This is a genomic window from Nocardia sp. NPDC004123 (assembly GCF_053603795.1).
Genome location: NZ_JBSGGG010000029.1, coordinates 57,672 through 100,355, shown reverse-complemented (window position 1 = coordinate 100,355; position 42,684 = coordinate 57,672). Strand labels below are relative to the sequence as shown.

General features: G+C 69.2%; 47 protein-coding genes and 2 pseudogenes (1 of these 49 cut by a window edge). 24 read left to right on the top strand and 25 right to left on the bottom strand.

The window, feature by feature from the left end; genetic code table 11:
- Nucleotides 1-110: 110 nt before the first annotated feature.
- Together ACWEQQ_RS35455 and ACWEQQ_RS35450 are read left to right on the top strand one after the other, a co-directional pair.
- Nucleotides 111-431, top strand: coding sequence for a hypothetical protein (locus ACWEQQ_RS35455; RefSeq protein WP_452351271.1), 321 nt, complete (start codon nucleotides 111-113; stop codon nucleotides 429-431).
- 414 nt (nucleotides 432-845) lie between these two features.
- Nucleotides 846-1,022 (top strand): annotated as a pseudogene (locus ACWEQQ_RS35450) (peroxidase); the annotation flags it as partial.
- 473 nt (nucleotides 1,023-1,495) lie between these two features.
- Here the strand turns inward: ACWEQQ_RS35450 and ACWEQQ_RS35445 are convergent.
- A complete protein-coding gene (locus ACWEQQ_RS35445; protein WP_452351270.1) occupies nucleotides 1,496-1,687 on the bottom strand; it encodes a hypothetical protein in 192 nt (63 codons plus the stop codon).
- Nucleotides 1,688-1,699: 12 nt separating this feature from the next.
- Nucleotides 1,700-2,575 carry an RNA polymerase sigma factor SigJ gene (gene sigJ / locus ACWEQQ_RS35440; RefSeq protein WP_452339936.1) on the bottom strand — a complete coding sequence of 292 codons (876 nt, stop codon included), beginning with the start codon at nucleotides 2,573-2,575 and terminating at the stop codon, nucleotides 1,700-1,702.
- Nucleotides 2,576-2,590: 15 nt separating this feature from the next.
- On the opposite strand from sigJ, the gene ACWEQQ_RS35435 reads away from it, so the two are divergent.
- A complete protein-coding gene (locus ACWEQQ_RS35435) occupies nucleotides 2,591-3,529 on the top strand; it encodes an alpha/beta fold hydrolase (protein ID WP_452351269.1) in 939 nt (312 codons plus the stop codon).
- On the opposite strand, the gene ACWEQQ_RS35430 is transcribed toward ACWEQQ_RS35435, so the two are convergent.
- The 3 genes and pseudogenes from ACWEQQ_RS35430 to ACWEQQ_RS35420 all read right to left on the bottom strand — a co-directional run bounded on the left by ACWEQQ_RS35430 (nucleotide 3,520) and on the right by ACWEQQ_RS35420 (nucleotide 5,882).
- The gene (locus ACWEQQ_RS35430) at nucleotides 3,520-4,221 is read right to left on the bottom strand and encodes a hypothetical protein (RefSeq protein ID WP_452351268.1); all 702 of its coding nucleotides are present in this window, start codon (nucleotides 4,219-4,221) and stop codon (nucleotides 3,520-3,522) included. The genes ACWEQQ_RS35435 and ACWEQQ_RS35430 overlap by 10 nt on opposite strands.
- 45 nt (nucleotides 4,222-4,266) lie before the next feature.
- Nucleotides 4,267-4,527 (bottom strand): annotated as a pseudogene (locus ACWEQQ_RS35425) (Rieske 2Fe-2S domain-containing protein); the annotation flags it as partial.
- A 314-nt stretch (nucleotides 4,528-4,841) separates the two neighbouring features.
- Complete coding sequence (locus tag ACWEQQ_RS35420; protein ID WP_452351267.1) at nucleotides 4,842-5,882, bottom strand: epoxide hydrolase family protein; 1,041 nt, start codon at nucleotides 5,880-5,882, stop codon at nucleotides 4,842-4,844.
- A 43-nt stretch (nucleotides 5,883-5,925) separates the two neighbouring features.
- Here ACWEQQ_RS35420 and ACWEQQ_RS35415 point away from each other — a divergent pair, with 43 nt between their 5' ends.
- The 4 genes from ACWEQQ_RS35415 (at nucleotide 5,926) to katG (ending at nucleotide 11,125) form a co-directional block, all read left to right on the top strand.
- Complete coding sequence (locus ACWEQQ_RS35415) at nucleotides 5,926-6,480, top strand: TetR family transcriptional regulator (protein WP_452351266.1); 555 nt, start codon at nucleotides 5,926-5,928, stop codon at nucleotides 6,478-6,480.
- A gap of 1,204 nt (nucleotides 6,481-7,684) precedes the next feature.
- Nucleotides 7,685-8,218 (top strand): endonuclease VII domain-containing protein, encoded by a 534-nt coding sequence (locus ACWEQQ_RS35410; protein ID WP_452351265.1) that lies wholly within the window; start codon nucleotides 7,685-7,687, stop codon nucleotides 8,216-8,218.
- 221 nt (nucleotides 8,219-8,439) lie between these two features.
- Nucleotides 8,440-8,853: a Fur family transcriptional regulator gene (locus ACWEQQ_RS35405; RefSeq protein WP_452351304.1), complete on the top strand. Its 414-nt coding sequence runs from the start codon at nucleotides 8,440-8,442 to the stop codon at nucleotides 8,851-8,853.
- 64 nt (nucleotides 8,854-8,917) lie between these two features.
- Nucleotides 8,918-11,125: a catalase/peroxidase HPI gene (gene katG, locus ACWEQQ_RS35400; RefSeq protein ID WP_452351264.1), complete on the top strand. Its 2,208-nt coding sequence runs from the start codon at nucleotides 8,918-8,920 to the stop codon at nucleotides 11,123-11,125.
- 73 nt (nucleotides 11,126-11,198) lie between these two features.
- Here katG and ACWEQQ_RS35395 read toward each other — a convergent pair whose 3' ends face one another.
- The 7 genes from ACWEQQ_RS35395 to mmuM all read right to left on the bottom strand — a co-directional run bounded on the left by ACWEQQ_RS35395 (nucleotide 11,199) and on the right by mmuM (nucleotide 16,359).
- Nucleotides 11,199-11,723: a hypothetical protein gene (locus ACWEQQ_RS35395; RefSeq protein WP_452351263.1), complete on the bottom strand. Its 525-nt coding sequence runs from the start codon at nucleotides 11,721-11,723 to the stop codon at nucleotides 11,199-11,201.
- Between the two features lie 31 nt (nucleotides 11,724-11,754).
- Nucleotides 11,755-11,973 (bottom strand): ferredoxin, encoded by a 219-nt coding sequence (locus tag ACWEQQ_RS35390; RefSeq protein ID WP_379380697.1) that lies wholly within the window; start codon nucleotides 11,971-11,973, stop codon nucleotides 11,755-11,757.
- Nucleotides 11,970-13,202: an NADH-ubiquinone oxidoreductase-F iron-sulfur binding region domain-containing protein gene (locus ACWEQQ_RS35385; protein ID WP_452351262.1), complete on the bottom strand. Its 1,233-nt coding sequence runs from the start codon at nucleotides 13,200-13,202 to the stop codon at nucleotides 11,970-11,972. The genes ACWEQQ_RS35390 and ACWEQQ_RS35385 overlap by 4 nt, the downstream gene beginning before the upstream one ends.
- Nucleotides 13,199-13,768, bottom strand: coding sequence for a ferric reductase-like transmembrane domain-containing protein (locus ACWEQQ_RS35380; protein ID WP_452351261.1), 570 nt, complete (start codon nucleotides 13,766-13,768; stop codon nucleotides 13,199-13,201). The genes ACWEQQ_RS35385 and ACWEQQ_RS35380 overlap by 4 nt, the downstream gene beginning before the upstream one ends.
- A 58-nt stretch (nucleotides 13,769-13,826) precedes the next feature.
- Nucleotides 13,827-14,954, bottom strand: a complete 1,128-nt coding sequence (locus tag ACWEQQ_RS35375; protein ID WP_452351260.1) for an FAD:protein FMN transferase — start codon at nucleotides 14,952-14,954, stop codon at nucleotides 13,827-13,829.
- Nucleotides 14,951-15,214 carry a hypothetical protein gene (locus tag ACWEQQ_RS35370; protein WP_452351259.1) on the bottom strand — a complete coding sequence of 88 codons (264 nt, stop codon included), beginning with the start codon at nucleotides 15,212-15,214 and terminating at the stop codon, nucleotides 14,951-14,953. The genes ACWEQQ_RS35375 and ACWEQQ_RS35370 overlap by 4 nt, the downstream gene beginning before the upstream one ends.
- Nucleotides 15,215-15,459: 245 nt before the next feature.
- Entirely contained in the window at nucleotides 15,460-16,359 is a 900-nt protein-coding gene (gene mmuM / locus ACWEQQ_RS35365; protein WP_452351258.1) for a homocysteine S-methyltransferase, read from the bottom strand.
- A gap of 37 nt (nucleotides 16,360-16,396) precedes the next feature.
- Here mmuM and ACWEQQ_RS35360 point away from each other — a divergent pair, with 37 nt between their 5' ends.
- Nucleotides 16,397-17,248 (top strand): alpha/beta fold hydrolase, encoded by an 852-nt coding sequence (locus ACWEQQ_RS35360; protein ID WP_452351257.1) that lies wholly within the window; start codon nucleotides 16,397-16,399, stop codon nucleotides 17,246-17,248.
- Nucleotides 17,249-17,291: 43 nt separating this feature from the next.
- On the opposite strand, the gene ACWEQQ_RS35355 is transcribed toward ACWEQQ_RS35360, so the two are convergent.
- The gene (locus ACWEQQ_RS35355) at nucleotides 17,292-18,038 is read right to left on the bottom strand and encodes an SCO6745 family protein (protein ID WP_452351256.1); all 747 of its coding nucleotides are present in this window, start codon (nucleotides 18,036-18,038) and stop codon (nucleotides 17,292-17,294) included.
- Nucleotides 18,039-18,265: 227 nt separating this feature from the next.
- On the opposite strand from ACWEQQ_RS35355, the gene ACWEQQ_RS35350 reads away from it, so the two are divergent.
- Nucleotides 18,266-18,976, top strand: a complete 711-nt coding sequence (locus tag ACWEQQ_RS35350) for a metal-dependent hydrolase (RefSeq protein WP_452351255.1) — start codon at nucleotides 18,266-18,268, stop codon at nucleotides 18,974-18,976.
- Nucleotides 18,977-19,063: 87 nt separating this feature from the next.
- On the top strand, nucleotides 19,064-19,558 hold the full coding sequence (locus ACWEQQ_RS35345) for a phosphoribosyltransferase (protein WP_364610181.1): 495 nt from the start codon (nucleotides 19,064-19,066) through the stop codon (nucleotides 19,556-19,558).
- 81 nt (nucleotides 19,559-19,639) lie between these two features.
- Here ACWEQQ_RS35345 and ACWEQQ_RS35340 read toward each other — a convergent pair whose 3' ends face one another.
- The 4 genes from ACWEQQ_RS35340 to ACWEQQ_RS35325 form a co-directional block, all read right to left on the bottom strand.
- Complete coding sequence (locus ACWEQQ_RS35340) at nucleotides 19,640-20,131, bottom strand: peptidylprolyl isomerase (protein WP_379396555.1); 492 nt, start codon at nucleotides 20,129-20,131, stop codon at nucleotides 19,640-19,642.
- A 210-nt stretch (nucleotides 20,132-20,341) separates the two neighbouring features.
- Nucleotides 20,342-20,728, bottom strand: a complete 387-nt coding sequence (gene gloA2, locus ACWEQQ_RS35335) for an SMU1112c/YaeR family gloxylase I-like metalloprotein (RefSeq protein ID WP_452351254.1) — start codon at nucleotides 20,726-20,728, stop codon at nucleotides 20,342-20,344.
- Between the two features lie 59 nt (nucleotides 20,729-20,787).
- On the bottom strand, nucleotides 20,788-21,639 hold the full coding sequence (locus ACWEQQ_RS35330; protein WP_452351253.1) for a fructosamine kinase family protein: 852 nt from the start codon (nucleotides 21,637-21,639) through the stop codon (nucleotides 20,788-20,790).
- A gap of 63 nt (nucleotides 21,640-21,702) precedes the next feature.
- Nucleotides 21,703-22,494 (bottom strand): helix-turn-helix domain-containing protein, encoded by a 792-nt coding sequence (locus ACWEQQ_RS35325; protein ID WP_452339909.1) that lies wholly within the window; start codon nucleotides 22,492-22,494, stop codon nucleotides 21,703-21,705.
- Nucleotides 22,495-22,612: 118 nt separating this feature from the next.
- On the opposite strand from ACWEQQ_RS35325, the gene ACWEQQ_RS35320 reads away from it, so the two are divergent.
- The 3 genes from ACWEQQ_RS35320 (at nucleotide 22,613) to ACWEQQ_RS35310 (ending at nucleotide 24,786) form a co-directional block, all read left to right on the top strand.
- Nucleotides 22,613-23,398, top strand: a complete 786-nt coding sequence (locus tag ACWEQQ_RS35320; RefSeq protein WP_452351252.1) for a DeoR/GlpR family DNA-binding transcription regulator — start codon at nucleotides 22,613-22,615, stop codon at nucleotides 23,396-23,398.
- 39 nt (nucleotides 23,399-23,437) lie between these two features.
- Nucleotides 23,438-23,806: a hypothetical protein gene (locus ACWEQQ_RS35315; RefSeq protein ID WP_452339907.1), complete on the top strand. Its 369-nt coding sequence runs from the start codon at nucleotides 23,438-23,440 to the stop codon at nucleotides 23,804-23,806.
- Nucleotides 23,807-23,949: 143 nt separating this feature from the next.
- Nucleotides 23,950-24,786, top strand: a complete 837-nt coding sequence (locus ACWEQQ_RS35310; RefSeq protein WP_452351251.1) for an SDR family NAD(P)-dependent oxidoreductase — start codon at nucleotides 23,950-23,952, stop codon at nucleotides 24,784-24,786.
- Nucleotides 24,787-24,858: 72 nt separating this feature from the next.
- On the opposite strand, the gene ACWEQQ_RS35305 is transcribed toward ACWEQQ_RS35310, so the two are convergent.
- A complete protein-coding gene (locus ACWEQQ_RS35305) occupies nucleotides 24,859-25,416 on the bottom strand; it encodes a sugar O-acetyltransferase (RefSeq protein ID WP_452351250.1) in 558 nt (185 codons plus the stop codon).
- 63 nt (nucleotides 25,417-25,479) lie between these two features.
- On the opposite strand from ACWEQQ_RS35305, the gene ACWEQQ_RS35300 reads away from it, so the two are divergent.
- Nucleotides 25,480-26,379, top strand: coding sequence for a TIGR03619 family F420-dependent LLM class oxidoreductase (locus ACWEQQ_RS35300; protein ID WP_452351249.1), 900 nt, complete (start codon nucleotides 25,480-25,482; stop codon nucleotides 26,377-26,379).
- A gap of 285 nt (nucleotides 26,380-26,664) precedes the next feature.
- A complete protein-coding gene (locus ACWEQQ_RS35295) occupies nucleotides 26,665-27,873 on the top strand; it encodes a WD40/YVTN/BNR-like repeat-containing protein (protein WP_452351248.1) in 1,209 nt (402 codons plus the stop codon).
- On the opposite strand, the gene ACWEQQ_RS35290 is transcribed toward ACWEQQ_RS35295, so the two are convergent.
- From ACWEQQ_RS35290 to ACWEQQ_RS35280, 3 genes are all read right to left on the bottom strand, one after another.
- Nucleotides 27,874-29,526 (bottom strand): DUF4153 domain-containing protein, encoded by a 1,653-nt coding sequence (locus ACWEQQ_RS35290; RefSeq protein WP_452351247.1) that lies wholly within the window; start codon nucleotides 29,524-29,526, stop codon nucleotides 27,874-27,876. It lies immediately after the preceding gene.
- A 541-nt stretch (nucleotides 29,527-30,067) separates the two neighbouring features.
- Nucleotides 30,068-31,051, bottom strand: coding sequence for a HAMP domain-containing sensor histidine kinase (locus ACWEQQ_RS35285; protein WP_452339994.1), 984 nt, complete (start codon nucleotides 31,049-31,051; stop codon nucleotides 30,068-30,070).
- A gap of 79 nt (nucleotides 31,052-31,130) precedes the next feature.
- A complete protein-coding gene (locus ACWEQQ_RS35280; RefSeq protein WP_379380639.1) occupies nucleotides 31,131-31,808 on the bottom strand; it encodes a response regulator in 678 nt (225 codons plus the stop codon).
- A 119-nt stretch (nucleotides 31,809-31,927) separates the two neighbouring features.
- Between ACWEQQ_RS35280 and ACWEQQ_RS35275 the strand changes: the two genes are divergently transcribed.
- From ACWEQQ_RS35275 to ACWEQQ_RS35260, 4 genes are all read left to right on the top strand, one after another.
- Nucleotides 31,928-32,482, top strand: coding sequence for a hypothetical protein (locus tag ACWEQQ_RS35275; RefSeq protein WP_452351246.1), 555 nt, complete (start codon nucleotides 31,928-31,930; stop codon nucleotides 32,480-32,482).
- Between the two features lie 124 nt (nucleotides 32,483-32,606).
- The gene (locus ACWEQQ_RS35270; RefSeq protein WP_452351303.1) at nucleotides 32,607-33,167 is read left to right on the top strand and encodes a copper chaperone PCu(A)C; all 561 of its coding nucleotides are present in this window, start codon (nucleotides 32,607-32,609) and stop codon (nucleotides 33,165-33,167) included.
- The gene (locus ACWEQQ_RS35265) at nucleotides 33,160-34,398 is read left to right on the top strand and encodes a Dyp-type peroxidase (protein ID WP_452351245.1); all 1,239 of its coding nucleotides are present in this window, start codon (nucleotides 33,160-33,162) and stop codon (nucleotides 34,396-34,398) included. The genes ACWEQQ_RS35270 and ACWEQQ_RS35265 overlap by 8 nt, the downstream gene beginning before the upstream one ends.
- Nucleotides 34,399-34,468: 70 nt before the next feature.
- Nucleotides 34,469-34,804 (top strand): YnfA family protein, encoded by a 336-nt coding sequence (locus tag ACWEQQ_RS35260; protein ID WP_402775110.1) that lies wholly within the window; start codon nucleotides 34,469-34,471, stop codon nucleotides 34,802-34,804.
- Between the two features lie 166 nt (nucleotides 34,805-34,970).
- On the opposite strand, the gene ACWEQQ_RS35255 is transcribed toward ACWEQQ_RS35260, so the two are convergent.
- The gene (locus ACWEQQ_RS35255) at nucleotides 34,971-35,600 is read right to left on the bottom strand and encodes a TetR/AcrR family transcriptional regulator (RefSeq protein ID WP_452351244.1); all 630 of its coding nucleotides are present in this window, start codon (nucleotides 35,598-35,600) and stop codon (nucleotides 34,971-34,973) included.
- A gap of 119 nt (nucleotides 35,601-35,719) precedes the next feature.
- Here ACWEQQ_RS35255 and ACWEQQ_RS35250 point away from each other — a divergent pair, with 119 nt between their 5' ends.
- The gene (locus tag ACWEQQ_RS35250) at nucleotides 35,720-37,180 is read left to right on the top strand and encodes an MFS transporter (protein ID WP_452351243.1); all 1,461 of its coding nucleotides are present in this window, start codon (nucleotides 35,720-35,722) and stop codon (nucleotides 37,178-37,180) included.
- Nucleotides 37,177-37,863: an SGNH/GDSL hydrolase family protein gene (locus ACWEQQ_RS35245; RefSeq protein ID WP_452351242.1), complete on the top strand. Its 687-nt coding sequence runs from the start codon at nucleotides 37,177-37,179 to the stop codon at nucleotides 37,861-37,863. The genes ACWEQQ_RS35250 and ACWEQQ_RS35245 overlap by 4 nt, the downstream gene beginning before the upstream one ends.
- A gap of 114 nt (nucleotides 37,864-37,977) precedes the next feature.
- Here ACWEQQ_RS35245 and ACWEQQ_RS35240 read toward each other — a convergent pair whose 3' ends face one another.
- Nucleotides 37,978-38,328, bottom strand: coding sequence for a hypothetical protein (locus ACWEQQ_RS35240; protein ID WP_379380628.1), 351 nt, complete (start codon nucleotides 38,326-38,328; stop codon nucleotides 37,978-37,980).
- 189 nt (nucleotides 38,329-38,517) lie between these two features.
- Between ACWEQQ_RS35240 and ACWEQQ_RS35235 the strand changes: the two genes are divergently transcribed.
- The gene (locus tag ACWEQQ_RS35235; protein ID WP_452339898.1) at nucleotides 38,518-39,501 is read left to right on the top strand and encodes a glycosyltransferase family 9 protein; all 984 of its coding nucleotides are present in this window, start codon (nucleotides 38,518-38,520) and stop codon (nucleotides 39,499-39,501) included.
- Nucleotides 39,502-39,562: 61 nt separating this feature from the next.
- On the opposite strand, the gene ACWEQQ_RS35230 is transcribed toward ACWEQQ_RS35235, so the two are convergent.
- Nucleotides 39,563-40,492: an EamA family transporter gene (locus ACWEQQ_RS35230; protein WP_452351241.1), complete on the bottom strand. Its 930-nt coding sequence runs from the start codon at nucleotides 40,490-40,492 to the stop codon at nucleotides 39,563-39,565.
- A gap of 234 nt (nucleotides 40,493-40,726) precedes the next feature.
- Nucleotides 40,727-41,053: an ArsR/SmtB family transcription factor gene (locus tag ACWEQQ_RS35225; protein WP_452351240.1), complete on the bottom strand. Its 327-nt coding sequence runs from the start codon at nucleotides 41,051-41,053 to the stop codon at nucleotides 40,727-40,729.
- Nucleotides 41,054-41,236: 183 nt separating this feature from the next.
- Between ACWEQQ_RS35225 and ACWEQQ_RS35220 the strand changes: the two genes are divergently transcribed.
- Both ACWEQQ_RS35220 and ACWEQQ_RS35215 read left to right on the top strand, forming a co-directional pair.
- A complete protein-coding gene (locus tag ACWEQQ_RS35220; RefSeq protein ID WP_452351239.1) occupies nucleotides 41,237-41,920 on the top strand; it encodes a M23 family metallopeptidase in 684 nt (227 codons plus the stop codon).
- A 184-nt stretch (nucleotides 41,921-42,104) separates the two neighbouring features.
- Nucleotides 42,105-42,684, top strand: partial view of a hypothetical protein gene (locus ACWEQQ_RS35215; RefSeq protein ID WP_452351238.1) — the 5' portion only. Its footprint extends 479 nt past the window's final position; the window shows 580 of its 1,059 coding nt (coding positions 1-580); the start codon lies at nucleotides 42,105-42,107; its stop codon lies off the right edge, out of view.

Here is a 42,684-nt window from a genome sequence, read left to right as displayed (position 1 = left end):
CGAACCGACGATGGCGGGTGGCACACGCCGACCTGCGATAACAGATCCATCCGGCTCGCAGGGGTTATCTCCGATATCTCCTGTGGCCGGCCGACCGGGAACCGAACACCATGACAACCGCTCCATTGCCTCTTGCTTACGGATACGTGCGCGACGATCTACTCGATGGTCGCGAGTCGGATTCGAGTGATGACCGGCTGCGCGATACCGCCCGCTCGCTCGGATACGAGCTCGGCGCGGTATTCCACGAGCCCTCACCGCAGAGCGCCACACTGCCACCGGCGTTCGTCGAGCTCGTCCACGAATGCCGTCGAGCCGCAGCACACGCGGTGATCACCCTACGCGGGCACATGTCGCAAATGGCCGTGTGCCGGATGGTGCTGCTGGAGATCCTCGACGTGCGGACCGGCACCGCCGTTTACGAGGTCTAGAACGTACTCATCGGCCGATCCACCGACCGAATTCAGCCGATGAGCGAGGACACGACCGGACGTCACCGTAACTTGACATAATCGCTTTGCTTATTGGTGACGAAAACTGTTGCAACACAACACAATCCAGGGGAGGGGCCGGGGGAGAGACCCCAAACCGCCCTCGTGCGACGACACCGGCAATACCCTGTCCACACAAACATGAGAGCACCGAACACGGGACCGTCGATCGCCGAAAGACGACCGTGAGCCAGATCCGGAAATCCACCCGCATCCGAGAGCGCCGACTAGCCGCTCAAAAACACCACATCACGTCACGCCAGACACATACGTCACAGTGACGCATCCTTGGGTGAATGACTATGCGGGAACATGAATCAAACCCAGACCAGCATCCAAGTTTGCCTGGATTTCGCCAGCCTCGTTCGCCAGTTCGAGTTCGCCCAGAACGTGTGGATCAACGACAAAACGTTCCACGAACTCGGCAACGAACACGACCCGATCGTGGACACCCAGGACGGCACACTCGACTACTCGATCCCGGGCCGGCCCCTCCGCAAAGAACAAACTCAGCTTGCGGCTTTCACCAGCGAAAACGCGATGCAGAATCCCTGCTCGATCATTACCCGAGCAGTAATGATCGAGGCGAAGTCGAGGAATATCTCACGGATGGATGCCGGGTGGTCGGCCGCATGACCGGCGGCTCCCATGCGCAACATCACCTCGGCGGTGCCGGCCGGGCCGAAACGCACGGTGTTTTGACTGCGAACCCGTTGAACCGCAATGGTTTTGCTGTCATGGCGTCCGTGTGACCAGACGTCACTGCGCACGCCGTTCGAACAAACCTGCCGGCCTCGATCGGCGACTGTCAGGGCCTATGCCCGGAGTTCCAGGCTTTGTGGACGAACTCGAGTCGGTTGCCGTCGGTGTCGGCGACATTGGCGGCGTAATAGCCGGGGGCGCAGTAGGTTCGGTCGGCCGGCGGTCCTTCACCGGCGAGTTGAACAAGAAATAACAACACCCACAACCATTCTCATGATGCCCCGGGTCTGGCGCCTGGGGCATCACGGCGTTAGCGCCCTGGTCAGGGCTGCGCCGAGGCGGTTGGCTTCGGCGCAGGGTTCGCCCTCGCCGGTCTGGGGGCGCACATTGACGAACTCGGCGCGTACGCGATGCTGCAGGCGAGCCGCCCACAGACCCTGCTTGGCGCCGAAGCTGTCGATCAGGGAATCGACTTGGGTCGCGGCGTGGGGCACCAAGGTCTCGTTTCAGCGAGCGTTGAGGCGTGCGAGCTTGTCGGGATTGCCGATGGCCCGGATCGCGACCACGTGGTTGTCATGGGACTCCAACGCGATCACGACCATGACGGGGCCCGCGAGTGACACGACCACCCCTGGCTCGCCGTTCACCGATGCGACCCGGAAGTCGGCGCCCGCTCCGAACAGTGTTCTGGCGAGCGTGACGCCGACCAGCTCGGCGCCGACCAATGGTCCGACGGGGGCGCCGGCGACTCGCCCGCCGGAGTCGAATTCGCCGACCACGTCGTGAGCCAGTACCTCCATCAGCGCCGCCAGGTCGCCGGTGGTGCAGGCGTGTGCAAATCTCTCGGCGACCGCGCGCGCCTGTGCTGGTGAGACCTCGAACCGCGGCTCAGGGTTGTCGCGCAGCGCGGCTCGCGCACGACTGGCCAGCTTCCGGGCCGCGGCCGGTGAGCGGCCGACCACCCCGCCGATCTCCTCGAAGCTCACTCCGAAGACATCGTGGAGCACGAACGCGACGCGTTCGGCGGGGCTGAGGGCGTGCAGCGCCGCCAAAAGCGCCAGGCGCACGCTGTCATCGAGGGTGACCTGATCTGCGGGATCGAGATCGGTGCCAGCCTGCTCGACGAGCGGCTCGGGCAGCCACGGCCCGACGTAGCGGGCCCGGGTGCGGTCGGCGCGCAGCCGATCGAGGCAGACTCGGCCCGCAACGGTGACCAGCCAGCCCTCGACGTCGTCGATGCCCTCGCAGCCGCGGCGGGTGAGCCTGGCGAAGGTCTCTTGCACGGCGTCTTCGGCGTCGACGAGGGTACCGAGCATGCGGTAGGAGACGTCGAGCACCCGCCGCCGGTGTGCGTGCCAAGCCTGCTCGATGATGTCGCTCATACATACCTCCGACGAATGAGCCTGGTGAAATGTGACCGTCACATACGACCGCGCCGGCACGTCCTTAGAGATATGACCCTTACTACCAAACCCGCTCGGACTGACTGGCTCACCACGCAGGATTGGCCGCATCCGCTGTACGCGTTCGACTTCGACGGGCGCCGCGTCGTCTACACCGATACCGGCGGTGACCGTCCGGTCCTGCTCATGGTCCACGCCGGACTCTGGTCGCTGCTGTGGGCCGATCTGATCAGTCACCTCGAGGACCGGTACCGGTGCGTTACCCTCGATCTGCCCGGAACAGGACTCTCCGATCCCGGCGAGGCCACGGTGGCATCGGCCGCGCACACGATCACAGCATTCATCGACCATCTCGACCTCAACGCCGTGACACTGGTCGTACACGACCTCGGGGGCCTGGCCACACTCGCTGCTGTACACGATCGAATCGACCGCGTGGCCGCACTGGTGGCCATGAACACCTTCGGCTGGCGGCCCCGTGGCATGCTGTGGCTCGCACTGCGATTCTTCGGCTCGGAGCTGATGCGGGAGGTCGACGCATGGCTTGGGTTGGTCGCCTGGGCGAGTGCGACAAGGTTCGGTGTCGGCAGACGATGGAACCGCACCCGTAAGACTGCGTGGCGACGTGGTCTGCGCGACCGCGACCACCGCCGGTTCTTGCACCGAATGTTTCGCGACGCGACCCGCGACCGCGCCACCGCCACATGCGCAGAAAGCACGGTCACCGCGCTGGCTGGCCGGCCGATGATGACGGTATTCGGGCGACTCGGCGACTACTTCTTCTTCGTTCGGCGTTGGCGGCGACTGTTCCCGGGCCTGACCAGGGTCACCGTGCCCTGGGGGCTGCACTTTCCGATGGCCGACAACCCGCAGCTCGTGGCCGATGCCATCGACCGCTGGCACCGCAGCCACGTGGCCCGTGCTCAACCGTGAATCCAGATCCCACTGCCACCTTCCGGTCGGCTACCGACCCTCTGATTTCGCTTTGGCCCGTCACCGACGGCGAGGGTCGGCCGGTCGAGGTATGCCTTGTGCCGCCAAATCTTTAGGTCGGAGTCCACCTCTCCGCGGAACCTCACCATGACCGCTGCCCGAATGAGGTAGGCGATCGCACTCCACAGCCAGCCCGGTCGGCGGTCGGGTCGGCGGACGCTGACGGCCAGACGCAACTCGAGGGTTCCGGCGTCCGTGGGAGTCGGCATCACCAGCTGTCGCAGAGCCCATCCGGTCCCGAGGAAGCGGTCCAGGTCGGGTAGGCGGGTCTCGACGCGGCTGAAGCCCAATCCGTCTACGTAGACGTCGAAGTCGACGTTCAAATGGCCGATGACCGGCACCCGGGCCAGGCGTGCGCTGTAGGCGCTGCGCAGGTAGGGGCCATCTGTTTCCAGTGGCCGGCGGACCGTGACGGCCCCGAACTGATGCAGGGTCGACAGGGGCCCGAGATCAACAGAGTTCTCGGATACCTCTTGCGGATGTCCCCCGGTGAGTCGAATCACATAGTGCTGCAACGGTATCCAGCACTCATCTGGATCCGCGGAGACTTCCTCGACTTCCCACTGCGGGTCGCCGCGGTCGGGACCGTGCCACACCAGGATCGTGCCCAGCACCTCCCGCGCATGCAGCATCGCCAGCCGCGCCGTGCGCGGCGGCGGACCGTACGGGTGAGGTGTTGCCGCACAACGGCCGTCTGTGAGATCGAACTCGAAACCGTGGAAGGGACAACGCAGCAAGTTCCCGCCCGGGGTCACGGTGCCGCCCTGGCCGAGATGGGCACCGAGATGCGGACACGTGGACTCGGACACTGCAAGACGGCCCGATCGGAGGCGAGTCAGAACGACGTCACGGCCCGCGAGACGGCGCGTGATGACCTGCCCAGGCCGAACGTCCGCACTGCCCGCAACAGCGAACCACCCGAACGGAAAGGGGGGCAGCGGCTGCGGGTGCGCTGGTATCTGGCCGCAGTCGGTTTGCTAGTGGTCGCAGGAGTGGTCGGCACTGTGACCCACAGCGGTGCCGTAAGCGTGGTGGCAGTGGGGGTGGTCTTCGTAGTGTTGATGGGCCGGAAGTTCCGGGCAGCGCATCGCGAGGCGATAGCCCGTGATGCCGCCCGCCGCGCTGGATCACGGACTCCGCCGCCGGCGTAGGTCCTGACTGCAGTTCTGCGCGCCCCGGATCCCGCCGATCAACTTTGTCGCCCGCAGGCCGCTCTCGCCGAAGCCGAACACGCCGCGGAGCGCAGCGGTTTTCAACTGCCGACTTCGACCGCGCGGCGCAGATCGGTGCAGTAGGACCGAGGTTGTTCCCAAGCCGCGAAGTGGCCACCTGCCTGGTGTCTCACGTAGTCGCGGATATTCAGGAATTCCTCGGCGTAGGTTCGCGGCTCCGGTTTGAGGTCGTGCGGGAATACCGACAACACGGTCGGCGTCTCGATGCGGCGGGGCAGGCTGACCGGTTCGGTGTAGGTGGCGAACGAGGTGCCGATCGTGCCGGTGACCCAATAGGCCGTGACCCAGGTGAGCAGCTCGTCTGGCGTGAAAGCCGAAGTGTCGGACCAGGATTCCAGCTTCTCGATAATCCACGCCGCGAGGCCGGCGGGTGAGTCGCAGAGGGCGACGGCAAGGGTGTTCGGCCGGGTCGACTGTATGGCGATATAGCCGCCCTCGGTCCGGAACCATCGTGCCGCATGCGTGAGGTAGGCCGCCGCGTCTGGTGCGAGCGTCGCAGGATCGGCGGTGAGCGCGCGGTGCGGGGCGATGTTGGTGAGGTGCAGGGCGGCGACGCGGTCGGGGTGCTCGCCCGCGAGGACTTCCGCGACGGTGCCGCCCACGTCGCCGCCGGACAGCGTGTAACGGGAATAGCCGAGTTCGTCCAGGGCGTCAGCGATGATCCCGGCGATCCGGTTGACCGACATTCCGGGCGTGGTGAGCGGAGGAGCGAACGGGAAACCGGGTAACGCGGGCACCACCACGTGCATGTCCGCAAGCAAGGGCAGGACGCGTTCGAACCGCAGCACAGAGTCCGGCCATCCATGCAGCAGCACGACCACCGGGGCGTCCGGGTTCGCAGATCGCTGGTGGATAACTCGTAGTTCGGCACTGCCCGTCTGCACTGTCTCCCAGGGGAATTCGCCTATGCGGCGCTCGTGCACGCTCCAGTCGTAGGCGGTCGCCCAGCGTTCGAGCAGATCGTCGAGGCGGGTGCCGCCGAGGCCGCGTTTTGCGTCCTCACTCCACGGGATCACCACCCGCCGTGTCCGCCTGAGCCGTTCCCGCGTCTCGTCATTCATGTGTATCAACATACACATGATGTGTATGTTGATACACATGAATGTGCGCGATGCGGCCGCCACCCGTCAGCGGATCCTTGAACACGCGCGGCGCGAGTTCGCCCAGCGCGGATACACGGCCGTCACGGTCAAAGGCGTGGCCGACGCAGCCGGGGTCTCACCCAACCTCATCACGCGGTACTTCGGCGGCAAGGACGGACTCTTCCTAGCGGCAGCCCAGGTGGAGATCCCAGTCTCGAACTCCTTCGACGGCGACCGTTCCGAGTTGGGCACACGACTGGCCGCAAGCATCGTCCAGCGTTGGTCGGCTGCATCGGCGGAGGATCCACTGCTCGTGCTGCAACGCGCGTCCGGCGAGCGTCCGGAGGCGGCCGAGGCGCTGGCCGCCTTCCTCGACACGAACTCGTTGGAACCGCTGTATCTCTATCTGCGCGAAACCGGTCTCGACGATGCGGAAGCCCGCAGCAGAGCCGCCGCGATCGACGCCTTCGTGCTCGGCGTCTCCACCCGTCGCCGGGTCCTGCGCTCCGAACTCGGCAACCCCGCCGACCTCGAAGCCTGGCTCAGCGTCACTATCCAGCGCCTCGCCGACGGGTGACATGCAACCAGAATGCTACGTAGCCAGGGCCTACGTCTCCGCCTCGCTGCATCGATCAATCAGCAACGCGCCCCAACACCTCCCGAATGGGTAACGTCAGAGCTCGCCGTCCCGCAAGCCGCTCTCACCGAAGTCGCCCAGGCCGAACACGTCCGCGGACACCGCCAGCGCCGTTCAATCGAAGGAACCCCCCGCTCACGGAACCCGGCCAGCCTGAGCACAAATGGCACCTCGGAAGGCGAAAGCGGTTACGCCGTACGACATCTGGTCGCGATCCACTTCCAGTTCCAGATTGCGGTTTCGAGATCGGATGCCTGGATGAAGATGTCGGACTTGCCGCCGCGGCTGTACACCTCGCTCTGGGCCCCGGGACGGGGCGCGTTCCCCCATCAGCGGCGGTTCGTCACTGTGACGTAAGGGAATGGGGGAGTGGGGACACCCGAGGCTACCCCAGGGGCCCAACTGGCAGGACCAGCCCCCGACCGACGCCTTCCGTCACGCCAAACACCCATCGCCGCATCGGGCTTCGTTGACGCGCGAGCCTCGGCACACACAATGCACGCCCGGGAAATTGTTCACGTACGCATCCATCCACAAGCAAGCGCGACAGCCGGCACAAAGAGGCCGACACACGAAGCGACGCATGGGCCGCGTCGGCCGGGGCCGACACTTCGAATTGAAATAATTACTTACTATCGGCGAAAACTGTTGCAAAACAAAGGAACCCAGGGGAGCAGTCCAAACTCCGGACCATCCGGGAAAGACATGCGAGTCCCGGCGCCGGCCCACCCGACACGCACGAGCCCGCCACACACCGTCCGGAAAAGCCCTGCACGCCACGGAGAATCAAAACCCCAGGACACCGCACGGAACAGCAAAGCGGCGGCCGAAATCCGGAAAGACCTGCACGTCACGGACGAAGTCACACACGCACCAACAGTCACATACGTCACAGTGACACAACATGTCGACGCATAATTATGCAGAAGGCATTGAATAATCCGCCGCACACGCAGGTTTCCCGGATGTATCCACCCGATCCGGAGCGCACGCACCCTCGACGGACCACACGCAACTCTTTCCGGATCGGACAACAGCAGGTTAAAGAAGCAGTTTCAAGATCAACTACCATGCCGTAACCGCGCCGATAATCAACACTATGTAAAGTTGTGTAGATGTCGGTGCCCACTGACATCCTTTTGCTATGACAGCCCCTTCCCCCGACGAGCTCATCCGCTGTTCGCAGAGCAAGGGTTGTGGCGAATGGAAGCCCCGGTCGGCGATGGCACAACCGGGTCCACGCGCTCCACTGTGCGCAGCCTGTTACCAACGTGCCCGCCGGGCACACCAGGGTCCAGAAATCGCTCGCCGCCCAAATCTGTGGTCCAAGTACCGGATCCGAGTCGACGAATACGACTCCATGCGCGCGAGCCAGGATTTTCGGTGCGCAATCTGCGCCATACACGAATCCGAGATCGACATGTCACGAGTCGGCGGCCGACCACGCAAGGACGGGCGCGCGCTCGAAAAGATTCCTCTCGCAGTCGATCACGACCACCACACTGGCGCGGTGCGCGGGCTACTGTGCCCTGGCTGCAATGCAGGCCTCGGGAACTTTGCCTTTGCCGACGACCCGCATCGCCTGTCGGCGGCTATCACCCACCCAAGGGCTCGACCAACTGGCTCCAGGCAGCAGCTGGGACTGGACACACTGCTCCCCGATCTCGATCACGGCTGAGGGTCGGATGTCCGATGTATGCCAGCCCCGATTCCGGGTACGGCTCCCGCCGCCGGGGAATCGAGTGGGCGTGATCGTGGCGATCGGCGTCGCCGGTGGTGGTGTCGCGGTCTGCCGCCGGGTGATCATTTTTTTGGGCGCCGATCCGGCCCAAAGACTTGATTGATTCCAGAAAAAGGGGCAGACTTCGGGTTGTGCCCACGCCTACGGATTTCGAGCGCATGTTGCGCGGGGCCGCTTTGCGTGTGACCGCACCGCGGCTGGCGGTGCTGACCGCGGTGCACACTCACCCGCACTCGGATACGGACTCGATCCTGGGGTTCGTGCGCGAGACGCTGGGTGGAGTTTCACACCAGGCGGTGTACGACGTATTGAAGGCTCTGACCAGTGCGGGGCTGATTCGCCGCATTCAGCCGATGGGGTCCGTGGCGCTGTACGAGACGCGCGTCGGGGACAACCATCACCATGTGGTGTGCCGGTCGTGCGGCGTGATCGCCGATGTCGACTGCGCCGTGGGCGACGCGCCCTGCCTGACCGCGTCCGACGACAACGGTTTCGCGCTCGACGAGGCCGAGGTCATCTACTGGGGCCTGTGCCCCGAATGCTCGAAAATTACTGCGACACAAGACAAGTAGCGGCCACAATCGTGGCCGACAGCTAGCTGATCATTCAGATGATCACTCACTGAAAGGACACACCGTGCCTGAAGAACACCCGCCCATCGGTGAAGCCAATACCGAACCCGCCGGTGGCTGCCCCGTCGTACACGGCCGGCTCAAGGACCCGGCCGAGGGCGGTAACGCCAACCGTCAGTGGTGGCCCAACCAGCTGAACCTGAGCATCCTGCAGAAGAACCCGGCCGTCGCCAACCCCATGGACGAGGGTTACGACTACGCCGCCGAGTTCAAGACTCTGGACCTGGCCGCGGTCAAGCAGGACATCGTCGAGGTCATGCGCACCTCGCAGGACTGGTGGCCGGCCGATTTCGGCCACTACGGCCCGTTCTTCATCCGCATGTCCTGGCACGCCGCGGGCACCTACCGCATCAACGACGGCCGCGGTGGAGCCGGTGCCGGCATGCAGCGTTTCGCTCCGCTGAACTCGTGGCCCGACAACGCCTCCCTCGACAAGGCGCGGCGTCTGCTGTGGCCGGTGAAGAAGAAGTACGGCAAGAAGCTGTCGTGGGCCGACCTCATCGTCTACGCCGGCAATGTCGCCCTCGAGGACATGGGCTTCCAGACGTTCGGCTTCGGCGGCGGCCGCGTCGACCAGTGGGAGCCCGAGCAGGACGTGTACTGGGGTCCGGAGACCGAGTGGCTCGGCGACGCCCGCTACACCGGCGAGCGTGACCTCGAGAACCCGCTGGCCGCGGTCCAGATGGGTCTGATCTACGTCAACCCCGAAGGCCCCAACGGCAACCCGGATCCGCTGGCCGCGGCCGTCGACATCCGCGAGACCTTCCGCCGGATGGCCATGAACGACGTCGAAACCGCGGCGCTCATCGTGGGTGGCCACACCTTCGGTAAGACCCACGGTGCGGGCCCGGCCGACAATGTCGGCCCCGAGCCCGAGGCCGCCCCGCTCGAGGAGCAGGGCCTGGGCTGGAAGTCCACCTTCGGTACCGGTGTCGGCAAGGACGCCATCACCTCCGGCATCGAGGTCACCTGGACCCCCACCCCGACCCAGTGGGACAACTCCTTCCTGGAGACCCTCTACGGCTACGAGTGGGAGCTGTCCAAGTCGCCCGCCGGTGCGCACCAGTATGTCGCCAAGAACGCCGAGGAGATCATCCCCGACGCGTTCGACGGGTCCAAGAAGCACCTGCCGACCATGCTGACCACCGACCTGTCGCTGCGGTTCGACCCGGTCTACGAGCAGATCACCCGCCGCTGGCTCGACCACCCCGAAGAGCTGGCCGAGGAGTTCGCCAAGGCCTGGTACAAGCTGATCCACCGCGACATGGGTCCCAAGGTCCGCTACCTGGGCCCCGAGGTGCCGGCCGAGACCCTGCTGTGGCAGGACCCGATCCCGGCCGTCGAGCACGAGCTCATCGACGCCGCCGATGTCGCGGCGCTCAAGGCCAAGATCGCGGAGTCGGGTCTGACCGTGGCTCAGCTGGTGTCGACCGCGTGGGCGGCGGCCTCGTCGTTCCGCGGCTCGGACATGCGCGGCGGCGTCAACGGCGGCCGCATCCGCCTGCAGCCGCAGGCCGGGTGGGAGGTCAACCAGCCCGACGAGCTGGCGCAGGTCATCCGGGTGCTCGAGGGCATCCAGGAGTCCTTCGGCAAGCCGGTCTCCTTCGCCGACCTGGTGGTGCTGGCCGGTAACGTCGGCGTCGAGCAGGGCGCCAAGGCCGCCGGCTTCGATGTCGAGGTGCCGTTCCGTGCGGGCCGCGGCGACGCCACCCAGGAGCTGACCGACGTGGAGTCCTTCTCCGCGCTCGAGCCGGCCGCCGATGGTTTCCGCAACTACGTCGGCAAGGGCACCCGCATCCCGGCGGAGTACCTGCTGCTGGACAAGGCCAACCTGCTGACCCTGTCGGCGCCGGAGATGACCGTGCTCGTCGGTGGTCTGCGCGTGCTGGGTGCGAACTACCAGGGTTCGCAGCTGGGCGTGCTCACCGACAAGCCGGGTGCGCTCACCACGGACTTCTTCGTGAACCTGCTCGACATGTCCACCAAGTGGGGCCCGTCGTCCGCCGACGACGGCACCTACGAGGGCAAGGACCGCGCCACCGGCAAGACCGTGTGGACCGGTTCGCGCGTCGACCTGGTGTTCGGCTCCAACTCGCAGCTGCGGGCCCTGGCCGAGGTGTACGCCGAGGACGACTCCAAGCAGAAGTTCGTCAACGACTTCGTGGCCGCCTGGACCAAGGTCATGGAGCTCGACCGCTTCGACCTGGCGTGACGACAACCGTCTGAACCAGTAGGACGATGCCCCCGAACCGACCCGGTTCGGGGGCATCGTGCGTGTCGGGATGCTAGCCGGCGGACGTCTCGATGCGGACGCGGCCGAAGAAACGGCGGGCGATGTCGGTGCCGTCGTCGTAGGCGTTCATCAGCTCGGTCAGTTCCTCGACCAGCGCCCGCAGCGCTGGAGTGTCCAAGCCGTCGGAGTCGGTGGCCCACCCGGTCGGGATGTTGCCGACTGTGATGAGAATGCCTGCGTCGTAAGGGGTTTCGACGGTGTAGGTGAGCTGGTCGGGGGTGTCGCGCAGGGCGCTGCGGGCGGCGAGGTCGCCATCGCCGTCGGGCAGGGTGCGGATGCGGGCCAGGGCGATGTCCTCACCGATCATGTCGGCGATACGGGACAGGCTCGCGTGCCGGCCCGGACGATCGTGGCGCGCACCGTAGGTGCGGTCGCCGACCCGGTGCGCTCCCCCGCCGGTCTTGCTCAGCAACCGGTCCAGCATGCGCTGCGCCGCCGCCCGCTCCGCCTGCCCGGTGCGCGGATGCTCGATGAGACTGCGCAGCCGCTGAATTCGGCCCATCGCCGCCGTGGCCATGCTCTCCCCTTCCGACGCTGTCGACCCCCGATCATGCCAGCGGCAGCAACCGTAAAGCGAGGCGCGGGCACAGCCGCACCGCATCCCGCGCGGCGGGCAGATCCGCGCGCTCCAGCACCGGGTCGCGGTGATCGCGGGTCAGCGGGAATCCCCAGTCGTCGCGGGCGAAGGTGCCGGGCAGCAGTTCACTGCACACGCCCCGGCCGTCGCAACGGGTCCAATCGATGTGCAGGCGAAGCGGTTCGCTCATCGCAGTGCTCCTGTCCGGGCCGGTGCGGCCGCTACACAGTGGCCGCGCTGATGCCGAGCCACCTCGTCGGCGAACACCTCCAGCGCGGACCGCACCATTCGAGCGGTCCCGTCGGGGTGGTGACAGGCTCCCCTGCCCTCGACCAGCCGGGCCACCCGGGCGATCTCGGCGGGATCGCCGGCTCCGTCGACCAGCTGCTCGAATCGGGTTGCGAGGGTGGGCAACCCATTGCGGCACGGACCGCACTGCCCGGCACTCTGGGCGGCGAGATAGGCGGTGATCTCGGCGGTGACCCGCAACCCGCACTCACCGTGCGGCAGCACCCGCACCACCCCGGCGCCCGGGACGGCACGCAGATGCCACAAACCCTGCGCCGACAACGCGGCTCCGGGCAGGGCCAACCCGGAGATCCAGGTGCCATGCCAGCCGCCGACCAGCACCGCCCGCACCCGGGCCGGGTCGGTGCCGCCCAGACCGGCGACCACCTCCGGCAGCCCGGCACCGGACGCAACCTCGAAAACACCGGCGATTCTGGTGCCCGACAAGCTGATCAGAATCGTGCCCGGCTCATCCCGAACCCCGACCGAACGGAACCACGACGGGCCGTGCCGGGCGATCAACGCCAGCTGGGCCAGCGTCTCGACATTGTGAACCAGCGTCGGGCGACCGCCCACACCCGAGCGGGACGTGGAGACCACCTGATCGGCCGGGAGTGCCGCGCGTCCGGACAGACGATTCACGACCGCCGACTTCTCCCCCGCCAGGAAAGTCTCGGCGGCAGCGGTCAGTTCGATCGCCGGTTCGCGGTACCCGGCCATCCGCCGTTCCACCAGTGCCCGCCGCAGCGGTTCCAGTACCGCCTCCGAGGCATGGACCCGGCAGTCCCGGCTCCCGACCGCGGCCGCCGCCGCGACCAGGCCGTCCAGCACCAGATGCGGTGCGCGAGTAAGCAATACGGCATCCTTGTGACTGTCGGGCTCCCCCTCCGCACCATTGGCGACCACGATCGGGCGACGCCCACCGGCCACCGCCGCCAGCTTGCGCGCCACCGGGAATCCCGCGCCGCCACGCCCGCGCAGCCCCGCGGCCGCCACCGCATCGATCAACTCCCGCGTGACAGCGGGCAACCGGCCATGCGTGGCCTCGTGAGCGGCCAGATCAGCCGTCTGCGCGGCCAGCAGCCTGCGCACCGCCACCGCACGGCGACCCCCAGATTCGACGCCGGTCATCGGGCCACCTGCCCGGCCGTCACACCGATCTCGGTGAATCCCCGGCTGATCCGCCAGCCGACCGCGGCCACCACCGCGACCGCACAGAACAACAGCACTGCCACCAGCCACGGCCGGAACGCGTCGGTCCCCGCCCCGAGCGCATGGATCAGCGCCACCGGCCACAACACGTACGTCGCCCAGTGCACCGCACGAAACGCGTTCGGGCCGATCCGATGCCGCAGCAGACCCGACACCGTCACCGCGGCGAGCAGATCCACCGCCACCGTGCCGAACCCCACCCACACCGGCCGATACACCCCGCCGAACGGCACCACCACATCCACCAGCCGCAACTGCGCCCACGGATCGGCCAGCAGACTCGCCACGTGCACGGCCACCAATCCGACCGCGGTCAACGCCGCGCCCCGATGAAACACCGCCATCCCCGCCCGCGGCAACACGACGACCCGCCCCGACCGCGCGACCACCCCGGCCACCACCGCCACCGTCAGCACCACCAGCGCCGTGACACCCGTCCCCCGCCCGAACGCCCACAATGCCTCGTCGAACCCCGCCTGCCCCATCAGCATTCACCTCCCCGGGACGCCCGCGCCGGCCGGTTCACGATTCGGGTCAGTCGGTTCATGATTCGGTTCCGTTCTCCCGAGTTCCGGGCTCGTCGTCACCGGACACGGCCTGCGGCCATCCACACAAGGTGATGACCTCACCCTCGCGACTCACCAGCCGCGACGGAAAACCCTTGCCGCGCAAACCCGTCAGCGCGTCACGGCCACGAATGACGGCCGCCGTGGCGGCGGTGTTGGCAGCCAGGCAGGACCCGGCGGCGACCGATACCGTCCGCCACACCGGATCCGCGGCGAGGCCGGTGCGCGGGTCGACGATGTGGTGCACCAGACTGCCGCCCCGCCACCAGCGGCGGCGCAGCGTGCTCGAAGTGGCCAGTGCCGCGCCCGCGGGAAGGGTTATGCGGGAACGAGGTTCGCCGGGGCGATCCTCGACCAGCACCTGCCAGCCGCTCGCCGGGGCGGGGCCCGCGGTGGCGATGTCACCACCCAGGCTCACCAGCACACCACAGCCGAGCCGATCGGCGACCACCTGCGCGCAATGGTCGGCGGCAAGCGCTTTCGCCGTCGCGCCCAGATCGAGCAGCACCCCGGCAGGCACACTCAGCAGATCGCCATCCAGCCTGACATGCGTCCAGTCCGGGCGCACCGTGAGCGCCACGGGTACCCGCAGCCCGGCAGGCCCTTGGCCGCGGCCGCCGACTCCGACGTCACCGCGGCGATCGACTCCGGTCTCACCCTTGGTGACCCGTTCCGCGCCCTCGAGGCCACGGATCCCGGTGCGCGAGTCGGACTTCCGAGCTACCGCATCCGGGTGGTCCTCGGCCGGCCGGGCAGCCGAGCCCGGGAGCAGCAACGTGAAGTCACGGTCGTAACCCAGGGCAATGAGCGAGGTACCGATCGTGGGGTCGAGATCACCGCCGGTGTCGCGGGCGGCCGCGAGGGCGGCATACAGATGTCCGGCGAGCAGTGCACTGACGCGCACCGGTTGCCCGGCGGTCCGCGCCAGGCGGCTGATCTCGGAGTCCGCGCGGAACCGGCTGCAGGCGGCATCGACCTCGGCGAGGTGGGCGCGGATCAGGGTGCGGGCCGGGCGCAGTGCCGCCGGGTCGGTGACGACCACGCGCGCGGTGGTGCTCCACACCGGCCATTCGGTCGAGGCCGTGCGGTCGGGGGCGGCGATCACGAGCCGCTCGATCGGGCGTGGACGCGACCGGTACCCGAGCGAAGCGCCGGGGTGGGGTCGGTGGTGACGTTCGCCGGGGTGCCGTCGGAGGCCGCGGTGGCGTCGGGGGTGGCGGATTGGGTTGTGCTGCCGCCGCTCTGAAGACTGCCGTGGTTGTCGACGTAGGCCAGCGCGGTCGCGGTGAGCGTGCCCGCCGCGGTCACCGCGAGCAGGGTCGCGGTCGCGGTGCGCCCGGCCCGCAGACTCGGATGTGACGGCATGCTGATTCCTGTTCGCTCGGATCACCCGGGGGCGCGGCGCTCCCGGTATGGGCTCGAACCTCAGCATGCGAACCGGCACTGTGAGAGCGCTGTGAAGCAGGGTCCTGGATGCTGCGAATACGCCGCGAGCCGGCACCGCCCTGTCCTGGCCGCTTTTGTGTTTGTTCGCTACATCAAAAAATGTTTGTACATGCACATGTCTGCATGCGAACATTCATCATTGGGCAGACCTGGGCGTCTGTCGCCTAGCCTGCGGCGACGACCGCGGCGAGCCGCTCGATATCGGCGGGCAGCACCCGGCAGCAGCCACCGACGATGGCCGCACCCAGCCCCGCCCACTCCTCCGCCAGCCCGGCCGGGAACCGCGCCTCCCCCGTCCAGCACCGTTGCCCGGCGTCCCACTTCTCCCCGCTGTTCGGGTAGACGATCACCGGTTTCCCCGTCACTTCCCGGGCCAGGGCGATCGCCGCCGCGACATCGTCCGGCGCACAGCAGTTCACCCCCACGGCAACGATCTCCGGAACCGCGGCGGCGATCGCGAACGCCTCCCGCAGCGGCTGCCCGGCCCGGGTCAGGCCGCCGTCGATGGTGTAGCTGAGCCAGGCGGGCACGCCACTCCCGTCGAGCAGGCCGGCCAGCGCCTCCGCCTCGTCGATGTCCGGAATCGTCTCCAGCGCAAGCACATCCGCCCCGGCCTCGGCGAGCACTTCCAGCCGCGGCAGGTGCCAGCGCTTCAGCTCGGTCAGGGAAAGCCCGTGGCGGCCGCGGTATTCGGAACCGTCGGCCAGGGCCGCACCGTAGGGGCCGATCGAGGCGGCGATCCAGCGCTCACGGCCGTCGTCGATCTCGTCTCGTGCCGCACGCGCGAGCGCGACACTGCGCCGCAGCAATCGGGCGGTCTGTTCTCGATCGATTCCACGCGCCGCGAATCCCTCGAACGAGGCCTGGTAGCTGGCGGTGGTCGCGATGACCGCGCCCGCCCGGAAGAACGCGGTGTGCACGGCTCGGATCTCGTCGGGCGCGTCGACGAGCAGTCGCGCCGACCACAACGCGTCGGACAGATCGTGTCCGCGCGCTTCGAGTGCGGTCGCCACGCCTCCGTCGGCGACGGTCACCTCGCCCACCGGGATTCCGAACTCGGCCATCGGCCTCCAAACTGCAACCTGTTCTACTGTGAGTGGCGTGGATGTCACCTACGAGAACACCCGACGCGAGATCACCACCGACAAAGGCGTCCTGCGCTACCACGAGGCCGGCGACGGTCCTCCTCTGATTCTGCTGCACGGCTCCGGAATCGGCGTCAACGGCTGGCGCAACTTCCGCGGCAACCTCGGCTTCTACGCCGACCACTTCCACTGCTACGTCCTGGAATTCCCGGGCTTCGGCGTCAGCGACCCGGTCCCCGGGCACCCGGTCCTCACCGCCGTCGACTCCGTCGTCCGGTTCATGGACGCGTTGAACATCGACTCCGCCGCCATGATCGGCAACTCCATGGGCGGCGTCGTCGCGGTGAATGTCGCCATGCACCACCCGCAGCGGGCCGAGAAGATCGTCGCCATCGGCGGTGTCGGCCACAGCCTGCTCGCCGCCAACCCCAGCGAAGGCACCCGGCTGCTGTCGGAATTCGCCGACCAACCCAGTCGCGAGGGCCTGGAGCGCTGGCTGCGCTGCATGATCTACGACCCCAAGATGATCACCGACAGCCTCATCGAGGAACGCTGGACCGCGGCCACCGAACCCGCCGCGCAGGCCAGCCTCAAGGCCATGTACGGGTCCGAAGCACTTGCGCTGCAACAGCAATTCCTGGAGAACTCCCCCACCCCGCCCTACTGGTCCATGCTGCACAAGATCAAGAGCCCGGTGCTCATGACCTGGGGCGCCGACGACCGCCAATGCCCCACCGACATGGCGCTCATCCCGCTGCGGCAGATCCCCAACGCCGAACTGCACGTGTTCCCCAAGTGCGGGCACTGGGTCATGTACGAGGCCAAGGAGGCCTTCGAACGCGTCACCCTCGAATTCCTGCACCGCTGAACAGGATTCCCGGGTGGGCTCACCGGCCCACCCGGGCAGCGGGTCAGCGGTCCCCGAACACCACCAGCTGGCAGGCGTTCAGCAGCGTCACCAGCTCCTCGCCCTCCTTGTCGTCGAGGACCGCGAACGCGGGCGCGATCAGATCCTCGGTGATCGACTCCGCCTGCATCCAGCGGCCCTTCAGCTCCGCGTTGATCTCATCGAACGGCTCCGGCCAGCCGAAATTGCGGGCCTGATCCGGACCCGGCTTCAGCGGGGAGCCCGCGATCAGCACCGCCTGCAACGGGGTCAGCCCACTACCCAGCACGCCGATCAAGTGCAGGCCGCCACGCAATTCCCGCAGTACGTGGATCAGCTGCAGCACCAGGCCCGGCGCGTCCTCGGCCTGCGGCAGGGCACGCCAGCCCGCGAACAGCGGCGCGCCCACCGGATTCGCGGCCGCCACCACCCGCTGTAGCAGCTCGGCCAGGCGCCCGGAGTCCTCGAACGAGGCCAGCTTCCGGCGGCCGAAGTTCTGGCACGCCGTCAGATATCCCTGGGCGGCTGCCGCGGCCGGCATCGAGGCCGTGGCCTCCCACGCCTCCCGGATCGCCTCGGGACGGAAGAAACCGAAGGCCGCGGTCACCACATCGGCATCCACATCACCCAGGACGCCGGCGCGGCCGCGGGTGTAGCCGGGCATGAAGCCGGGGACACCGGTGCTGTCGGCGAAGGCTCGGGCTTCCCGGGAGAACATGAATCCCCCACCGATCGTCTGGATCTGATCCTTCACCGCGGACGCTACCGACATGTCCGTTCCTCTCTGAGCGGAAAGCGCAATCGATCCGAGACTATTTCAGGCCGCCGACCGGCCGCACACGGGCCACCCGAATGTGACCGGGAGCGCACTCCCCACACCAAACCGACTGTCCTGAAACATATTTGCCTCGCCCGACCGGAATCCGCTGCCCGGCAAGGTCCCTCGCCGCATCACGCAGCCGGAAAGACCTGTCGGTTACATCCGCTAACCTTCAAGCGGTGCTAGGACATTCACATGCGACCAGCGGCGCGCTCGCCTGGTCGGCGGCGGCCGCGGCGCTACCGTTCACCGTCTTGACCTATCCCGCAGTGCAATCCGGGGCCATCGGCTCCGTCGATCTCGTGATGGGCACCTTCCTCACCGCGGGCGCCGCGCTGCTGCCCGACGCCGATCACCCCTCCGGCACCATTTCCCATGTACTGGGGCCGATCTCGCACTACGCGTGCAAGTTCATCTCGTGGATCTCCGGCGGGCACCGCCACGGCACCCACTCCTTCGCCTTCGTCGCCGCCGTCACCTACGGCACCTGGGCCGGCGAACACCTGCTCGGACGCTACTTCACCCTCTCGCTGGTGTTCTTCCTGCTCGCCCTCGCCGTCAAGGCGCTCGGTCTCGCACCCACCGGCGACGGACTCAAGTCCTGGGGCACCGTCGTCATCCTCGCCGTCTGCGGCACCTTCGCCATCGACCACTGGATCAGCGACAAACCCGCCTGGCTGCCCTTCTCCGTCGGACTCGGCGCCCTCGCCCACCTCATCGGCGACTGCCTCACCGATCGCGGCTGCCGGCTGCTGTGGCCGCTCAAGATCCGCACGCGAATCCCGATCATCGACCGCACCGGCAACAAGATCGAGACCATGGTGCTGGTCCCCCTCTTCGCCCTCGGCACCCTCGCCCTGCTCTGGTACACCCTCACCCACCATCCGTGAGCCGAACGAGTCGCCGGACCGGGCAACGACCGGCAACCCGGCTCGTATGATCCGAAGACCACCGCAACGGGCAGAACGGAGTCGGGCATGAGCGATCGCGAGGAACTGAGCTGGGAACTGTTCGGGGACGCCAGCCGCGAACTATCCCAAGCCATCGCCGACGACGGCTTCGAACCCGACCTCATCCTGTCGATCGCTCGCGGCGGACTCTTCGTCGCCGGCGCCCTCGGCTACGCCCTCGACGTCAAGAACCTCCACGTCATGAACGTGGAGTTCTACACCGGCGTCGACCAGCGCCTCGACATGCCGGTCATGCTGCCGCCCGTCCCCAGCGCCGTCGATCTCACCGGCGCGACCGTCCTGGTCGCCGACGACGTCGCCGACACCGGCAAGACCCTCAAACTCGTGCGCGACTTCTGCTCCCATCACGTCGCCGAGGTGCGCTGCGCGGTCATCTACCAGAAGCCGCACTCCGAGGTCGACTGCGAATACGTGTGGAAACGCACCGACAAGTGGATCAACTTCCCCTGGTCCGTGCTCCCGCCCGTTGTCAAACGCGAGGCCCGCGTTCTCGACGCCTGACCCGAAACCCAGTACGCGCCAACGACAACGGCCCGGAACCATTCGGTTCCGGGCCGTTTGTTCAGTTGCCGCAGGGACTGATCAGACCAGTTCGACGGACAGGATGGTGATCGGCTCGACCGGCACATCCTGGTGGCCGGCCTTGTTGCCGGTGCGCACACCCTCGATGGCGTCCACGACGGCCGTGCCGTCGACGACCTTGCCGAACACCGCGTAGCCGAAGCCGTCCTGGCCCGGGTAGTTCAGGAAGGCGTTGTTGCTGGTGTTGATGAAGAACTGCGCGCTGGCCGAGTGCGGGGCCGAGGTGCGCGCCATGGCGACGGTGTACTTGTCGTTCTTGAGGCCGTTGGCGGCCTCGTTCTCGACAGTCTGCTTGGCAGCCTTCTGCTGCATGTCGGCGGTCAGGCCGCCGCCCTGGATCATGAAGTTCGGGATCACCCGGTGGAAGACGGTGTCCGCGTAGTGGCCCGCCTTGACGTAGTCGACGAAGTTGGCGACGGTCTTGGGTGCCTTGGCCTCGTCCAGTTCCAGGGTGATGTCCCCGGCGGAGGTCTTCAGGAGCACTTTGGTCATGCCGACCATCGTATGGGAGCCCCCAACCCAGCGACCGAGCGGCATCGAATCGCCGCTCCCCTCTTCGAGGTTGGTTGGTGATGGGTGTGGTCAGGCAGGTGTGCGCGGTCGTGAGTGCCGGGGTGTGCTCGAAATCGAGCAACATGCATAGATGCGCATATTTCTATTTCTTGATGTTCATTGGGAGAGCCTCCGACGGAGGCCCTGACCTCAGGCTTCGTACAGCTCCAGCGGCAGACCATCCGGATCGGCGAAGAACACGAACCGCTTCCCCGTGTACTCATCGACCCGCACCTCCTCCACTGCCACTCCCCTACCCCGCAGCTCAGCCACCGCCTCCCCCACATTCGCCACCGAGAACGCCAGATGCCGCAACCCAGCAGCCTCGGGCCTGGACGGCCGTGCCGGCGGCTCCGGAAACGAGAACAACTCCACCTGCCCGCCATCGGGCAACACGAGATCCAGCTTGTACGAACACCTTTCGGCCCGATAGTTCTCCGCAATCACCCGCAACCCGAGAACCTCGGTATAAAACGCCTTCGACTTCTCATAGTCCGACGCAATGATCGCGACATGATGAATCCGCTGCAGCTCCACTCCCCGACGCTAGCCCACGGCTACCCCCAGCAAGCAGAGTTGCAGCAGTGATCGCGCAACTAACTCGCCAGGGCTGAGGCTGCGGCGGCGAGGAGCATACCTCGGTAGGAGCCGCCGAAGAGGATTACGTGGACGAGGAGGGGGTGGAGTTGATGGAGGGGGATGCGTTGACGCCAGCCGGAACTCAGGGGGGTGGTTTCTTGGTAGGCGGCGAGGATGCGGTCGAGGTGGGGGGCGCCGAAGAGGATGAGCATGGCGAGGTCGGTTTCCCGGTGGCCGCCGTGGGCGGCGGGGTCGATGAGAAGGGCGTGGCCGGTTGACCAGAGGATGTTGCCCGACCAGAGGTCGCCGTGGATGCGGGCGGGGGGTTCGGGTGGGCCGGCGAGGTGGTCGATGCGGTCGATGACGCGGTCGAGGAGGCGGGTGCCGGCGCTGCCGAGTTCGGGGGCGGCCGCGGAAACGTAAGGGGCCAGGCGGTATTCGGCGTACCAGAGGCCCCAGTCGCCGGTGGTGGGGGTGTTGTTCAGGGGGAGGGTGGCGATGTATCCGTCCCAGGGGGCGCCGTAGGTGTGCGGGGTGGCGGTGTGGAGGGTGGCGAGGTTGTGGCCGAGGTGTTCGGCGGCGGTGGGGGTGGCGGGTTCGGGTGGCTGCCAGGGCAGGACGAGCATGTGGGGGTCGGCGGCGACGACGGGTGGGATGAGGGTGGGGTGGCCGGCGGCCAGCCAGCGGAGGCCGGCGGCTTCGGCGGTGAGGACGGCGGAGGGGGTGCCGTTCTGGACGGCTTTGACGAAGAGGGTGCGGCCGTCGGCGGTGTGGGCGCGATGGAGGGTCCAGGCGTGGCTGTGGCCGAGGTGGTCTATGCGGGTGATGGGTGTGCCGGTGAGGTGAGTGAGGTACGTGGGCACGTCCATGGGATCTCATTGTGGGGTATGGACCGGCCCGCGCGGACCGACTAGTCGGATCGGGTTGCGGGGTCAGGTTCCCGGGACGGTGAGGCGGTCGCGGAGGTGTGCGGCGGTGGCGGCGTCGGCGGGGAGGAAGGCTTCGATGGCGAGTTCGGCGACGGTGACGTTCATGGGTGTGCCGAAAACCGTGGTGACGCTGAGGAAGGCGAGCTCGTGGCCGTCGAGGCGCACTCGCAGGGGGACGACGGCCTGCTCGGGTTCGGGCAGGCCGGGTGATTCCTCGCCGCCGGGGTAGGCGCGCAATTCGCCGAGCAGCGCGCTGAGTTCGGGTGATCCGGTCACTTCGATCTGGCGTTGCAGGCGTTCGAAGAGGTGGCCGCGCCATTCGGCGAGGTTGATGATGCGGGGGGCGAAACCGTCGGGGTGCAGGGTCAGGCGCAGGGCGTTGACGGGCGGCGCCAGCAGGGCGGGGTCGATGCCGTCGAGGAACAGTCCGATGCCGGCGTTGGCGTCGACCATGGTCCAGTTCGCGTCGATGGCGAGGGCGGGGTGGGGTTCGAGGCCGGTGAGGATGCGGCGGAGGGCGTCGCGGACCGATTGCATGGCGGGGGTGTCGAGTTCGGGTTCGGCGTAGACGGGTGCGTATCCGGCGGCCAGGAGCATGCGGTTGCGTTCCCGCAGGGGGATGTCGAGTTCGTCGGACAGGTGCAGCAGCATCTGGCGGCTGGGGGTGGCGCGACCGGTTTCGATGAAGCTGAGGTGGCGGGTGGAGGTTTCGGCGCGGCCGGCGAGTTCGAGCTGGCTGAGTCGCCGGGTGGTGCGCCAGTGCCGCAGGAGGTCGCCTGCCGTGTGAGTCGCCATGTGCCGATCGTACGAATGATCAACCACCACAGGCCATTACTCGGGAGGTAAGCGCGTGGCCTCGGGCAATACGAACCTTACTCTGTTCATTCGAACACGTATCTGTTAGAAATGTGGGGTGGATGCCGGTGAACGGTTGGATGTGACGCTGCGCCTGGTGCAGGGCGCGGAGCGGGCCGCGGTGGCGGAATTGGCGCAGCGCCTGGGTGTTTCGGAGATGACCGTGCGCCGCGACCTCGATGCGCTCGAGCAGCGCGGCCTGGTGCGGCGGGTGCACGGCGGGGCGGTGGCGACCCGGGCACGGACCGAGGCGGGCGGGTTCGCCGATCGCGCGGGCTGGTCGGCCGCGACCAAGGATCGGCTGGGCGCGGCCGTCGCGGCCCTCATCGCCCCCGGGTCGCGGGTACTGCTGGACGCGGGCACCACGACCGTGCATGTGGCCCGGGCGCTGGCCGAGCGCGGTCCGTTGACGGTGACCGCGCTGAGTCTGCAGACCGCGGTGTGCCTGGCCGACCGTCCCGGGATCGAGTTGCTGGTGGCGGGTGGTCGTTCCCGGCCCGGTGAGCAATCCCTGGTCGGACCTTTGGCTTTGCGGGCGGTGGAGTCACTCGCGTTCGACGTGTTCGTGATGTCGATCGGCGGGGTGCACGCCGAGTACGGCTGGTCGGAGTTCTGTCTCGACGATGCCGCGGTCAAGCAGGCCGGGATCGCGCAGTCGGCGCGGGTGCTGGCGGTGGCGGATGCGACCAAGCTCGGGGTGCGGGCCTTCAGCCAGGTGGCCGCGCTGGGCGCGGCGCACGAGTTCGTCACCGACCGCTCCGCGTCCGATCCCGCGATTCATCCGGCCGGTCCGCGGACGCTCGATGCCCTGCGTGAGGCGGGCGTCGTCCTCCATACGGCGTGAACCGAATTGGCGTATGAACCGATGATCGAAGGAGCTACCGTGTCGAATTCTCAGATGATCCTGGTCGCAGGCCCGTACCGCTCGGGGACCGGTGACGATCCGGTCAAGCTGGCCGCGAATGTGCGCGCCATGAACGAGACGGCCCTGATCCTCTTCCGCGCCGGGCATCTCGCGGTCACCGGTGAGGCGCTGGCGCTGCCACTGCTCGAGACCGCCGGCAGTACGCGCCCGGGCGACCCGCTCTACGACGAGATCTTCCATCCCGTCGCCGAGCAGCTGCTCTCCCGCTGTGACGCGGTGCTGCGCATCGGCGGTCCGTCCGAGGGCGCCGATCGGATGGTGGCGCAGGCGCGCGCGGAGGGCAAGCGAATCTATCTGAGCCTGAGCGAGATTCCCGCGGCCGTCTGACCGGCCCGGGCCCGCGGCGGCCCGGGCCCGCGGCGGCCCGGGCTCGAAGCGCGCGAACGGCGAAGTCGGACGGCGGTTCGGCGCCGGATACGCGGTTCGGCGTACCGCGACAGTGCGCCCGGGGTGTGGCAGGCTGGCCGGGCATGAAGACCATGCTGATCACGGGGGCCACGTCGGGCATCGGGTTGGCGGCGGCGGGGCAGCTCGCGGCGGCCGGGCACCGTGTCATCCTGGTCGGCCGCAATCCCGGAAAGCTCGGTGCCGCTGTCGAATTGGTGCGTTCAACCGCGACCGCGCCGGTCGATGCGATCGAATGCGACCTCTCCTCCCTGGCCGAGGTGCGGCAGCTCGCCGCAACCGTCGCCGCTCGATACGACCGGCTCGACGTGCTGGCCAACAATGCGGGCGCATTCCACATGTCGCGCACCGAAACCGGGGACGGTCTGGAGGCCACCTTCGCGGTGAACCATCTCGCCGGATTCCTGCTCACCGAACTGCTGCTGGATCTGGTGCGCCGCACTGCCCCGGCGCGGATCCTGTTCACCTCGTCGGTCATGCACTACGGCAATGCCCTCGACTTCGAGGACCTGCAACTGCGGCACGGCTACAGCGGCGCCACCGCCTACGGCCGCGCCAAGCTCGCCAACATTCTGTACACGCGCGACCTGGCCCGGCGGCTGGACGGAACCCGGGTGACCGCCAACGCCTTCCACCCGGGGCTGGTCGCCACCGGTATCTGGGATGCCGCACCCTGGTTCGCCCGGCCCGCGCTGGCGCTCGGCAAACGCCTGTTCATGACCGACGCCGGCACCGCCGCGCGCGCCCTCACCTACCTGGCGACCGACCCTGACGTCTCCTCCGTGTCCGGCTGCTACTTCGAGCGCAACCGTGTCAAGGCGCCCTCCCCCACCGCCCAGGACGACGCGGCCGCCACCCGCCTGCACCGGTTGTGCGCCGAACTGGCGGGCCTGCCCGGCTGAGGTCGCGCCGAACCAGCTTCCGCATCCGCGGCCGAAGTCACACCGGATCCGCTTTCATGTTGCCGGTATCGGTCACAGCGGCCTGATCACCCGCGCGGGATTGCCTGCGGCGAACACCTTTTCGGGCAGCTCGCGGGTGACGACGCTGCCCGCCCCGACCACCGTGTTCGCGCCGATGCTCACGCCCGGGCAGACGATGACCCCGCCGCCGAGCCACACATTGTCGCCGATGGTGATGGGCGCGGCCGTCTCCCAGCGGTCGCGGCGCAGCGCGTGATCGTCCATCGGGTGCAGGGCGGTGAGCAGCTGGGCGCGCGGGCCGATCGAGACGTCGTCGCCGATGGTGACCGGCGCACAATCCATGACGATGGCGTCGTAGTTGAGGAAACTGTTGCGGCCCAACCGGATCAGCTGCCCGTAGTCGCATTGGAAGCGCGGCATGATCCAGGACCCCTCCCCGATCTCGCCGAGCAGCTCGTCGAGGATGCTGCGACGCTCGATGTCCTGACCGGCACAGGTGGCGTTGAACCGGTCGAGCAACCCCTGGCAGCGCAGACGTTCGGCGACCAGTTCGGGGTCGTTGTCGCGGTACGGCTCTCCGGCGAGCATGCGGTCCTTGTGTTCTCCCACCCGTCCATCCTGTCCGCGATCCCCCGGGCCTGGCGTGATCGCGTGTCTGGTATCACCGGAAGGGTGAAAATCGGCTTTGCTCTTCCTCAGCATGGTTCTCAGGCCCGCGAGGGCGCGCGGGTGGCGTATTACGCGACCGCGCTGGAGCAGGCGGGGGCCGACAGTCTCTGGGTGGGCGAGCGGCTCATCGCCGCCACCAATCCGACGGTCGGTTACGCCGGCAAGGACACCATTCCCGACGAGTTCAACTCGGTGCTCGACCCGCTGTTGCTGCTCGGGATCGCGGCCGCGGTGACCGAGCGGGTCGCCCTCGGCGCGAATGTGCTGATCGCGCCGCTGCATCGGCCCGCGCAGCTGGCCCGCGCGCTCACCACGATCGACGTGGTCAGCAACGGCCGGCTGATTCCCGGCTTCGGCATCGGGTGGTCGCCGGAGGAGTACGCGGCCGCCGAGGTTCCCTTCGCCCATCGCGGCGCCCGGCTGGACGAGACCCTCGATGCGCTGGAAGCCATCTGGACCACCGACCCCGCCGGGTATCGCGGCCGCTACGTGTCGGTGCCCGAGCATCGCAGTGAGCTCAAGCCGGTGCAGCGGCCGCGGCCGCCGATCTATCTGGGCGCGTTCAGCCCGGCCGGTCTGGCCCGCATCGGCCGCCGCGCCGACGGCTGGCTGCCCGTGGTGCCGGTGCCGGGCCCGCCCGCCTGGGGTCAGCAGCTGTTGAAGCTGCGCGGCGTGATCGACGAGGCCGCGGTCGCCGCGGGCCGCGATCCGAAGGACATCGGCACCGTGCTGCGGGTGAATGTCGCCGCGGGCACCGACCTCGAACGGGTCGCCGCCACCATCGAGAAGGTGGCCGCCGATACCGGATTCGACGACTTCTTCATCGATCTGCTCTATGTGACCGACTCCCTCGACGGCATGCTCGACGCCGCCCTGCAGCTGCTGGGCCGGCTGCGCGGCTGAACCGGCTGCGCGGTCCGGCCCGCCACCCATCCGCGCCGCCCCCGGTAGCGGCCCGCCACCATCCGCTCAGCACGGCCGGACGCGCCGGTCGCCTACCAGCTCATCGGCGATTTCGCTGCCCGCCGGCCGCCCAGCGCACCGGCGATTCGAGCCAGTTGGGCGAAACCCGAGCCGGGTGGGCAAATCGGGCACTCACCGGGCATACTCGATCTCGTTGTGCCGCAGGGCCGCCGGGTGACCGCCCGGAACAAGGCCCCGGTGATGTGCTGAAGGGAGTCCGGGCCGGTGGGGTTGCGGAATCCGGTCGTGCTGGCCGGAGTCGTCGGAGTCGGAGTACCGGTCCTGGCGGCGGGGGTGGTCGCGGCGCTCACTATCAAAACCGGTGAGAGCGGCCCGGACTCGGCGACGACCGACACGACGACGGCCCCCGCGACAGCGGCCCCGGCCACCGGGCCTGCCATGACGCCGACCGTCATCGAGGCCGCGGCGCCGGATCCGGTCGGCTTCCAACCCGATTCGATCACCTTCATCTCCGCCGACGAAGGCTGGGTGCTGGGCCGGACCTATCCGTGCGCGAGCGAGCCCTGCCTGGCACTGCAGCACACCACCGACGGCGGGCAGACGTGGCAGCAGGCCCCGCTCCCGGCCCCGCTGCGCGATCCCGGGTCCAAGGGCGACTGGCTGAAGTTCGCCGACGCCCGCAATGGCTGGATCCGGGCCGGCGACAAGCTGTTCGCCACCCACGACGGCGGAAAGACCTGGCGCGAGATCGATCTCGACATCGATCCGGTCGTCGACGCCTGGTCGTTCACGATCTCCGACGACAGCGTGTACATCGCCACCGTGCAGCCCGGCGAACGAACCGCGCTGTTCACCAGCCCCCTCACCCGTGATGCGTGGACCGGTCCCACCGAGATCCCGGTACCCGGCAGCGGCGGCCCGGACCCCTCGGCCGCTGTCACCGTTCTCGGCAGCCGGGCCTGGATGGTCGTCACCAACCGGGGTGCGGACGGTGCCCGATCGGTCGACGGCACGTGGACACCGTGGAAGCTGCCCTGCGGCGGCAACGGTCCCGCCGCTTGGCACCCCTTCTCCGAAAAGCGGCTCATCGCCCTGTGTGGCCGATCCGGCCCGTACTCCGACGGCGGCACCACCACCCAGCTCATGACGTCGACCGACGGCGGCGCCACCTTCACCGAGACCGGGCAGCTGTCGCCGACGCTGTCCGCAGCTGCCGCGCTCATCCCCGCCGACCCGACCCATCTGGTCGCCGCTCTCGACGACCACCTGCTCACCTCGACCGACGGCGGCGCAACGTGGACGACCACCTACCGTGCACCCGCCCAGGGCTGGCGCGAGAGCTCGGGCCATTTCGTCACCGAGACAACCGGTTTCGTGATCATGACTCAGCCCGGGTCCAAGCACCTGGCCACCACGATGCTCGCCACCCAGGACGCGGGCCGCACCTGGACCCCGGTCAGCTTCGGCTCCTGATCACCGGCGGGCGGTGGCGCGCGCGTAGTTCCAGCCCTGCCACGAATCACCGGACAGGCGTGCGCGAATGACGTTCGCAATGGCGGCGCGCTCGGCATCGGGGAGCCGGTCGGCCACCGGCAGCACATCCGGCGACAGGGTGCTCAGATACCCGGTGTCGAGGGACTTGCCCGCCTGCCAGCGCTCCACATTGCGTTCGCCGACGAACCGTTCCGGGTTCGCCACCGCCAGCGCCAGCAATGTCGCGAGCGCGGCGCCCACCGCGGCGCGCGGCACCCAGCCGCGCCGCAACCGCACCAGGCTCGCCAGCAGCAGCAGGTAGACGAGCGCGATCCAGGCTTCGAACACCTCCACGAGCAGCCGCATCACCGTGAACCCGTATGCCTGCTGATAGGTCCACATGCGATGCAGCGCGGACGCCACGATCACCAGCGACAACCCGATCACCACCGTGACCGCGCCCCGCAACCAGCGGCGTTCGATCACCGTGTCCTGCAGCGCGTGCCGTAGCACCATCCCGATCACCGCGAGGGTCAGCATGCTCACGATCGACAGCTGCCAGAATCCGGAGCGCGCGTACTCGGCATACGTCAGCCCGGCCGTGCGCTGCACATACCCGTCGCCGCCGAACAGCACCACCACCTGCGTGCCCACGAACGCCGCGAACACGATCGTCAACGCGCCCACCGGAATTCCCCACTCGATCGGCGAGAATCTGCGCACCCCCAGCCAACCCAGCGGATCCATCCCCCGGCCCGGGCCCGCATCGTCGGCCACCGGCGGCGGCCCCGCCAGCAGATACAGCGCCCCGGCCGTCCCCGACCCGACCACCACGAACACGAAACCCCACCGCACCACCGCAGGCACATCGATGCGCGGCAGCAGCCCGTCCACCAGCCCGGCGAACACCGCGTCCGCGCCTGCCAGCAACGGCACCACCATCACCAGCAGCGCGGCGGCCACCGCCACCGACCACCACACCCGCGGCGAACCTTTCCCGAACCGGCCACGCGCCCCCGTCATCGCCCGATACAGCCACGGCAGCGAATTCAGTCCCGCGAACGGCACCGCGGGCAGGTCGAACCACAGCCCGTACACCGACCGCCGCACCACCGCCAACGACCCGGCCATCGCTGCCCCGAGCACGCAGAGCACGAAAAGCCAAGGGGCAGCACGGAACACACCCACACCCAGCAGCGCCAGCGCCACCCCGGACCACCAGATCCGATCCCACGACACCCGGCCCGTCCACCCCGACCCGCCGGGACGCAACTGGCCCGCACTGCCGGTCCCGGCACCGTCCTCGGGCCCTCCGCGGCCGCCGACGGAGGGAGCAGCAACCGAGCCGACATCAGCGGGACGGCGGGTAGTCGTGCCGGACGTGGGAGGCGCGGCCGGCGCGGACGAGGGCTGCGCGGCAGGCACAGTCCCAGAAGCAGCGGCGGCCGCTGCATCCGCGTCACGCGCCGCCGACACAACACCGTGCTCGCTCGAAACCGTCCGCCGGGCCGACCGGTCGACCGCGTACACCGCGCCCGTGATCACCAGGCCCGCGAGCAGCCATCCGACACCAGGACGGTCGACGGGCACCAGGATCGCCCCGGCACATCCCGCCGCGGCGGTAGCGGCCAGCAACCCGTTCGGCACGGACACCCGCGCCGAGCGAGGCGGAATCGGCTGGGGTGGAACAGAATTCGTGACGCCGGCGCGCACTGTGGACGAACCGTCCGGTTGTGTCGGCGGGGCGAGCAGGGGCCACTGCTGGCCGGGAACGGTCGGAACTGCCGGCAGTGCGGGGGCGGACCACTGCCCGGGGGGCACGATCACAGGGGTCGCCCCATCAGCGCTCGCCTTGGACGGAGTCGCCACAGCAGGGCTCGCCGGATCAGGGGTCGCCACTGCAGTTGTCCACGGTTCGGGCGCTCCCCGCTCTGGCTGCGGCGCTCCAGGCCTTGCCCATTCGGACGCGCTCGGGCCGGTACTTCCCGGCCCGGGTTGGAGTTCTTCGGGTTCGCGCGGTTCCGAACCAGGTGTCGGCGGTTCGCTCGCTGTGAGTCCAGGTGCTGCGGGCGCGGGCGGCTGGTCGTCGGGAGAGGGTGCGGCGGAAGGGTTTTCGGGCATGGCGAGGCCTCCGATGGGTGTGCGGGAGTGACCCGGGAGCGCGGGGGCGCTGCGGGTTGCGGATGCGGTGAGGTCAGGAAGCGGGGAGGGTGATGCGGATGCGGGAGCCGGGGTCGGCGACGGCGATGGTGCCGCCGTGCAGGTCGACGATCCAGCGGGCGATGGCCAGGCCGAGGCCGGTGCCGCCGCCGGTGGCGCGGCCGCCGCGGGTGAAGCGTTCGAAGACGCGGGCACGGTCGGCGATCGGGATGCCGGGGCCGTCGTCGGCGACATCGATGACGGTGCCCGCGCGGTCGGCGTGGGCGTGGATGCGGACCTCACCGCTGGCGGGTCCGTGGCGGGTGGCGTTGTCGAGCAGGTTGAGCAGGACCTGGTGCAGGCGGGCACGATCGGCGTGCACGGTGAGATCGGGAGCGGCGACGATGGTGAAGCGGACGGGACGGTCGACCGCGGCCGCCATCACCTCCGCTTCGGCGACAACCTCTTTCAGCAGCGGCTCCACGGCGACGGGTTCGCGGTCCAGCGCCACCGCACCGGCCTCGACGCTCGACAGCGCCAGCAGTTCCGACACCAGCAGGCTCAGCCGCTCGGTCTGGGCGAGCGCGGTGCGCAGGGTCGCCGGATCTGGTTCGGCCACACCGTCGACCAGGTTCTCCAGCACCGCCCCCAGCGCCGTGATCGGGGTGCGCAGTTCGTGCGACACATTGGCGATGAACTCGCGCCGCTGCTGATCGGCGGCGGCCAGATCGGCGGCCATCTGATTGAACGCCGCCGCCAGCTGACCCACCTCGTCCCGGGAGGTGGCGCGCACCGGCCGCGAATAGTCCCCCTGCGCCATGCGTTTGGCGGCCGCCGTCATCTCCCGCAGCGGCAGGGTCATGCCGTGGGCGAGCACCTGCGAGAAGAGCAGCGCGAGCAGTGTGGCCGCGATGGTGGTGCGCGGCGGCAGCCATCCGATGCGTGAGGCGAAGAACCCGAACGCCACCGCCCCCGACCCGACCATGAGGATCGCCAGCTTCAGTTTGATCGACCGCACCCGGTCCAGCGGCCGCGGCATCCACCCCGCCGCCCGATTCCCGGCCGCCCGCAACCACTCTCGCACGCTCACCGCTCCCCCCTTCCGCGCCCACCGCCGTTCATCGAGCCTCCAGCGCGTACCCCACGCCGTGCACGGTGCGGATCAGGTCCGCGCCGAGTTTGCGGCGCAACGCCTTGACGTGACTGTCGACGGCGCGGGTGCCCGAGGCATCGGCCCAGCCCCACACCTCGCTGAGTAGTCGTTCCCGGGCCAGCACGGTGCGCGGCCGGCGGGCCAGGTGCACCAGCAGCTCGAATTCCAGTGGGGTGAGCTGGGTTTCGGCGTCGCCGCGCCACACCCGCCGCTGATCGGTGTCGATACGCAGATCACCGACCACGATGGCGGCGACCGGGGCGGCGGTGCGGTCCACGCGGCGCAGCAGGGCGTGCACGCGGGCGGTGAGCACGCGCATCGAGAACGGTTTCGTCAGATAGTCGTCCGCGCCGACCCCGAGGCCGACGAGCATGTCGGTTTCGTCGGTGCGGGCGGTCAGCATGAGCACCGGCACCGGCCGGCGGGCCTGGATGCGGCGGCAGACCTCGAGCCCGTCGAAGCCGGGCAGCATCACGTCCAGCACCACCAGATCCGGGTCCCCGGCCGCGTCGGCCGCCACGGCCGCGGGCCCGTCGTGGGCGATGTCGACCGCGTACCCCTCGGCGCGCAGCCGGGCGGCGAGGGATTCCGCGATGGTCGGCTCGTCCTCGACGACGAGGATCCGGCGCGCACTGGTTTCCATGCAGGTGACATTAGGCAACCGCCGTGGAGATGGTTCGCATCGATTGTGAAGATCCTGTGGAGACGCCGGTCATACCACCTGGAAGCATCGACTCCGACACGACGTCGTAGCATGGCCCGGTGCGCTCAACGACGGATCACACCGCGCGCCTGCGCGGCGCTGCCGTCGGCGCATCCTCCGGCGCGGTGGCGATTCTCGCGCACGGACTGGGCGGCGGCGCGACCCTGCTCGACGGTTCCGCGCTCGCCCTGCTGTTCGCCGCGTGCACGCTGATCGGGGTCGTGGTGGCGACCCTGCGCCCCCGCTACGGGATCGCCGGAACCATGGCCATGCTGGCGGTGGGTCAGTCCATCGGCCATGCGGCACTGTCGATGTCGCCGGGCCACCACCATCACGACTCCTCCTCGCCGTCGATGCTGCTGGCCCACCTGGTCGCAATTCCGGTGGGCGCGCTCGTGATTCGCGCCGCCGAGGCCGGCATGCGCCGGGCCATCACCAGCGTGCGGCGGTTCATCCTCGCGCTGGGTCCGATCCTGCGTCCGCCCGCGCCGCGCCTGCGCCCGTGCCGCGCCGACGATCGCGCCGAGGCGCGTCGCCTGCTCGTCAGTCCGGGGATCGGGCGTCGTGGCCCACCGCGGGCCCGCGCACCGTTCCCACACCTCGCTCCGGCATAGATCCGCGACGCCTCCTGCCGGCGCAGTGGCCGAATCAGGCCTGCGCCGAACGGGTGTCGCCGTGAACCGGTCCGGGGTGACCTCCCTTCCCCCTGACACACGGAGTCCATTTCCCATGTCCCAGATGCCCTCCTGCCACAGCTTCCGCCTGCGCACCGGCGGATTCGCGCGCCGGGTCGGCGCGGCCGCCGCCGTCGCGACCCTGGCACTGCTGCCCGTCGCCTGCTCCTCCTCGCAGACCGCCTCGGACGCCACCGGCAAGGCCGCCGACCGGATCACCCTGACCGATCAGTGGATCAAGGCCGCCGACAGCGGCATGTCCGCCGCCTTCGGCACCCTCTCCAACACCTCCGACCAGCCGATCAACCTGGTCGCGGCCACCAGCCCGGCCTCGGCCACCGTGGAGATCCACGAGGTCGTCCCCGACGCGGCCGGAGAGAAGACCATGCGGCCCAAGGCCGGTGGCATCGTCATCCCCGCCCACGGCAGCGCGACCCTCGAGCCCGGCGGCGACCACCTCATGTTCATGGGGCTGAAGGCCCCGCTGCGCACCGGCGCGGACACCCCCATCACGCTCACCTTCTCCGACGGCTCCAGCACCACCGTCACCGCGCAGGTGCGTGACTTCGCGGGCGGCAAGGAGAACTACCAGCCCTCCGGCGACAACGCCGCCCACGGTGGCTGACCGGCCGCAACCGCACCCCCGCCTGTCCCGCCGGCGACTACTCGGCGGCGGCGCCGTGGCGGGCGCCGCGGTGACAATTGCCGGCTCCGCCGGCGCCGGCTGGGGCGCGGCCACACTCACCCACCGCGACCACGATCGCGATCCCGGACTGGACACGGTCGCATTCCACGGCCCGCATCAGGCGGGCATCGCGACGGATCCGCCGCTGCACGCGGCCTTCGTCGCCTTCGACCTGGTGGCGGGTGCACAGCGCGAGGACATCATCGGGCTGTTGAAGATCTGGACCGACGACGCCTCGCGCCTGACCCAGGGCCGACCGGCGCTCGCCGACACCGAACCGGAGCTGGCCGCCCGGCCCGCCCGGCTCACCGTCACCGTCGGATTCGGGCCGCGGTTGTTCACCGTCGCCGGACTCGAGGACCAGCGGCCGCACTGGCTGAAACCATTGCCGCCCTTCACCATCGACAAGCTCGATGCCGCCTGGTGCGGGGGTGATCTGCTGCTGCAGCTCTGCGCCGACGAGGCCACCACGGTCTCGCACGCGGTCCGGGTGCTGTCCAAGCATGTGAAATCGCTGGTCACGGTGAAGTGGGTGCAGCGCGGGTTCCGCAATGCCGCCCGCGGCCGGACCATGCGCAATCTCATGGGCTCGGTGGACGGCACGGTCAACATCGCGCCCGGCACCACCGATTTCGATCGCCTCGTGTGGGAGGACGGATCGGTGCGGCCGTGGCTGGCCGGGGGCACCTCGATGGTGTTGCGGCGCATCGCCATGAACCTCGAGACCTGGGACGAACTCGACGCCGACGGGCGCGCCATCACCGTCGGCCGCACCGTCGAGCACGGGGCGCCGCTGTCGGGCACCCGGGAATTCGACGAACCCGACTTCGCAGCCGTGGACCAGTACGGCATCCCGAAGATCCCGCCGTCCTCCCACATCGCCCGCGCCCACCACGCCCACGACGGGGAGCGGTTCCTGCGCCGCGGCTACAACTACGACGACGCGCCCGCCCCCGGGCACGTCTCCAACTCGGGCCTGCTGTTCGCGTCCTTCCAGCGCGACATCGACGCCCAGTATCTGCCGGTGCAGCAGCGACTGGCCGACTTCGACGCCCTCAACCAATGGACCACGCCGGTCGGCTCGGCGGTCTTCGCCGTTCCGCCCGGCGTGCCCGGCCCGGGCGGCTACCTCGGACAGCAGCTGTTCGACCGCGCCGATGCCCAACGATGATCCGGACCGGTCGGACCGCACACGGGGCGGTCCGACCGGACCCCGGCCGCGGACTCTAGGGTTAGCTGCCATGACCGTCTTGCGATCGATCGTGCTCTTCGGGCTGGCCGCCGTCGCCGAAATCGGTGGCGCGTGGCTGATCTGGCAGGGAGTGCGCGAGCACCGCGGCTGGCTGTGGCTGGGGGCGGGGGTGGTGGCGCTCGGCTGCTACGGGTTCGTCGCCACCCTGCAGCCCGACGCCCACTTCGGGCGCATCCTCGCCGCCTACGGTGGCGTCTTCGTGGCGGGGTCGCTGCTGTGGGGCATGGCGCTCGACGGCTTCCGGCCCGACCGCTGGGACGTGATCGGCGCACTGGTGTGCCTGGCCGGGGTCGGGCTCATCATGTACGCACCGCGCTCGGCGTGAGACACGCGGGCGCCAGACACGCGGTGGCATTGCTCCACGTGAAACCGGCTGCGCCCGAACCGCATTCACGCACGCCACGCATCGCCGCCGGATCGCGCCGACGTGCAGTCGATGCAGAATTGCCGGGCGCGAACGGATTACGCATTCCCGCCGGTCACGGCGATGGTCAGCGGCCGGCCCCGAGCAGGCCGTCGATGATCGCGCGCGCGGTGGGCAGCGCCGTGTCGTCACCCATCCGCGCGGCCGTATTCGCGGCCGCCACAACCGCATCCAACTGGAACGCGACGGCGTGCGGGTCCAGCCCGGCCAGGTAGCCCTGCTCCTGAGCGCGACCGATCTCCTTCTCCAGCACCGCGAACCAGTCGTCGCGGTCGGCAGCCAGGGCGTCGCGCACCGGGCCCGGGCGGCTGTCGAACTCGGGCACGCTCGCGCCCCGGAAGCAGCCGCCGGGTAGCAGCGGCTCACCCACGTAGTCGAACCAGTGGTCGATGATCGCCCGCAGTCGCGGCATGCCACGATCCGCGCTCAGGGCGGGGCGGGCGACGTGCTCGATGAACACCTCGCGCGCCGACTGCACCGCGGCCAGCTGCAGGTTCTCCTTGGTGCCGAACAATGTCGCCACCCCCGACTTGCTGACCCCCAGATCCTCGGCGAGCCGGCCCAGACTGAGCCCGGTCAATCCCTCGACCGAGGCCACATCGGCGGCGTGACGGGCGATGGTCGCGCGGGCCCGCGCCCCCTTGAGCCGCCGCTGATCGGAAATCTCCCGCTCGGAAGGCTGCACCGGTTCATCCACCTCTTCATCTTCGCACCAACTGTTGCTTTTACGCACGATCGGTCGTACTTTTCAGAAATACGAACGATCGTGCGTACTGTTTTGATCCCGCTCCGACACCCTTCCGTGGAGAGCCCGTCATGACCGACATCAGCCAGCGTCAGCCCGCAGCACCCGATACCTCCCCGCCGAGCACCGAAGCTCGCGCCGGCCGATCCCCGTCGGCCACAACGTCCTCCGACCGCCCGGCCCGACTCGCCCTGCTCGTCGCCTCCGGCGCGGCGTTCGTGTCCTTCCTGGACCTGTCGGTGGTCAACATCGCCTTTCCCGCCATCACCCGCGACTACCCCGGCACCGCCGCCACCACCCTGACCTGGGTGGTGAGCGGTTACGCCGTCGCCTTCGCCGCCCTGCTCACCCCCGCCGGCCGGCTGGCCGACGCCCTCGGCCGCGGCCGCGTGTTCCTCACCGCCCTGGCCGGATTCGCGCTCACCTCGCTGCTGTGCGCGCTCGCGCCGGGAGCGGACTGGCTCACCGCCGGCCGCTTCCTGCAGGGCGCCACCGCGGCCTTCCTCATCCCGGCCGGACTCGGCCTGGTCCTGAGCGTCACCCCGCCCGCCCGCATCGGCGTCGCCATGGCCGCCTGGACCGCGGCCGGTGGATTCGCCGCCACCGTCGGCCCCGCCGTGGGCGGCGCGCTGGTCGACTGGTTCGGCTGGCGTTCGGTCTTCGTCATCAACGTGCCGATCGCGGCACTGCTCATCGCCACCGGGCTGCGGCTGGCGCGCGGCGATCAGCGGCACACGCAGGGGCTGCCCGATCCGATCGGCACCGTCGCCACCGGACTCGGCATCGGCGCGGTCGTCGCCGCGGTCACCCAGGGACAGCAATGGGGGTGGGGCGCTTGGCAAACCCTCGTCACCGGTCTCGGCGGGCTCGTACTGCTGGGCCTCGCACTGTGGCGGTCGCGGACGCATCCGCGCCCCGCCATCGCGGTCGGGCTGTGGCGCAGCCACCACTACGCGCTGGTCAACGCCGTCGCCTTCGTCTTCGGCGCGACCATGTTCGCGTGGCTGCTGGCCGGACCGCTGTGGCTGGACACCATGTGGCACTACTCGGTGCTGCAGTCGGCGGCCGCCATGACCGTCGGCGCGATCGCCTCCATGGTCACCGCGGTGCCGGCCGGGCGCGCGCCGGTGCCGTGGCAGCGGTGGCTGGGCGTGCTCGGCGCCCTCATGTTCGCCACGTCCACCCTCTACATGAGCACCGGCAGCTGGGACGCCACCCCGGCGCTGTGGACGGCGTGGGTGCCGGCCGGACTGCTCGGTGGCGGCGGCATCGGCCTGCTCATCACCGTGCTCGGCACCGCCGCCGCGCGATCGCTGCCGCCGCATCGGTTCGCGGCCGGGGTCGGCATGAACCTCACCGCCCGCCAATCCGGCGGCGCGCTCGGGGTGGCCGTGCTCGCCGCGGTGTTCGCCGCCCACCCGGCCCAGCCGCTCACCGCCTTCCACACCCTGTTCGCCGTCTGCGCCGGAATCGCTTTCGCCGCAGCCGTTCTCGCCGCCCTGCCGATCCGAGCCGAGGAGCCCCGGCCATGACCGCCCATATCGAAGCCACCGATCCGTTCACCCTGTCCGATCCGGCAGCCGCCGCGATCCTGCGCGACGTGCCGATCCGGCGGTTCGCCGTCATCGGCGACTCCACCGCCGCCGGCACCGGCGACCCCCGGCCCGGCTACGACACCGTGCCCTGGGCCGACCGGGTGGCGCGCTGGCTGCTCGCCGCCCACCCGAGCGCCGACTACCTCAACACCGGCGTCCCGGGCGCGGTCGTCGCCGATGTCACCGCCGGGCAACTGCCCGTGCTCGAGGCATTCGGCCCGGACCTGGTGCACGTCACCTGCGGCGGCAACGACCTGTTCCTGCGCAATGCCCGGCTGCCCGAGGTGGAGGCCGCCCTCGACGAGCTGTGCACCCGGGTGGCCGCCACCGGCGCGCGGCTGTCGCTGTTCACCCTGGCCGATTCCTTCACCGGGCGCATGGCTCCCCTGCGCCCGCTGTTCGCCGGATTCGCCGACGCCGTGCGCCGCGTCGCCGAGCGCCACGACGCCATCCTCACCGAATTCTGGGACCACCCCGCGCGACTGCGCCCGGACTGGCTCTCGGCCGATCTCATCCACCTGACCATGGCCGGGCACGCGGTGGTCGCCGCCGAGATCGCCAAGAACCTGGCCCGCCACACCGCCCGCGAACTCCCGCCCGAACTCGTCCGGCACCCCTGAGCCCGGCCCGGAAACGCCCGATGCCGCACACGGTGCAGTCATGCACCCTGTGCGGCATCGCCTTTCACGCAGGAAGACGCTATGCGGTTGTCGCGCTCACGGTTTCGCGCCCGCTCACTTCCACAGCGCCGCGATGAAGACGTTCAGGATCGCCAGCCCGCCGGCCGCGTGGGTCATCCACGCCACCTCCTTGCCGCGCTTGGCATCCGCGCGACCCATTTCGGCGAAGGCCGCAACCAGCACCGCCACCACGAGTTTGGTGATCATCTTCGCCATATCGGGGTCCTTGCCCAGCGAATGGATCGACTCGGCCATGCCGAGCAGGATCACTCCGGTGAGGATCTGCACACGCGCGCCCCACACCATCAGCTCCGACACCCGCGGCTGGGAGGCGACATACCCGCCGACCACCGCCGCCATACCGAGCAGATGAGCCGTGACCATGAGGTTGTAGACGACCGTCATGACTGCACACGGTAATCCATCCACCCGCGACAACGACAGCCGGTAGTAACAGCGGTTTTCCGCCATCGTGTGGACCGGTCCCCAGGGTTTCACCCCCGTGCGGGCCGGGTAGTCCTCACGCAATGGTCCCCGCACGTCCGGTGGCGGACCGCAGCGTCGTGGGCAGCGTGGCCGGCTAGGAGAATTCAGGTGGCGGTTGTACTAGTGCTGCGAGCACGCGGATTGGGTGATCTCCTCACCGCTGTCCCCGCGTTGCGCGCCCTGCGCCGGGCCCGGCCCGGCGACCACATCGCACTGGCAGCACCTCATCGCCTGAAACCCATCGTCGACCTCATCGCCTCCGTCGACGAAATGGTCCCCATCCACGACACCGTCGGACTGCGCTGGGACGGCGAATCACCGGCCCTGGCCGTCAACCTCGACGGCACCGAAGGCATCGCGGAACTCTCCCGCACCAAGCCGGAACGCATTCTCACCTACCGCAATCCGGCCTTCCCCGACCTGCCCGGCCCGGAATGGCAGCCCGAGATGCACGACGTGGACCGCTGGTGCCATCTGCTCGAATTCGACGGCATCGCCGCAGACCGCCGCAACCTCGGCCTGGTGCCGCCAGTGGCGAGCACCAGTCACCGCAACGCCGTGGTCGTGCACATCGGCGCGGGCGCGACCGCCCGGCGCTGGCCGGCCGACCGGTTCGCCGCCGTGGTCCGGCATCTGCTGGTCCAGGATCGCGATGTCGTAGTGACCGGTGACGAATCCGAACGCGAGACCGCGCTCGGCGTCGCCACCCGCGCAGGACTCTCATCGGCGCGAGTCCTCGCGGGCCAGCAGAACCTCATCGAACTGGCCGCCACCGTCGCCGAGGCCGCCCTCGTGGTGTGCGGCGACACCGGCGTCGCCCACTTGGCCACCGCCTTCGGCACCCGCACCGTGCTGCTCTTCGGCCCCAACCCGCCCAGCCGCAGCGGCCCGCCCCCGCACCTGCTCGGCCGGCACGCCGTGCTCTGGGCCGGGCAGACCGGCGACCCGGACGCCGACGACATCGACCCGGGGCTGCTGAAAATCGGTGTGCCCGAGGTCGTCAACGCCGTCGACAAGCAACTGCGCAAACGCCCTTGGCCCGGCACCGGATTGGACCGCCGTGCCCAGCAGACCTTCCGGCGGGTGGGGTGAATCCCGTCCTCGGAGCTCTGCGGGGCTTCGCCCGGCGAACCCGCTGAGATCGCGCCCGCCGTCATTCCCGCGATTCGGACGGCCGTGCGTTCCCGCGCAACCGAGGACGGCTGTTGTGTTGTGTCGCACTGAGAGTCAGCGCCGCCATCACCAGCGCGATGCCCGCGAGTTCGGGAACAGCGGGCCGCTGGGCCAGCGCGAGCGCGCCGATGACGGCCGCGGTGGCCGGGAGCAGAGCCAGCAGCAAGGCGAAACGGGCGCGGCCGACCGTGCGCAGGACCAGCTGGTCGAGGGCGTAGGGGACGGCACTGGACAGCACGCCGACACCGACACCCAGCAGCCAGGTGCCCGGGTCCGCGAAAACGGCTGGGGCGAGTACACATTGGCGCGTCACCAGGATCGGGGCCAGCAGGAGTGCGGCAGCGGCCATACCGACGGCCAGGGCGTCCAGGCCCGAACCCGCGTCGGCGACCCGCTTGCCCAGCAGGATGTAGCCCGCCCACAGCGCGGCCGCCAGCAAGGCGAACGCGACACCGGCCGGCCGGGCATCCGGGGAGACGCCCGCCAGCAGGAAGACACCGGCGACCACCAGGGCGACGGCGAGGAGATCGCGGGGCCGGCGCGATCCGAGAGTGGCCACCGCGACCGGTCCCAGGAATTCGATGGCGACCGCAGTGCCGAGCGGGATCCGCGCGATCGCCTCGTAGAAGACGATATTCATGCCCAGGGTCACCACGCCGAACCCGGCAGCCACCCCGATCGAGCGGCGGGACCAGCGCCGGCGCCACGGCCGCCGCCACGCCAGCAGGGCGACACCCGCGGCCGCCGCACGCAGCCAGGCCACCGTCGCCGGTTCGACCGTGCCGAACAGATGAACGCCGATCGCCGCACCGAGATACTGCGAGACGCCACCCGCGATGAAGATCAGCGGCACCGACCAGCCGGGTAACACTGTCCGGCGCGAACTCTCGACAACGACGGACGTACCCACCCCGCCACCGTAACGCCCGGCCGCCGCGCAGGGCCGCGGCGAAGCCGGCCGCGGCCGGGGATTCAGCTGGGGACGGGATCGACGTGGCCGCGCCCGGAGTCTCAGCGAACCAGCCGTACGCGGCCCTGCTGCCTACCGCCCGTTTCCCGACACCGGTCCGCTCCCGCAGCCTCGCGTCCACTCCCCGCGATCCCGGCCCAGTCCCGCCGCGTTCGGCCTGCCCGCAGGTTCGCGCTACTCGGAGGGGGGTTCGGTCTGCGCGCTGGACAACGCCGCGGAGTAGGCGGCCAGGGCGCTGGGCCAGAACTGTTCGAGATAGTCACGCGCATCGGCCAGCCCGCGCGGGTCCAGGGAGTAGAGACGGCGGTTGCCCTGCGGCCGCATCATCACCAGGCGCGCCTCACGCAGCACCTTCAGATGCTGGGAGATTGCCGAACTGGTGACATCCAGGGCCTCAGCGAGTTCACCCACCGATTTCGGACCCTGCGGGAGAGTTTCGAACACCGCTCGGCGAGTACCGTCGGCGAGCGCGCTCAACACCCGCACTCCATTAGTGACCACTTAAGCAGAGTGCCCGTGCCGCCCTCCCGGGGTCAATTCGCCGGCAAACCCCCGAGGCCGACGTCATCCACGAATTACCTGCGTGTCGTTACCGTCTCGTAATACACGAACTGGACTTTTGGTGCACTGTGACGGTCGCAACTCGGCTTCTGAACGACACCCGGGTTCTCGTACGGTCGAGCAATGCCCGTAACCGTTCCGTTATCTCGTCTGCATGGAGCCGGCCGGTACCGCTCGGTCGCGACCCGTGCCGCGGCCGTCACCGCCGTCGTCGGCGCCACCCTGACCGCGCTGGCCGCCACCGACCCGCACGCCACACACGAGCTCACGGGCGACTCCGTGGCAAACGCGGCCCAGGTCGACGGCACCTTCACCGCCTTCACCCCGCGCGAGGCGCAGATGCCGCAGGTGGTGCCGCAGCCGGTTATCGACTTCCTCAACGGCCTACACGCCGAGCAGGCCCGCCCCAAGACCGTGCGCCCGGTCGCCGGTCCGCTCACCTCCGGCTTCGGCATCCGCTGGGGCGCCATGCACGCCGGTATCGACTTCGGCGAGGGCTTCGGCGCGCCGATCCACGCCATCACCGACGGCAGCGTCATCGAGGCGGGCCCCGCCTCCGGGTTCGGTCTGTGGGTGCGGGTGCTGCAGGACGACGGCACCATCGGCGTCTACGGCCACATGCAGGACATCCTGGTCCAGGTGGGCCAGCAACTGCGTGCCGGCGACGTACTCGCCACGGTCGGCAGCCGCGGCTACTCCACCGGACCGCACCTGCACTACGAGGTGCACACCGATGGCGGCGCGCCCGTCGATCCGCTGCCCTACCTGGCCGGGCGCGGCATGGACGTCGGCATCCCCGTCGACTGACCCCACCGCTCATCCGGGCGCCCGCTGCAGGGTGCACGGATCGGTTGCGCGACAACGGCGTTCGCGACCCACGCAGAACAGCTCCGGCTCACACCGCCGGGGCTGTTCTCATACCCCGGTACTACGTGCCCACCCCACCGGCGGGGGACGTGGCGGGCGGCCGCACGGACCTAGCGTCACCGTCATGACCACGCTCGATCGTCCGCCGCTCGCGCCGTTCACCCCTGCCATCCCCGCTCGCCGGCTGCACCGCCCCCTGCTCGTCACCACCGCGGCCATGGCGGCCCTGGCCGTGTTCTCCCTGGGCGCCATGGCCTTCGACGACCGCATGCTGCTGGGCGAATCGGTGTGGCTCAAACCGCTCAAGTTCGCCATCGCCATGGTCCTCTACTGCGGCACCCTGGCCTGGCTGGTGTCGTTCCCGCACCGCGGGCAGCGGCTGACCTGGTGGATGGGCGCCGTCTTCGCCGCCACCGCCATCGTGGACGTCGGCTTCGTGGTGGTGCAGGCCGCGCGCGGCACCTTCAGCCACTTCAACACCCAGCACGACGCGGTCAACACCATCGGCCAGTGGGTGTTCATGACCGGCGTGCCCGGACTGTTCCTGGCGAATCTGGTGATCGCGGTGACCCTTTCGTGGCAGCGCGTCACCGACCGGCCCACCTCGCTGGCCATCCGCGCGGGCCTGGGCATCGCGGTGTTCGGCATGGCGCTGGGCTACACCATGGGCTTCAGCGGCCAGCAGCAGACCACCGACGCCTATG

Excerpts from the sequence above, each read along its gene's own strand:
- ACWEQQ_RS35455 (WP_452351271.1), top strand. The coding sequence starts at position 111 with ATGACAACCGCTCCATTGCCTCTTGCTTACGGATACGTGCGCGACGAT.
- sigJ (WP_452339936.1), bottom strand. The coding sequence starts at position 2,575 with ATGAGCGACATCATCGAGCAGGCTTGGCACGCACACCGGCGGCGGGTG.
- ACWEQQ_RS35435 (WP_452351269.1), top strand. The coding sequence starts at position 2,591 with ATGAGCCTGGTGAAATGTGACCGTCACATACGACCGCGCCGGCACGTC.
- ACWEQQ_RS35430 (WP_452351268.1), bottom strand. The coding sequence starts at position 4,221 with ATGCTGCATGCGCGGGAGGTGCTGGGCACGATCCTGGTGTGGCACGGT.
- ACWEQQ_RS35420 (WP_452351267.1), bottom strand. The coding sequence starts at position 5,882 with ATGAATGACGAGACGCGGGAACGGCTCAGGCGGACACGGCGGGTGGTG.
- ACWEQQ_RS35410 (WP_452351265.1), top strand. The coding sequence starts at position 7,685 with ATGACAGCCCCTTCCCCCGACGAGCTCATCCGCTGTTCGCAGAGCAAG.
- ACWEQQ_RS35405 (WP_452351304.1), top strand. The coding sequence starts at position 8,440 with ATGTTGCGCGGGGCCGCTTTGCGTGTGACCGCACCGCGGCTGGCGGTG.
- ACWEQQ_RS35395 (WP_452351263.1), bottom strand. The coding sequence starts at position 11,723 with ATGGCCACGGCGGCGATGGGCCGAATTCAGCGGCTGCGCAGTCTCATC.
- ACWEQQ_RS35390 (WP_379380697.1), bottom strand. The coding sequence starts at position 11,973 with ATGAGCGAACCGCTTCGCCTGCACATCGATTGGACCCGTTGCGACGGC.
- ACWEQQ_RS35385 (WP_452351262.1), bottom strand. The coding sequence starts at position 13,202 with ATGACCGGCGTCGAATCTGGGGGTCGCCGTGCGGTGGCGGTGCGCAGG.
- ACWEQQ_RS35380 (WP_452351261.1), bottom strand. The coding sequence starts at position 13,768 with ATGGGGCAGGCGGGGTTCGACGAGGCATTGTGGGCGTTCGGGCGGGGG.
- ACWEQQ_RS35370 (WP_452351259.1), bottom strand. The coding sequence starts at position 15,214 with ATGCCGTCACATCCGAGTCTGCGGGCCGGGCGCACCGCGACCGCGACC.
- mmuM (WP_452351258.1), bottom strand. The coding sequence starts at position 16,359 with ATGGCCGAGTTCGGAATCCCGGTGGGCGAGGTGACCGTCGCCGACGGA.
- ACWEQQ_RS35355 (WP_452351256.1), bottom strand. The coding sequence starts at position 18,038 with ATGTCGGTAGCGTCCGCGGTGAAGGATCAGATCCAGACGATCGGTGGG.
- ACWEQQ_RS35345 (WP_364610181.1), top strand. The coding sequence starts at position 19,064 with ATGAGCGATCGCGAGGAACTGAGCTGGGAACTGTTCGGGGACGCCAGC.
- ACWEQQ_RS35340 (WP_379396555.1), bottom strand. The coding sequence starts at position 20,131 with ATGACCAAAGTGCTCCTGAAGACCTCCGCCGGGGACATCACCCTGGAA.
- ACWEQQ_RS35330 (WP_452351253.1), bottom strand. The coding sequence starts at position 21,639 with ATGGACGTGCCCACGTACCTCACTCACCTCACCGGCACACCCATCACC.
- ACWEQQ_RS35325 (WP_452339909.1), bottom strand. The coding sequence starts at position 22,494 with ATGGCGACTCACACGGCAGGCGACCTCCTGCGGCACTGGCGCACCACC.
- ACWEQQ_RS35310 (WP_452351251.1), top strand. The coding sequence starts at position 23,950 with ATGAAGACCATGCTGATCACGGGGGCCACGTCGGGCATCGGGTTGGCG.
- ACWEQQ_RS35285 (WP_452339994.1), bottom strand. The coding sequence starts at position 31,051 with ATGCCGCGGCCGCTGGACCGGGTGCGGTCGATCAAACTGAAGCTGGCG.
- ACWEQQ_RS35280 (WP_379380639.1), bottom strand. The coding sequence starts at position 31,808 with ATGGAAACCAGTGCGCGCCGGATCCTCGTCGTCGAGGACGAGCCGACC.
- ACWEQQ_RS35270 (WP_452351303.1), top strand. The coding sequence starts at position 32,607 with ATGCCCTCCTGCCACAGCTTCCGCCTGCGCACCGGCGGATTCGCGCGC.
- ACWEQQ_RS35260 (WP_402775110.1), top strand. The coding sequence starts at position 34,469 with ATGACCGTCTTGCGATCGATCGTGCTCTTCGGGCTGGCCGCCGTCGCC.
- ACWEQQ_RS35250 (WP_452351243.1), top strand. The coding sequence starts at position 35,720 with ATGACCGACATCAGCCAGCGTCAGCCCGCAGCACCCGATACCTCCCCG.
- ACWEQQ_RS35245 (WP_452351242.1), top strand. The coding sequence starts at position 37,177 with ATGACCGCCCATATCGAAGCCACCGATCCGTTCACCCTGTCCGATCCG.
- ACWEQQ_RS35240 (WP_379380628.1), bottom strand. The coding sequence starts at position 38,328 with ATGACGGTCGTCTACAACCTCATGGTCACGGCTCATCTGCTCGGTATG.
- ACWEQQ_RS35220 (WP_452351239.1), top strand. The coding sequence starts at position 41,237 with ATGCCCGTAACCGTTCCGTTATCTCGTCTGCATGGAGCCGGCCGGTAC.